The sequence below is a fragment of the Desulfobulbus elongatus DSM 2908 genome (genome assembly GCF_000621145.1).
GTDB lineage: Bacteria > Desulfobacterota > Desulfobulbia > Desulfobulbales > Desulfobulbaceae > Desulfobulbus > Desulfobulbus elongatus.
In genome coordinates, this window is sequence record NZ_JHZB01000005.1 from 57,397 (window position 1) to 112,118 (window position 54,722).

Genomic DNA, 54,722 nt, shown 5'->3' on the forward strand with positions numbered 1-54,722 from the left:
GAGAGAGGCGAAGGTGTCGTCGGCCAGGGCATCGAGAGGGGGAGCGGTTGCTTCAATATCGGCGACACTGATCGAGTCGAGGGGGAGTTGCGCTTGGTGGTATCGGTACCATTCTGCCGCCTCTTGGTTGAACGGGTCGTCAAGATGATAGACGTGGCCGCAGATCATCTCGCCGATATGGAGCACCAGATCGGGCAGCGAGGGGTTGTGCTGCCAGTGGTCGGCCAGGCGAACGGCGGCCGGGTCGAAATCGGGGTGAAAGACGGGGGTCAGAGGTTTGGCGATCGGAGCGAAGTGGGGGTAGCCAAAGGGAAGACTGAGCCGGATCCGGTGCTTGTGCCCGATGCCGATGGTCGTCTCGTCTTCCTTGACGTATCCTCGGAGGGTATATTCGATCTCATAATGGTCGGGGGGCTGGCCTTCGGTCTTGACGATCGAAATATTGGGGTACAGCTCAAGAAGATCCTTGAGCTGTTCATAGTCTTCAGCAATCTGCTGCGAGCCCATGGCCATAGAAAGAACCTGTGATGATGACCTGTGCGATGCGCGCTGCCGGGCGGAGCCGACGGCCGAGCGGCGGGAGATACTGGCCGGCGTTCGGCTTCGTCGGCGTTATTCTTGAGAATTGTAAAGCATTCCGCGGGGGGAAACAAGCGAGCTTTATCCGGGGTGTGAAAAAGTTGGCGTGTCGCGCGCCCACGAAGATTTCTTTGAGTGCGGCATCATTCGCGTGTACACTACACCTGTTTCACGCAACTCAATCAGCCGAGGCCGATGAAGACCAAGACCTTTCAAGCCGCTTTTGAGATTACCCACGTCAGGAATTGCCCCTTCTACATTCAGGAGGAGTGTTTTTTGCTGACGGACAAGGCGGTCGAACTACCGTTGGGCCGTTCGTCCTGCCTCATCCTGGTGCGCGAACTCACGGGGTTGCTGTTCACGCTTATGCCGCATGCGGCCACCGGCTTCGCCGAGCAGCGCGACGCGGTCTTCACCTGCGGCGGTTGCACCGGTCTGATCAAATTTCAACTGACGGACAAACCAATCGTCAACCAGGCCGGCAAGAATGCCGCCGCCCTCAAGGAAAACACCCAGTCGGTGATCAGCGGCCAGATCGAGGCCATCGCCCCGGCGGAGCTGTTGCAGGTTTTCCACATGCACCAGAAAACCGGCAGGCTCGTTCTCGAATTCGAAAACGGATCGGCCCGGGTCACCTTTCGGGAAGGGGGGCTGCTGGCGGCCCGCTATGAGGATTTCGACAATCAGGAAGCGATCTATGCCATGCTGGCCCAGAAAAAAGGCACCTTCCATTTCCTGCCCGGCTTGCCGGACGCCTTGATGAAGACGCGGGAGATCGGCGATTTCATGATGATCCTCATGGAAGGGTTGCGCCGGCTCGACGAAGGCGAATAACTTTCCTCTTTCGTTGCCTAGCCGTTGTCCCGAAAAGGTGGCAAACCGGCAATGCTCATGAAGTCATCCACATGATAGCGGGCGTTCAACGCCCGGTTCCTGAAGGCGATCAGATCGACGCCGGCAGCGGCGCTGTGCTCCTGATCGATCACCGAATCGCCGATGTAGATGGCCTCCTGCGGCTGGACCTGGAAGCGGTCCAGAATCATGACCAGTCCATCCGGAGCCGGCTTGGGGCGCGGGGCGCTGAGGGCGGTCACCACCATGTCGAACCATGGCCGCAGGGCAAAGGTATCGAGGATGATGTCCATGGTGTCGGTGCGGTTGGTGGAGATCGCGGTGCGATACCGGGGCTTGAGCAGGGCGAGGAATTCGAGCAGATCGGGCTCCATGGTCATGAAACGCAGGTAGGGGGCGTAATCGAGACGCCGGCGATGGGTCTCGATGGCCTCCGCGGCGATATGGCCGTGGTTGCGGAAGATATGGGCGACCGAGTTGTGGGTGTTGTGGATGTGGGCGTAGTCGAGTTCCTCCTCGGTCATCGGCCGGCAGGAAAAGGCCGCGAGCAGATCGTTGTAATAGTGCCGGTTTGCTTCCCGGGAGCTGAACATGACGCCGTCGCAGTCAAAAACGACAAGTTTGAGCATGGTGATCCTGATGGAGGCGGGAGTCACGGCCGCATGCCGCTGGTTTCCCTGGTGAGCTGATCGAAAAAGGTGTGCATAAAGGCCTGCCGTTGTTCGGCCATTTCCCGGCCCACGGCGGTGAGCATGCGGTTGCGGACCCGCGACATCTTGATGCGGAATTCACGGTAGGCGGTGTCCTCCAGCGAATAGGACGAGGTGGTGGCCGGATCCAGTTCCGGGTTGTGCAAGCGGGCGCCGATCTGGCCGGCAAAGAGAAAGGCCCGGCCGATGCCGACTGCTCCGATGGAATCGAGCTTGTCGGCATCGTGGAGAATCGCCGCCTCCAGGGAGGCGGGACGCAGTTCGCCGCGGAAACGGTGGCTGCGGATGCAATGGCAGATGGCCTCGATCTCCTCGGCCCGGTAGCCCAGATCCGGCAACAACCCTGTCGCCAACTCCGCCCCGCGCCGGGCGTGGCAGACCCGGCCCTGACTCAGGCTCTCCTCCTTGCGGCCGATATCGTGCAGCAGGGCCGCCGGGGCGAGAATATCGAGCCGGGCGCCCATCCGTTCGCCGATGGCCAGGGCGGTGTGCAACACCCGCTCGCTGTGGTCGGGGCCGTGCGAGCCGCCTTCGGTGACGCAGAAGGAATGGCTGATCGTCCTGAGGCGTTGCAACAAATCGGAGGCGAGTAGATCGGATGCGTTCATCGCGGCGGCACGGTTGGCTTCCCTCAACAAACTACTCGCCGAACCATTCCTGCGAGAGCCAGCGGATGCCGAGCAGCAGCAGATGTTCATCGTCGCCGGCCAGCCCGGCGAGGTGCGCCGGCGTCAGCGGGCGCCGTAGTGCAATGCGGCCGTCGGTCATCTCGCGTCTGAAGTGATCCAGGTCGTACAGGGCCAGCATGTACTGGTCGAGCTGCCGCCGCGTGGGTCGGAAAGAGCGGTCCCGGATGGCGGGATGCTGCACCAGCGGCAGCAGGGCATCGTTGAACCTGTTGTATACCTCCAATTCCTGACCGCGCAGATAGTCTCCAACGGTCTGCCTGCACGCCTCGGCGAATCCGCGGCAATGGGGCTCGCGCAGCAGCACCAGCGATTCCACCGGGGAATCGTCACCGCCCCTGGCCGCGCCCCGGCCTATCGGATAGGCCCGGCAGCTTCCGGGCCGGTCGTCGTACACCGAACAACCCTGTGCACCGACAAAGACGCAGGAGGCTCGGCCGTCGTCCACCATGGTGAGGTAACAGGTGGGCAACACGTGCTCTTCGTCCCATTCGACAATGACATACCGGTCGAGAAACTGGCCGGAAGCAAGCTGCAGCCGCCGTTTCAGGCGCAGGACATCATACGGGGTCAGGGCCAGATCCAGTTCGCGGCAGCATTCGGTGAAACAGGACACCCCCGGATGACAGGCGAAGGCCAGTTCCTGGTCCGCGCGGGCCGGCTGGAAATGATCGGGCAGGGCCGCCGAGGTCGTCATGACGTGCGCCCCCATTTGATGATGAGCAGCGGGCTGGCGACGAAGATGGAGGAAAAGGTGCCGGCCAGCAGGCCGACCAGCAGGGCGAAGGAGAAGTCATGGATGGCGGACCCGCCGAAAAAGAACAGGGAAAGGACCGAGAACATGACCGTCAGGCCCGTGATGATCGAACGCGCCAGCACCTGGTTGGTGGAATTGTTGATGGTCTCGTACAGGCTGAGTTCCGGGTTTTTCTGCAGGTTCTCCCGGATGCGGTCAAAGACGACGACCGTATCGTTTAAGGAATAGCCGGCCAGGGTCAGCAGGGCGGTGACGATCAACAACGTCATCTCCTTGTCGAGCAGCCAGACGATACCGAGCACGGCGAGGACATCGTGCAGGGTGGAGATCGCCGCGGCGATGCCGAAGCGGAAATCGAATCGGAACGCCAGGTAGACCATGACCCCGAGCATGGAGATGATGATCGCAATGACCGCCTTGTTGCGCAGATCGGCGGAGGTTGAGGCCCCAATCTCCGATTTGCTTTCCATGACAAAACCTTTGTCCGCCTGTTCCGTCTGCAGGACCGACGTGATCTCCTCACTGAGATTGCCGACCGTTTCTTCCGATTTCTTGATTTTGACGATCAGGCGGTTCTCGCCGGTGACTTCCTGGAGTTCCGCCCCAGGATGGCCGTGCCGCTGCAGGGCGTCCCGGACCTCATCGAGGGCGAAAGGCTGCTTGGCCTGATATTGCAGCAAGGAACCGCCGGAGAAATCGACCCCCATGTTGGCATGCCCCCGCACGATTTGCACAAAGGCCACCACACCCAGGAGGGAGAGGGCGATGGAAATGCTGAAGGCTATTTTTCTGACCCGCATGAAATCGAAATTCGATTTTTTGATCACGTGGAGGAAGTCGAGCCGCTTGAGCATCTTCAGGCTGAACAGGACATCGTAGGCCAATCGGCAACAGAACAGGACCGCGAACAGGTTGAGGATCAGTCCCAGGGTGAGGGTGATGGCGAATCCCTTGATGGGGCCGGTGCCGAAGAGGAAGAGCGCCAGCGCCGTGACCAGGGTGGTGACATGGCCGTCGACGATGCTCCAGAAGGCCCGGTTGAACCCGGCGTCCACCCCGGCCCGGAGCGATTTGCCCAGGGCGAATTCATCGCGCATCCGCTCGTAGACCAGGACGTTCGCGTCGACAGCCATACCGATGGAAAGGATGATGCCGGCAATGCCGGGCAGGGTGAGGGTGGCGCCCAGGAGGGCCAGGCCGACGAACAGCAGCATGATGTTCAGAACCATGGCCACGTTGGCGATCACCCCGGAGAGGCGATAATAGATGGCCATGAAGACGACCACCATCAGGGTGCCGAACAGACCGGAATAAATGCCCTTGCTGATGGAGTCCTGGCCGAGGCTGGCTCCGACCGTCAGGTTCTGGACGATGTCGACCGGTGCCGGCAGGGCGCCGACGCGCAGGACAATCGCCAGGTCGGTGGCCTCGTTGTGGGTGAAACTGCCGGAGATCTGGGCGCTGCCACCAAGAATCTTCTCCCGGATCACCGGAGCCGAACGGACGATTTCATCGAGCACGATGGCCAGCCGTCTGCCGACACTTTTCTCGGTGAGCGCGGCGAAGACCTGGCCGCCGCGGGAAGTCAGGTCAAGGCTGACGTACGGCTCATTGAAGGTGCCGCCGATGCGGACCTGGGCATTTTTCACCATTTCGCCGGTCATCTGCACCGGGCTTTCCAGCAGAATGGGAACCCTGGATTCCCGCTTGGTCTTCGGGTCGACGATCTTTTCGAAATAGATTTCGGTGCCCTGCGGCAGGCGGTTCTGCAGGGCCAGGTTGAGCTGTTTTCTGCTCTCGCCCTCGCGCCACTGGCCGGCCTTGATCACCTCGTCGATGAGCTGCGGCAGGTTGATTCCTGGCACCTCCGCCACCATCTTGAATTCGAGTTGCGCGGTCTGGCCGATCAGCGACATGGCCCGTTGCGGGTCCTTGACGCCCGGAAGCTGGACCACAATCTGATTGTCGCCCTGACGCAGGACGATCGGCTCGGCAACCCCGAACTGGTCGATCCGGTTGCGGATGATCTCCAACGACTGATTGACCGAGTTTTTCCTGATGAAATCGATTTCGCTGCCCTTGAGTTGCAGGGTGATGCGGGGAAAGGTGCCGGCTTCGGCCTGGATCTGGCTGTCGAGATTGGGGAACCGCTCGTTCAGGATCTGCTTGACCGTGTCAATGGCGCCGATGTTGGGCAGGGTGAACAGGATCGATTTCGGGCTTCCGGTCTCCATTCGGACGGCGTTGATGTTCTTTTCGGCCAATGCCGCCTTGAAATCGGAGGCCGAAAGGTCGAGGGAATTTTCCGCCGCCTTTTCCAGGTCGACCTGGAGGACGATGTGCATGCCGCCCTGGAGATCCAGGCCCAGCTTCAGTCCGGCCGGGGCGAGATATTTTTTCCACCAGTCGGGCAGGCCGTGATACAGGGAAGGGGTGAGGGCCAGTCCGGAGAAGATCAGCAGGAGGATCACCAACCCGATTTTAAGCTTTATGGTGGAATTCATTGACGTACGTTCCTTTAACTGTGCGAGGAGGGAGCGGCGCTCCAATTGTCAAAACGGATAGATTATACGTCGATACCCCGCTTCCTGCAATGCCACGGTGGCTTTTTACGGCAAAAAGGCGGGATGGAGATGACGGTAAAAAGAGGGTGCGGAGGAAGATATGGCCGAACAACTCAACCTTTTCGGTTGATGGCCGCCGCCATGCAGGCCGCACCGAATCCGTTGTCGATATTGACCACCGCCAGGCCGGGCGAGCAGCTGTTGAGCATGCCGAGCAGGGCGGCATAGCCACCGGCGCCGGCACCGTAGCCAATGCTGGTGGGCACGCCGATCACCGGGGCAGCGGTCAATCCGGCGACCACCGAGGGCAGCGCCCCCTCCATGCCGGCGGCGACGATGATCACCCGACCTTGCTGCAACAGGGCCGAATGGGCCAGGATGCGGTGAATGCCGGCCACGCCGGCATCGTAGATGGTGGCGACCTCGTGTCCGAACCACCGCAGGGTGATCCGGGCTTCTTCCGCCACCGGCAGGTCGGAGGTCCCGGCCGTGACGAGAACCACGGTTCCTTGACCGCAACCAGCCGGGATGTGGTGGTCGTTGCCGGTCAAAATGCGGGCGGTCGGATGGTAGGTCAACTGGGGCAGGCTGGTGAGGACGGCCTCCGCTTTCTCCGGAGCCACCCGCGTCGCCAGCACCACCGACGGGGCCGCCAGCAGGGCGCCAAGGATCTCGATCAACTGGGCAGCGGTTTTGGTGGCACCGAAGACCGCCTCGGGCAGGCCGGTCCGGAGAGGACGATGATGATCGAGCCTGGCCGATTCCAGGATCTCCACCGGCCAATGGCGGAGCCGATCGAGGGCTTCATCGACATCGACGGTACCGATACGGATCTGCCGCAACAGGGCGGTAAGCAAGTGTTCATTCATACAAATCTGATTCTCAATAATGAGCGCTGGACTCTACCACGGCCCGCGCTCCGCGTAAACAGTTTACGCTGCCGCCCCGTTCTGTTAGAGTGCCGCCAACTGTTCCCTCCAACGGAAGCTGCCTTGGGCAGCAGGAGACCACCCATGGCCAACGACCATCTGCCTCCCTTTCTGCAGGCGCTGTTGCAACCCGACCGCTACGAGCATCCCGCTCCGGACATCAAGCTGGTTCAGACCCACATCTCCTCGGTGATCCTGGCCGGCGATTACGTCTACAAGTTCAAGAAGCCGGTAAATTTCGGCTTTCTCGATTTTTCGGACCTCGAGAAACGGCAGGCTTGCTGCGAGCAGGAAGTTCTGCTCAATCGCCGGCTCTGCCCCGACATCTACCTCGGCCTGGTGGCGGTCACCGCCGAGCCGGACGGCGGCTTTGCCTTAAACGGAACCGGACCGGTGGTGGAGTACGGGGTCAGGATGAGACGCATGCCGGAGGACCGGATGATGATTCAACTGATCCGTGCCGGGCAATTGCATGACAATCATATCGATGCCCTTGTCACGGTGCTGGCCGATTTTTACCGGCGGGCGGAGAACGGCCCGGAAATCGCCCGGTTCGGTACCGCGGACGCGGTAGCGGTCAACGTCCTGGAAAATTTCGACCAGACCCGATCCTTCATCGGCCAGGGCGCCCTGGAGCAGGCGCAGTTCGAGGACATAGCCGGCTTCTCCCGCTCCTTTCTCGACAACGAACAGTTGTTCCAACAGCGGATCGAAGGCGGCTTTATCCGCGACTGCCACGGCGATCTCTATTCCGCCAACATCTGTTTGGCCGAGCAGGTCTATATCTACGACTGCATCGAATTCAATCAGCGCTTCCGCTATTGCGATGTGGCCAGCGATGTCGCCTTTCTGGTGATGGATTTGGAGTTCCACGGGCTGGACCACCTGGCCGGCCGGTTCGTCGACCGGTTCGTCCAGGCGACCGACGACCCGGGATTGATGGGCATGCTCAATTTCTACAAATGCTACCGGGCCTATGTCCGTGGTAAGATCGGGCTGTTCACTGCCGCCGATCCGGCGGTCGACCCCCCGGTCCGATCCGCCAGCGTCGAACAGGCCGCCAGATATTTTCAACTGGCCCAGCGGTATGCCGCCTTCTGACAACGGTTCCGCACAGTCGCCTGCCGGGCGGATCATCGTGGTCTTCTTTGGCATGACCGCCTCGGGCAAGTCGACCCTGGGCCGGGCCTGGGCTGGCCAAAATCGTGCCCCTTACTACAATACCGATCGGGTCCGCAAGGAACTAGCGGGGTTGCAGGCCGTGGACAGGCGACCGGACGGGGTGGAGCAGGGAATTTATACCCAGGTGTTCACCGCGAGAACCTATCAAACCATGCTGGAGCGGGCCTGCCGGGACTTTGCTGCGGGAGCGCGGCTGGTGGTGTTGGATGGCTCGTATGGCAAGCGCACCGACCGGGACCGGGTCAGGGCGGTGGCAGCGGCACTCGGGGTGAAATGCGTGTTCCTCTTTTGCACCTGCGGCGAGGGGGAGATACGCAGACGATTGGCAATGCGGGCGCGGGACCCGGAAGCGGTTTCCGATGGCCGCTGGGAGATCTATCTGCACCAGCGGCAAACCTTCGAGTTTCCGGACGAGGCAAATGAATCCGACTGCATTCGCCTCGACACCGAACAGCCGGTGGAAACGTTGCTGCAATGGTTGACGGCCCGGCTCGGTGACCCGGATTGAACCATCGGGCGGGGGCCCCGTCCGTCGTTCAGTCGTGTTGTGCTGGCGGAGCCGGTGTTGGTTCTGCGCCTTCTTCGCCGCTGGTTGCCGCAGCCCTGCCTTACAGAGCGCCGTCCGGGGTATCCAGAGGGCTGTCCGTTGGGGCACCCACCGGGGTCGGGGTGTCGTCCACCGGAGCCGGGGTTTCCACCGGATTGCTCGTCTGGATGTCCACGGATGTCTCCGGCGGGGTGTCCATCGAGGTATTCGCCGGGGCCTTCTCCGCTGCTTCTCCAGCCATTATTTCCGCTTTTTTCTCGTCCTTCGCTTCCTGACGGTCTGCCGGTGCCTGGGTCATGAACTCCGGCAGCCAGCGGTTCATGCCCCAAGTGGGCTTGTTACCCGCTTCCAGATGATCGAGCAACTCTTTTGCCTTGGGCGCCAAGTTGGAGTCGGGATACCTGGCCAGCAGATATTTGAGCCGATGTTTGGCCTCGTCGTATCGGGCGGTCCGGACGTAGAAAACGGCGACCATGTACTCGTGGTTAACGAGAAATTCCGTCGCATCTTTGATCTTGGTCTTCGCTTCCTTGGCGTAGGGCGACTGGGGATAGGCATTGATCAGGCGGGTGAAGGACTTGATCGCCTCCTGCGGGCCGGAGACATCCCTGTCGATACGGTCGGAGCGGCTGTAGTCGCACATGCCGATCTGGAACAGAACATAGGGAATGGCCTCGTTGGTGGGATGGCGTTCCTCGAAGGATTTATACAGCACCTTGGCCTCGGCGTACTGTTTGTTGTAATAGTGGGCGTCGGCGGACTTCAGTTCCGCCAGCATGGCCTGGGCGCTGAACGGATGTTCGTCGAGGATGATCTTGAAATGCTTGATGGCCTCGCTGTAGCTGCCGGTATTGTAGGCATCCATGCCCTGGACGATCAACACCTCGGGCGGTTGTGATTTGGGTTCCTCTTCGTCCTCTCCGAAGCTGAATTTGCTGAACATGCCGCTGAAGGTCGAGCAGCCGGACAGGACGACGGTCGCCGTCATGAGCAGAGCCAGCAGGAGGTACTTGAAGCCAGAGCAGGACGATGCGTTCCGGGACATGACAAATCCTTATTCACTGCAGTTGAGGGGAGTATCCGGAGCCTGATTGCCAAGATAATGCTCGACGGAGAGTTCGGCGACAGCGCCTTCACCGGCGGCATTGATGATCTGCCGGGATTGTTTGCTGCGGATGTCGCCGGCGGCGAAGACACCGGGGATGGAGGTGGCCATTTCCCCGTCGGTAATGACGAAACCGCCTTCATCGGCACGTAACTGATCCAGCGGCAGAAGTTCGTTGTTGGGAGTAACGCCGATCAGCACGAACAGACCGGTGACGTTGAGGACGGATTCGTCACCGTTGTGGTGCCTGAGCAGAAGACTGTCGACGCCGTTCTTGTTTCCCCTGACTTCGAGAACCTGTGTGTTCCAGAGAAAGTCGATCTTCTGGTTGCAGAAGGCTTTTTCCTGAAGAATCTTGGTGGCGCGCAATTCGCTGCGCCGATGTATGACGGTGACTTTCGAGGCGAATTTGGTCAGATGCAGGGCGTCCTGAATGGCTGTGTTGCCACCGCCGACCACCGCGATTTCCTGATTGCGGTAGAAGGGACCGTCGCAGGTGGCGCAATAGGAAACGCCCCGGCCGGAGAATTCGTATTCGCCGGGAATGTCCAGTTTGCGGGGCCTTGCGCCGGTGCAGAGGATGATGGTTTTGGCGGTGAGGATTTCACCGCTCTCCAGGAGAACCGATTTGATCTCGCCGGTCAGATTCAGGGCGGTGATGGTGGCGTATTTTTTTTCCAGGCCAAACCGGTCGGCGTGGGCTGTCATTTTGTCCACCAGGTCGAAGCCGGAGATGCCTTCGATGAAGCCCGGATAATTGTCGACCCAGTCGGTGACCAGGACCTGACCGCCGGTGGCCCCTTTTTCGACGAGCAGCACCTTGAGGCGGCCGCGGGCGGCATACAGGCCAGCCGTCAAGCCCGCCGGGCCGCCGCCGACGATGATCAGTTGATACTGTGCCTGTTGCATGGGCGGTACCGCCAAAAAGAAGGCACGGTCCTTTGCGCTGCGCAAAAAACCGTGCCGGGGAAGACGAGTGGTTAAAGAGCTTTTTTAATCAGATCCTGCAATTGCGACTTGCCCACCGCACCGGTGATCTGATCGACAACCTCGCCGCCCTTGAACAGGATGAGCGTGGGGATGGCCCGGATGCCGAATTGGCCGGGGGTGGCGGGATTATCGTCCACGTTCATTTTAGCGATGACGACCTTGCCGTCGAATTCCGACGCCAACTCGTCGATCACCGGGCCGATGGCCTTGCAGGGACCGCACCAGGGCGCCCAGAAATCAACCAGACAGGGAAGCGCGTTCCCCATGATTTTATTCTCAAACTCGCTGTCGGAAATATGGACTACCTTGTCGCTTGCCATTGTTCTTCTCCTTTGAGAGAGCCGTCGAAAAAATCTGTGCAAAAAAGTAATGAATTTTCGATGGTTATATGATCGGAATATATATTATCGGGCATTCTACCTTGCGGGCCACACGGTGACAAGAAAAAATTGACCTGCCGGACCGGCCGTCGTTCGCCGCCTTCCTCGTTTTGGTTTTGACAGGAGAAAAAAAGCCGTGCTATAAAGAACGGCCGAGCCGTAGCAACAATTGTCCACAGCATACCCGAGATCCCGATGAAGACGGAAAAATCTGCCCAGCTGTTCACCCAGGCGAAAACATGCATCCCCGGCGGCGTCAATTCGCCGGTCAGAGCCTGCCGTTCGGTGGGCTGCGATCCCCTGTTCGTGGCCAAGGCCTCGGGATGCACGATCACCGATGTCGACGGCAACACCTTTATTGATTTCGTCGGTTCCTGGGGGCCGCTGATCCTTGGGCACGCCCATCCGGAAGTGGTGGAGGCCGTGCGCCGGACAGCGATGGACGGCACCAGTTTCGGCGCACCTTCGCCATTGGAGGTAGAGTTGGCGAACCAGGTCTGCGCGGCAGTTCCCTCGATCGATATGGTCCGCTTCGTCAACTCCGGCACCGAGGCGACCATGAGCGCCATCCGGCTGGCGCGGGGATACACCGGCCGCAAGGTGGTGGTCAAGTTCGACGGTTGCTACCACGGGCATGCCGATTCCTTTCTGGTCAAGGCGGGCTCGGGAGTCATCACCTTAGGCATTCCCGGCAGCCCGGGCGTGCCCGACGACATCGTCCGCCACACCCTCTCCATCCCTTACAACGATGTGGCGATTCTGGAACAGACTCTGCGCGACCCCGCTCTCGACATCGCCTGCGTGATTGTCGAGCCGGTGGCCGGCAACATGGGCGTGGTGGCGCCGAAGCCGGACTTTTTGCGCACCTTGCGGGAACTGACCCGCGAACTCGGCATTGTCCTGATTTTCGACGAGGTCATTACCGGTTTCAGGCTGGCCCTGGGCGGCGCGCAGGAACGGTTCGGCATTCTGCCCGACCTGACCTGCCTCGGCAAGATCATCGGCGGCGGCCTGCCGGTGGGGGCCTACGGCGGCAAGCGGGAGATCATGGCCCTGGTCGCGCCCGACGGCCCGGTTTACCAGGCCGGAACCCTGTCCGGCAATCCACTGGCCATGGCCGCCGGACTGGCGATGCTCACGGTGGTGCAGCGTCCCGGCTTCTATGAAGAGTTGGAAGAGAAGAGCGCCTGGTTCGGTGCCGAGCTGGAGAAGATCGCGGCTGGATCGCCGGTGCCCGTTACCCTGAACCGGGTCGGTTCGATGATGACCTGCTTCTTTACCGCGGGGCCGGTTGTCGATTTCGAGTCGGCCCTGCGTGCCGATACCGAACGGTACGGCCGGCATTATCGCCAGATGCTTGCCGGCGGGATATGGCTGGCTCCGTCCCAGTTCGAGGCGGCGTTTGTGTCCGCTGCACATGACCGGCAACACTTGCAAAAAGCCTTGGACATGACTGAATCGTCATTCAAAAAATTGATGGATTAGTTAAAAAATTATTGCGTTTGCCGAAGGTGCATGCTACCTGTAGCTGCTGTCAAGTCCCGGCTGGCGCAAGCGTGAGGAACGAGATGGCGGATGACCGCAGGGAAATGTTCAGGCAGTTGGCGGTCTACAGCCAGGCGGGCATGACCTTTGTCTTTTCCATCCTGATCGGCTTTGGCATGGGCTGGGCGCTCGACAATAAAGTGTTTGCCGGAAAAACGGCGCCGTATCTGACGTTTATTTTTTTGGGATGTGGCATTGCGGCCGGATTCAAGGGCCTGTGGGATCTGACCAGGAAAATGAACGATGGCTGAGCAGGGAAAAGATGCGGACCGGAACGCCGGTGGTCGGGAGACCGCGATGGTCCGTTGCGTGACCGTGGGCAGCATGTTGCTGGTGGGCGTGTTTGCCGCCGGCGGCTGGTTCCTTCAGGACTGGTTTTTCGCCCGGTCCCTCTTGATCGGCGGGGTGCTGGTCAACGGGAGTTTCTGGCTGATGCAGAAGGACGCCCGCCGGTTATTGCAACGGGTCGGCGAAGCGGGCGAAGATGCCGTGATCACGGCCGAGAAGACCCGTTTCATGCTCAGATCCTTCGCCCGGCTGGTGGTGGCGGGCTTGCTGTTATTCGTGCTGGCCACCCGGATGCCGATCGATGTGATCGGGCTCATCTTGGGGTGTGCAACGATTATGGTCAGCGTGGTCATTGTCGGTTTGGGCGCAGGGCGTCGCTGGTTGCCAAGTAAAGTTTGAGGAGAAAGCAGGCTATGGAACATCCGATACTATTCATTTCGTTGATTCTGCAAGCACTGGGATTGCCGGTTCCCCATACGCCGGTCGGCGCGACCTTGCTTGAAAAGATATGCGAACCCTACATGACCTATACCTGGATGGTCATGGCCTTTCTCATCATCGTGCCCAAACTGACCATGGGCAAACTGGAGATGGTGCCGGGCAGCGGCCAGAATTTCTGGGAAGTGATGGTCGGCGGTCTGATGGATTTCTGCGCCGAGAACCTGGGGGAAAAGGGAGCGAAGATGCTGTTTCCGATGATGGCCACCTTTTTCTTCTACATCATCATTGCCAACATGATCGGGCTCATCCCCGGCTTCATGTCGCCGACCTCCAGTCTCAATATCACCCTGGCGATGACCATCATTGTCTGGGTGACGCACCATGTGCTCGGATTCAAACATCACGGACTCCGCTACTACAAGCATTTCATGGGACCGAGCAAGGTGCTGGCACCGTTCATGTTTTTGTTGGAAATCATCAGTAACTTCGCCCGGCTGATTTCCCTCTCCATGCGTCTTTTCGGCAACATCCTCGCCAAAGAAGTTCTGCTCGGCGTGCTCTTCATGCTGGCCGGCGCCTTTTTTGCGCCGTTGCCTATCCTGTGCCTGGGTGTTCTGGTCTCGGTGATCCAGGCGGTGGTTTTTGTGCTGCTCTCCCTCCTCTATTGCGCAGGAGCGATGGAGCATGCCCATTGACAGGTTTTGACAGTTCCGTTCAACGGAGAAGAAGGCCAACTTTTACATAACCTTAGTACGGAGGAACACAACAATGGATAAACTTAGTCTTGCCCTGATCTGCATCGGCGCGGCTCTCAGCATCGGCCTTGCAGGCTTTGGCGCCGGTATCGGTATGGGGAACGGTCTGCGCGGCGCCTGCGACGGCGTTGCCCGCAATCCGGAAGCAAAGGGCGCGATTACCACCACTATGATTCTTGGTATGGCCCTGTGCGAGTCCATCGCCATTTACGGCCTGGTCATCGCCTTCATCCTGCTGTACGCCAACCCCTTCAAGGCTGCGCTCGGTCTGTAATTCGCGCCGAACGATCAGCGGGAGACTCCCGATAAGGGCTGCGGTGTTGCCGCAGCCCTTTTTTATTGCGATCATGTCCGACTGCATCATTGATCCCGTGCGGAGCAGGGGCGAACCGGCACTGCCCGCCACCGGCATTTTGGCGGTCAATCCGGCCGACAGTTCCAGCTTTTCCCCTCTTGCCCGCCGGTATGACTTGGTCCGGCACACGCTCTTTCATTCCCAGTTGTACGGCAACGATGTTTTTTTCGTGGCCGGTCCGGCAGTGGGCGCTCCCATGGCCGCCATCTGCCTGGAAAAACTGATTGCTCTGGGGGCGCGCCGGATTATTGTGTACGGCTGGTGCGGATCGCTGCATCCTTCACTCGTTGCCGGCGATGTATTCATCCCGACGGGAGGATTGAGCGAGGAGGGGACGAGTCGTCATTATCAGGAAGCTGGCGGAAACGATGACGACTCCCTGCGCCTGCGCCTTGCCGACGCCCTGACACGGACAGACGGTTTCGCCGTGCCCAAGCAGGGGCGGATCTGGACCACCGATGCGGTGTATCGGGAAACCAGGGAAAAGGTCGAGTGGTACGGGGCGCAAGGCATCCTTGCCGTGGACATGGAATATACGGCCCTGCGCGCGGTGGCTGCTTTCCGTCGGGTCAGCCTGGCAGCGGTGATGCTGGTTTCCGATGAGTTGTTTCACCGGAAGTGGGCCCCCCGCATACACCGCAAGGATTTTGGAAGGCTGTCCAAGCAGGTGCTTGCATGCCTTTGCTCCCTCATTCAAGACGGCGGAATCATATGAAAAGCTTGTACATGGTCAGCTTGGGCTGTCCCAAGAATCTCGTTGACTCCGAGGTCATGCTTGCCGATCTGGAGCAGGCCGGATATACGGTGGTGGATGAATCGACGAATGCCTCGGTCATCCTGGTCAATACCTGCGGCTTCATCCGTCCCGCCGTGGAGGAAGCCATCGACACGATCCTCGAACTGGCGGCCGGCAAGGAAGAGAATCCGGAACAGCTGCTGGTGGTGACCGGCTGCATGGTGCAGCGCTATGGCGGAGAGTTGGCCGTGGAATTGCCCGAGGTCGATCTCTTTGTCGGTCTCGACGATTTTCCCCGCATCGGCGAATTGATCGACCGTCTCGGCAGCGATACCCGCATCGTCTCCCGACCCGGACTCGCCACCTACCTGATGGACCACCGGGTGCCGCGCCGGCTCGCCACCCCCTCTTTCAGGTCGTACCTGAAGATCACCGAAGGATGTGACAACCGGTGCGCCTACTGCATGATTCCTTCGATCCGCGGACGGCTGCGCAGCCGGACGGTTGCCGACCTGACCGCAGAAGCCGTTCTGTTGGAGCGGTCCGGCGTCCGGGAACTTTCGTTGATTGCCCAGGACCTGACCGCCTATGGGCGGGATCTGCCCGAGCCCGCGGCCTTGACCGACCTGCTGCACGCGCTCCTGGAAAAAACGGCCATCCCCTGGTTACGCCTGCTCTATCTCTATCCGGCCAGTGTGACCGATGAGCTTTTGCTGCTGATGGCTGCGCAACCGCGCCTCCTCCCCTACCTCGACATCCCGTTCCAGCACGTCAGCGACCGCATGCTGGCAGCGATGAATCGCCACTATCGCCGCGCCACGCTGGACGATCTGATCCGGCGCATCAGGAGCCAGGTGCCGACGTGCGCCATTCGTACCACCATGCTCATCGGCTTTCCCGGCGAAACCGAGGAGGATGTGGCGGCCTTGATCGATGCCTTGCGTACCTGGCAGCTCGACCATGTCGGGGTCTTCCAGTATCAGGATGAAGAAGGCAGTGCAGCGGCGCTGTTGCCGGACAAGGTGGCGGACGAGGAAAAAGAATTACGCCACCAGCGGGTGATGATGGCGCAGGCAGCGATCAGCGAGCACAGGCAAAAGTGGTATGTCGGACGATTGGAACCGGTGCTGATCGAAGGGGTCAGCGGCGAAAGCGATTTGTTGCTGGAGGGACGGACCCGGTTTCAGGCTCCGGAAATCGATGGATGCGTCTATATTACTTCGGGACAGGTCAGCCCCGGTGATATCGTCATGGCTCGAATCACCGAGGCGCATACCTACGATCTGGTCGGCGAGGTTGTCGATGGGCAGGCGGAGGGATAACGGCGGCAGGCGGAGATTACTTGTCCTGTTTGTTGACCTGTTCCCGTAGATCCTTGCCCACCTTGAAGAAGGGGAGTTTCTTCGGCTTCACTTTGATCTTTTCTCCGGTCTTGGGGTTGCGGCCGGTATAGGAAGCGTATTCCTTGACGACAAAGCTGCCGAAGCCCCGGATTTCTATCGATTCGCCCCGTGCCAGGGCATCGCTCATGGTTTCGATGATGGTGTTGGTTATCGAGGCGGCTTCGCGGATAGGAAGATTCATCGCTTCGGCTAGAGCTTCAATCAATTCCGATTTATTCATTCCTTTTTCCCCCAAATATCCTCTTCGGATGATGCACAATGCCGGTTTTTTTCACCTGAAAAACGGTACTTGCCGCCACTGCTGGCATAAAAAGAGCTGATTCCAGGATGTTGTAAAATTTAATCAGGTATGTTTTTGATTGTAAAGGATTTTTTTTTCAAAAAAATTTTTTTTAGATCATCCGGTGTCAGTATCCTGAATTTTCCGGGGGGGAGCGCACCCAGGCCAAGGTTGCCGTAGGCCGTTCGTCTCAGATGCAGGACCCGATGGTCGATCGCCTGGAACATCTTTCGGACCTGCCGTTTCTTGCCCTCATGGATGGTTATTTCGATCAAGGTGTCGCTCGTTCGCCGTTGCAACACCCGCACTCGGGCCGGCCGTGTTTTAACGCCATCGAGCATGATGCCCCGCTCAAGCAGGGCTAGCGCCTCTTTTGAGGGGGAGCCGGCCACCAAGGCCTCGTAGGTCTTGTTCACCTCGAAGCGGGGATGGAGGATACTGTTGGCCAGGTCGCCGTCGTTGGTCATGAGGAGCGCCCCTTCGGTATCGAGATCCAGTCTGCCGACCGGAAAGAGACGCAGGGGGATCTTGGTGAGGAGATCGGCCACCACCGGCCGTCCCTGCGGGTCGGCAAGGGTGGTGACATAGCCCGCCGGCTTGTTGAGCAGCACGTACATCTTTTCTTCAAAGACAACCGGTTTGCCGTCGCAGGTAATCAGGTCCCGGGCAGGGTCGGCCTTGCAGCCCATCGTCTCGACCACCTGGCCGTTAATCCGGATCCTGCCGGCGCGGATCAATTGCTCGGCTTGCCGCCTGGAGGCGATGCCGGCCTTGGCGAGAATCTTTTGCAGCCGCTCTTCCATGGCGATGTCGTGGGAAACGAATTGTGCGCGTGCAGCCGGGGCGATCAACGGTACTGTTCCGGGAGCATGGCGGCGATCTTCTCGTTCACCAGCCGCTTGGTGGCCGGATCGACCTCCAGCACCTCGGTGTACCAGGGCTTCATGCGGCAATCGAACACAATGGGCGGGTGCAACCCCACATGAAAGCGGTGCACGGTCTGCTCCCGGCCGTGGATATCGGCAGCCGGCTCGAAACGGGTGAAGAAGGTCCAGAGAAACTCCTGTAGGGAGCAGGTTGCCGCCTCGGTGGAATCGACCAGCAGGATGACCGGCCAGGCGGCCACGCCGGGAAAGAGGGTCAGTTCCGCCGCCAGATCAGGGGCGGTCTCATACGGCACCCCCTGGACGACCAGGGTGCCGGGCAGATAGACCGCGGGGTGGTTGCATTGCTCCGGGAGCGATCCTGAAAATTCCTGGGGCAATTCCCTGCACTTCGCCTGTCCCAAGCCGAGCATCATGGCCTTGGAACCCTTGTTCACCGACGGGCCGGTGTAGTCGAGGGTGTCCTGGGAGACGTTGGCAAAGACAAAAAGATCGCGGTCCCACTGGATCCGTTCCAGGATATGCTGCCACAGCCGGGGAAAATGGGCCACATCGATGCTACCGTCGGTCACCAGCAAAAACTTGGTCAGCGAAAGCTGCCCCTCGCCGAGGATGCGCAGTCCAGCGGCAAAGGCCTCGCGAGGATAGCGGTCGGCCACCCGGGCGGCGGCCAGGCAGTGGAAGCCGGTCTCGCCGAAGGTTTTCAGCTGGAGGACGCCTTTCATCACCAGGGGAAAGAGGGGCGAGAGCAGGTCCTGGAGGAAATCGCCGATGAAAAAATCCTCCTGCCTGGGCCGGCCGACCACGGTGGCCGGATAGATGGCATCCCTGCGGTGGTAGAGGCGGGTGGTCTGGAAGACCGGATAGTCGTGCTGCAGGGAGTTATAGCCGTAATGGTCGCCGAACGGACCTTCCGGCCGGCGGACATGAGGGGGAACCTGGCCCTTGATGGCGAATTCCGCCTCGGCGACCAAGGGGTGCCCGCCTTCGGGGTCTGTCACCATACGCAGTTTTTCTCCCTGCAACAGTGAGGCAAGCACGAGTTCCGGAATATTCTCGGGCAACGGCGCGATGGCGGCCAGCATCAGCGCCGGCGGCCCGCCGATGTATAGGGTCAGGGGCAGGGCCTGATTCCTCTGTTCGGCGGCGAAATAATGGAAGCCGCCGCCCTTGTGGATCTGCCAGTGGATGCCGGTGGTGGTGTCGTCGTACCGCTGGATGCGGTACATGCCCAGATTATGCCCAAGTCCGTCCGGGTGCTCGGTGTAGACCAGGGGCAGGGTGACAAAGGGACCGCCGTCCGAGTGCCAGGAGGTGAGCATTGGCAATTCGGTCAACCGTGCCGGCTGTTGGCGGCATTCCAGGATGGGGCCGCTCCTGACCCGCTTGAGGCCGACCCGCAGCCCTTGCGTCAGCAGACCGCGGGCCTGCCACAGGGTGGCCGGGGAGGGCGGCAGCGAGTGCTCTGCCAGGTGAACCAGCCCCTGGACAAAGTCAAGCGGACGGCGTCCAAAGGCCAACTCCAGCCGCAGCGGCGTGCCGAACAGGTTGGTGACCACTGGAAACTTCGAGCTTTTGACCTGGGTGAACAGGAGGGCCGGGCCTCCCCTGGCGATGACCCGCCGGTGGATTTCGGCGATTTCCAGATAAGGATCGACCGGGGTGTCGATGGTGAGCAACTGGTCGTTGGCGCGCAACAACTCGAGAAACTGGCGCAGATTGGTCAAGGTGTGCATGGAAGAATTGTTGCGGTGGCGGAGGTGCGAGCCGATCAGTGGTGGTGATGCTCTTCGCCGAGAAAGAGGCGATGGTATTCGTCGCTGCTCAGATGGTTGCGCATGATCTGGGTGAGCAGGTCAACCACCTGATGGATTTCATCCTCGCTCATGCGAGGCACAAGTTCGCTGGTGAGGCGGTCGTCGCTGAACTGGCGGAGAAAGTCGATCAGGGATTGCTCGTCCGTGGCGCGATTGAGTCCGAAAAACATGGGCATCTCCAAAAATGGCGATTATCCTGCGAGTATTTTCCACCAGATCCGCCGGTCGCGGGGGCCGTCGAATTCGCAGAAGAAAATGCGCTGCCAGGTGCCGAGCTGCAGGTGTTTTTGGTGCAGGAACACCGTGGCCGAGGAGCCGGTCACGGCGGTCATGAGATGGGCGGGCGAGTTGCCTTCGCTATGGCGATAGGGGTAATCGGTGGGAACGATCCGGCTCAAGGCGCCGAGAATATCGCGCTGCACGTCTGGATCGGCCCCCTCGTTGATGATCAGCCCGGCCGTGGTGTGGGGGTTGTACACGTACAGAACGCCGTCATCGACGCCGCCGGCTGCCACCACCTGCTGCAGCCGGTCGGTCAGGTCGATCATTTCCAGCCGCCTGCTGGTTGCAATCGACAGTTCACCCCTGGGCATGGCTGTCCCGTTGTGGCCCGATCACTGCAACTGCCAGGAACCGTATTGGTCGCGGCAGGCCGTGCTGTAGGTGCGCTGCGGCTTGCCGTCGATGATCGCCTCGATTTCCGCGCGGCGGCAGACCTGATGGGTGCTGGGATTCTGGTAGGCGGGTTGCGGCGTGACCGCGTACTGATTGCCGCTATCGGGGTTGACCCAGGCCGAGCGCTGGTTGGAAATACCCCGTTCGTAGGTGTGGTTGAGCTGTTCGCGGTCGTACTTGTCCATCTCGTTGCCGACGATGTAGCCCAGCATGCCGCCCACCGCCGCGCCGATCAGGGTGGCGCCGGTGTTATGGCCGATGGCCTGGCCGATGAGGGCGCCGGCGGCGGCACCGCCGACCGCACCGGTCTGCCCCCTGGTGGCGCAGGAGGGCAGGAACAGCAGGAAGAGCAGGGCGATGAGGCTTGCATGTTTCATGGCGTTTTTCCTCCGGCAGAGGGAACGTTCAGGGTATCGGGCAGGTGTTTGCTCGCCTGCACCCCCAAAGCTTTCAGGGCTTCGGTCCGGGCGATCAGATTGCCCTGGCCGGCACTCAGCCGGTTGCGGGCCGTGTGCCAGGCCTGCTGGGTCTGGTTGAGACGCAGGCCGATCTCCTCGAAGGCCTCGGTAAAACCGACGAATTTATCATAAAGATTCCCCGCTTGTTTGGCAATGGCTAAACTGTTGCGGTTCTGCTCGTCCATGCGCCAGAGATGATGCACGGTGCGGAGGATGGCCAGCAGGGTCGAGGGGCAGGTCAGGATGACCTTTCGCTGCATGGCGCTGACCAGCAGCTCCGGTTCCTCGTTGACCGCCAGCAGGAAGGCCCCTTCGATCGGGATGAACAGCAGGACGAAGTCGAGGGAGCCTACCCCGGTCAGATGCTGATACTGCTTGCTTGCCAGCAGGTTGATCTGTCGTTTGACCGAGTCGAGGTGCGCCCTGGTTTGCTGGAGCCGGCAGGCGTCGTCCCGCGCATTGTGCGCTTCGGCAAAGGCCTTGAGCGAGACCTTGGCGTCAATGATCACGACCCTGTTTTCGGGAAGATAGACAAGGGCGTCCGGTTGCAGTGTCGCGCCGTCTTCCGCCTTCAAGCTGACCTGCAGGGCAAACTCGGTGCCGTTGCGCAGCCCCGAGGCTTCGAGCAGGCGGGCCAGCACCATTTCGCCCCACTGTCCCTGGAGCTTGTTGCTGCCGCGGAGGGCCTCGGCCAGGTTGGCCGCATCGGAGCTGAGCTGCCGGTTGAGCTGCTTGAGGTGCTCGATCTCCTTGATCATCGAGACCCGGTCGCGGGCCTCGTGGTCGTACACCTCTTCCACCTTTTTCTTGAACTCGGCCAACTGTTCGTGGAACGGCCGCAGCAGCAGGGTCAGGGCCGAGGCATGCTGGCTGGTGAGCTGCTCCCCCTTTTCGGCGATGATTTTCCCGGCCAGCAAATTGAAATCCTGTTCGATCTGCCTGCGGGTTTCGGCCAAAAGGGCGTTCCGCTCCCGGATCTGCTGTTCTTGCGCGGTACAGGAGGTCCGCAACGAGGCGTTCTCGTTTTCGGTGGTGCGGCACTCCCAGGCGAGCTGATTGCGTTCGTCACGCAGCCGTTCCACCTCGTCGCCATGGGCGCGGGCCTGTTCCTGCACACGTTCCAGGCGCAGGGAAAGCGCCCAGTAGCGCCGTTGCAGGCGATGCTGGATGAGCAGGAAGACGAGGGCAAGAACCAGGGCGCCGGCACCGCAGCCCAGCAGAAAAGGGCCGAGTTGCGGCTGGCTGAAGAGATCGCTGAGTAAAATCACAGGTGGCGGCAGGAAATCGTTTGCCGGTTAGCGGCGGCGGGAGAGGCGGCGCAACTCCTCCAATTCGTCGAGCAGATCCAGCGCCAGGGCGCAGCCGGGCAGGTTGACCCGGAGATCGCGCTGCAACCGCATGGCGACCTGGACCCGCTTGACTGCCACCGAGGTGAAACACCATTCCCGCATGGATGGTCCTTCCGGAGTGATGATTCCCTCTTCGATCATGTCATGGATGAGTTCGGCGTTGACCCCGCACAGCGAGCAGAGGTCGGCCAGAGAGCAGCGCATTTCCTCGTTCAGGACCATGCCTTGGATATAGATTCGTTGTTCGATCATTTGCTATCTCTCCAGTCCGGAACGGGGGTTGAACGGCATCTGTTCCGCCATGGTCCGGTAGAGCCGGCGCTGTTCCTCGGTTCGTGGCTCGGGAAGGACAATCTGCAGGGTCACGATCTGGTCGCCCTGATGACTGGCGGAGCACAGGCCCTTGCCCTTGAGGCGAAGTTTTTTCCCGCCCTGCGAGTTCGGTGGAATTTTCACCTGTACATGGCCGCCCAGGGTCGGCACGGTGAGGGTCGCGCCCAGGGTCGCCTCCCAGGGCGTGACCGGTAAGGTCAGGTGGATGTCGCGTTTCTCGGCGTGAAACACCGGGTCTTCCTGAAAGACGATTTCAAGGTAGAGGTCGCCGGCCGGGCCGCCGCCGTGGCCGGGCAGCCCCTGGCCCTCGAGGCGGATCCGCTGGCCCTCGATGATGCCTTTGGGGATGACCACGTGCAGGGTATGGGGACTGGTGCTGACCCTGCCGTCGCCATCGATCACCGGCCGGGTCAGGGTGATGGTCTGGCGGGCGCCCCGATAGGCATCTGCCAGGGGGATCACGATCTTGGCATGCTGGTCCTCGCCCTTCATCCGGAAGACGTGCGTGCGCTGCCGCCCTGTCTGGCCATGCCCGAACAGGGACTCGAAAAAGTCGCTGAACCCGCTGGCGTCGGCCCCGGTGTAGCCTGTGCCCCGGAACTCGAAGCCGGCATCCCAGTTGGGCGGCGGCTCGAAATGCTGCCCCTCCTGCCAGTTGGCGCCGAATTTGTCGTATGCCGCCCGTTTTTCCGGGTCTTTCAGTACTTCGTAAGCCTCGCCGATATCCTTGAATTTTGCCTCGGCATTGGCTTCCTTGCTGACATCGGGATGATATTTGCGCGCCACCTTGCGGTAGGCCTGCTTGATCTGGTCCTGGGTGGCGTCGCGGGCCACGCCCAGGATTTTATAGTAGTCCTTGTATTCCATATCGGTCGCCGAAGTGCTCTTCGTTCATATTCCGTTGTGGAACAGTAAGGATAGCTTGTTAAAAAGAAAAGAAAAAAATGTGCCGGCCGCTTTCTCCTTGAACAGCCGGTCCCCTTTCTTTTATGCTAGGCGGAAAACACCATGCACGCACACAATCTGATTCTGACCGGTTTTCGCGCCACGGGCAAGACGTCGGTGGGCCGTCTCACCGCCGCCCGCTTGCAGTGGGCTTTTCTCGATACCGACGATCTGCTCCGCCAGCGCCTGGGCGCGCCTATTGCCGAAATCGTCGCCCGCAGCGGCTGGCCGTTCTTCCGGGAAGCCGAGCGCCAACTGCTGCGGGAACTGGCCGCGATGCGGCATACCGTTCTGGCCACCGGCGGCGGTGCGATCGAACATCTGCAGGAGTGGCGCGAGTTGAGGCGGGGCGCTCTGGTGGTCTGGCTCGACGCCGATGCCGCCACCATTCGGCAACGGCTGCAGGACGATCCCGATTCCGGCCACCAACGGCCTTCCCTCACCGGGCAGGCGGTTGCGGACGAGATCGAGCAACTGCTTGAGCGGCGCCGGCCCCTGTATGCGGCCGGCTCCGATGTGCGGCTTGTCACCGCGAACAAGACGCCGGCGCAACTGGCCGAGGACATCGTGCAGGCACTGTGCAAGTGACTCGGAAATGCGAAGGGCGATGCCCCTCGCAACGCTTTTGCCCAATATATCAGGGAAACCGTGAACGTGGAAATCGAGACAGGGACCGATCGGGACCGGGTGCGCTCGGTCTGGATGGTAACCCGAGAATATGACAAACTGGCCGGTGCCGGGGGCGTCAAGGACGTGTGCCGTCAGCTGGCGGAAACCCTGGCCGCGCGCAGCGGGTGCATGGTGCGGGTGATCCTGCCGCGCTACGGCTTCATGGATCCGGTCAGGCTGGGGTTTGCCCTCGCCGACCTCGACGGACCAAGCGGTCGCATCGGCGGCCGCCGCTATGCGCACACCTTCGACGTGGATATGAATTACACCGCCGAGGAGCGGCGGGAAACGGTGGCCATCTGGCAGGCGGCCATCAGTGGGGTCACGGTTTTTCTTGTGGAGGCGGACCGGTTCGCCGCCAAGCGGGACGTCTACACCTATACCGAGGAGGATGAGCAGGAGGTCGCCTGGCAGCGCAAGGGCGGGGGCCATTTCGATTATTTCGCCATGAACGTCCTGCTGCAGAAGACCGCCCTCGATTTGATGCTCCTCTTAAACGAGCCGGCCGACGTCGTTCATTGTCATGATGGCCATGCCGCGACCTTGCCGGCGATCATGCGCGAGGTCTGCGGCTACCGCCATTTCTTCCGCCGGTCAGGGGCCTTAGTCACCGTTCACAATGCCGGTCAGGGATACCATCAGGAGGTCGGCGACCTCGCCTTTGCCCGGGCGGTCACCGGGCTGCCTCAGCGGGTGATCATGCGGGGACGGTTGGGCGAGAATTTCGACCCCTTCATCGCGGCCGCCGATTATGCGATCCTCAATACGGTCAGCGAGCAGTACGGCCGGGAGTTGCAGCAGACGGCGGAGGACGGCCGCACCGGCTGGCTGGGGCACGCGCTCCTGGAACGGGGTGTCACCCTTGCGGGCGTCACCAACGGTATCGATCCGGCCGCCTTCGATCCGAGCGCGCCCGATGCCCTGGGCCTGGCGGCGGGGTATGATGTCGGCCGGGGTGACTGCGCCGGCAAGAAGGAGTGTAAACGTTCTCTCCTGGCGGCCATCGCCGCATGCGGCCCTTGGGAGCAGGTGCGGCAATATGGGGCGCTGGCCCTGGATGAGGAGAGGCCGCTGGCAACCTTCATCGGCCGACTGACCACCCAGAAAGGGGTGGATATCCTGATCCGGGCGCTCCGCCAGCTGTTGCCGCATGAGCCATCCCTGCAGGTTCTTTTTCTCGGTTCCGGGACAGCGGAGTTCGAGCAGGAACTGCAACAGTTGGCTGTATCCGACGCCGGCCAGGGCAGGGCCTGCTTTCTCAAGGGGTACGACGCGATGCTGGCCAACAAGGTCTATGCCGCCGGCGATTTTTTCGTCATCCCGTCGCGTTATGAACCCTGCGGCCTGACCGACTATATCGCCCAACTGTTCGGCAACCTGCCCATTGTCCATCGGGTGGGCGGGTTGGTCAAGGTGGTCGATGGCGAGACCGGCTTTTCCTACAGTGAGAACACGCCGGCCGGGCTGGCCGGGGCGCTGGCGGAGGCGTTGCGATTGTACCGGGATCATCCGCATGTGTTGCGGACCATACAAATGGCGGCAGTCGAGCGGATTTGGCGGTTGCATACCTGGGAAAAGGTGATGGAGGCTTATTTGCATCTGTATCGACGGGCAATGGCGATGGCCGGGGAGCAATGAAGCGGTGGGTTGGCGGGAAAACCATGGCGGGACGGTGACTGGCAGAGGCGATTGGTTCAGTGGCCGCAGGGACTATTTCATCCGTCAGGCGGTCTGCGGAATTCTGCACCTTGCCACTTGGTTCCAGGACATTTACAGTCAATACCATGGTGCGTTGGTGCAACAGGCTGCGCCCGGAGAGACCATGCCCGGGAAGGACCCCTCCGGAGACGCCGCGAAAACCGTGCTGGCCGACTTGCTCCGCCACTGCGACGCCATGGTGGGGACGGAAAGCAGCAACGGTCCGTTGTGGCAGCTAAAAGATTTGTGCCATCGGATATGGCCGCATGTCGTGCCGGGGCAGTCCATTCATGGGGTGTTGTTCGATTGGCTGATCGGCTCGCTGTTCCACGAATGCATGAAACTCAAGGAAAATCTCTATCTGCTGCATACGTACGGCACACGAACCACAACCGTCGACACCCTGGTGGAGCAGATCGGAATGGCCCGACAGCAGGCACGTGCCAACGTGCCTCTCGAAGATGTCCGGATGCTGCTCGGCCATATAGCCGACGATGTCGTCCGGCAATTGGACCGGGTGGGCATTCTTTTCGGTCAGGCCAGTTACCTGCTGCGACTGATGCTGCCCGCCCTGATCGACAACAGGCTGGTGGTCCGGTTGCTGGTGGAGGAAGAACAGGCTGCCACCGAATTGTGGGGCGAGTCGTTGGAGGAATTGTTCGCCGGCATCTGTGCGGATGGCGCTGCCGCCGGTTTCTGTCTGGCGGGCGAGAGTTTTTTCCGGGGTCAATGGCACCAGCAGGCGCTGAAGCTGTACGAACGGGCCTTGGCATGTGACCGGCATTGCCACGCGGCCGTGGTCCGGGTGGCGCAACTCAATGCCATGCTCGGGCCGGATCGGGAAGTCGCAGGGAAAAGAAAACAGATCCATCATCCGTAATTGCAGAAGGAAGGAGTGAAAAACCATGACGATACGAGTGGGAATCAACGGTTTCGGCAGGATAGGCAGGAATATTTTTAGGGCATTGAGCAAAGATCCCTTGTTTGCCGACATTGAGATTGTCGGGATCAATGATCTCACCGATGTCAAGACCATTGCCCATTTGGTCAAATACGACTCCATCATGGGGCGCTTTGATCAGCAGGTGACGGCCGGAGAAAACGGTATCGTCGTCGACGGCAGGACGATACCCATAACCAGTCACCGAAAACCCGAGGAAATTCCCTGGGCGAGCTTCGGGGCCGAATATGTGCTCGAGTGTACGGGATTGTTCCGTGACATGGAATCGGCCAAGGCGCATATCGACGGTGGAGGGGCAGCCAAGGTCCTCATTTCGGCGCCGGCCAAGGGCGATGTCAAAACGATCGTGATGGGCGTCAATGAGGACGAGTACGACCCCACCGCGCACCATGTGGTCTCGAACGCCTCCTGCACCACCAACTGCCTTGCGCCGGTGGCGCAGGTCATCTTGGATAACTTCGGCATAAAACGGGGGCTCATGACCACGGTACACTCCTATACCGGCGACCAGCGACTGCTCGACTTTCCCCATTCCGATTTGCGTCGGGCGCGCGCTGCGGCCATGTCGATGGTGCCGACCAAAACCGGCGCCGCTGCCGCCGTTGCCCTGGTTATCCCGGAGTTGAAAAACAAGTTCGATGGTCTGGCGGTCCGTGTCCCCACCCCGGATGTGTCACTGGTGGACGTGGTGATCGAGGTCGAGCGGGAAACAACGGTTTCAGAGGTCAACAAGGCATTGGCGGCCGCTGCCAATCGCTACCTCGGTTATACGGAAGAGCCCTTGGTTTCGATCGATTTTCAGGGAGATCCCCATTCTTCCATTGTCGATGGGCTTTGCACAAAGGTGTTGGGCACCACGGTGAAGATCATGAGTTGGTACGATAACGAGTGGGGTTACTCCAACCGCATGCTCGACCTGGTCCTGCACATGGAGGCCAATAAAGCCGTATAACGCGGAGTCGGCGTAACGAACTGACCAAAAGGAAAGGGCCTTTCGGGGAGCATGTTTTCCGAAAGGCCCTTTCGCGTTCTTGAACCGGTTCTATCGAGCAGGATGTGTGGCGCGGAGAGTCTCCCCTCCGCAGCCGGGAAACGCTCCTGTCAGACTTCCACGTATCCCTTCCCCTTGCAGGTCGGGCATGTCTGATCGGGGGTGCAGACCTGGCCGTCCTCGGTCTTCCCCCTCCACTCACCGCTGGTCTCGCAGACACCTTCGATGACTTTCTTTCCCATACAGGTCGGACATGCAGTTTTTTTGGTTTCGTCAGCCATAATGACCTCCATCTGATAATAGGAATCGGAAAGAATGTATTGGAATCATAAGGCACGATCCGGAAAAATCAATGGGCTTCCGTACGAGGGGTGCCGCATTGTTGGCGGAGATGATTCGGTCGATGCATTCCGGTCGGTCGCGTTCCACTGTCGCCAGCAACCATGCCTGTCATAGGGGCTGCGCACGTGGGGAATACCGAATTTCGCGGGATGCGATCGGATTGCGTCGGCCTCATCGACTGCACCGGCAATTTGTGTGGCAACACCGGGGAGAGATGGAATGGCTTCTTGGTTTTCGCATGCGAAAATTGAGAGATGCCTGCTATTCCCTTGTCTTGTTTGTCTGCTCTTCCGGTGACCAGGAAAACGGATCGTTTTGTTCCAGCGCCTGGCACAGCCGCTTGAGCGTGTCAAGGGTTTCTCCCCTGCGAATGCGGAAATGAACGGTGACCTCATTTTGGCGTGCCTCGGCTGATGCCACAATATTGAAGTCTTTTTTCCCGGCCCGTTCCCCGAAGAAGCGTTTCCTGAGACCGTCGACCCGATTCGCAAAGGCGGTGGATTGGTCGGTTTCAGAAGAAAGGGAATCCTTCCGTAGAAGTTTGAGGAGTGTTGCGGCTGGTTGCGGGGACTTGATCGCCTTGATCAATGCCCCCTGAACGCTTTTCAGGTCGATCGCCTCGCTCAATTGAGGGGCCATCTGCCCTAACTGGACGAGGAGCTGCATGAGTTGGGGCCTTGTCGGGGCAAGGGGTTTGATGATGTGCAGGTAGAGGGCATCCCGGTCTTTGTCGTTTTTTATCGGCGCGAGCACTTCGGCCGCGATGGAGAACTGGAGTTTTTCGTTGACGACATCGGAGATGATTTCCGGAGATTCGCCACGCAGCCGGATCTGGTTAACCTTCCTGTATTTATGAATGGTGGAATGGGAAACTTTCTGCCCCGGTTTGCCGATCCCGAGGGTGTCGCCAAACTGTTCGGCGAGTTCCGCATTGCTCAGTCCGAGAGAGGAACTGGCCGACTCGAGAAAATGACCGATTTCGATCGGGTTCAGATTTCTTCGCTTCGTGTTCTCCGCCAGCGAGATGTTGAAAAAATCCTCGGGTGAAAAGTCGGTCTCCTGATACACCTTGGCTTCCACCATGGTGCGGTTGATTCGCTTCAGGGCCTGGAATCTTCGGAAACCGCAGAGGATCTTGTAGCGGCCGTCCTCTTTTTTCAACAGGACCAGGGGATGGAGCAAGCCGTTTCGATCGATCGATCCCGCCAGCTCCTCTATGTACGATTCCCGGAGCAGGTCGGTATAGCGATTGTCGCCAGCCAGCCGGAAAATGTACTGCAAGTCGGCGGAGCTGGAGACGTCGATGTTACTGATGTCGACATTCCGCACAAAAGACATGGCCTCGCCGAACTGGGCAAAGGCCGGCGCCAGCATCCGTCCGATGGAGATGGCGGTCTCCTGTTGGCTGACAAGGTCGGGACGGATGGAGATGAGGATGGAGCGGACTTCCGGGTCGTACCAGTCCGCAGCCAAATTTTTTTGCTTGAAGAGTTGGTTGAGGTGGTGCGTTTCCCTGCCGCAGTAGGGAGAATCGACCGGTGCCAGAGCCGTGCTGAAATGCTGGTCCTCGACCGCGACCCGAATCCTGGACAGCAGGGAAGGGGCGATGGTCGGACGATGCGGCATTGCGGTCGAGGACCGTTCGCCCTGCCCATAGCCGAACAGCAGCATTTCCTCGCAGGCTGGGTCGCCGGCAAGGCATTGAAAGACAAGGAGCAACGGCGGCAGGCCGTTGCTTTTGATTTCGTCTTTGAATTGCTTGATCGGTACGAGGAAGGCGTCTTTGACCTTGGGGCGTGTCCGGATGGCGCTGACATCGCTCAGATCCATGATTTTCCGTTTATACTTGGTGTTCACCACGGCATAGGAAGAAAGCTGCGCGGCCAGGACCAGCGCCATGTCGGCCAGAAAATGCCCCGGTTGGTCGCCGGAGGAGGCGTTGTACCCGTCGGCGACAACAAGCAGGAGATTCGTGCTGCCGAGTATGCGATGGATGGTCTGGGATGCAGGATGTCTCATGGTTGTTTCGTATGGATTCATGGTGGGCGGCTGGTGTCGGCAAAGGCGGGACGCCGCGTTCCATCGGCGTCATCCTCCTCCCAAGTCGCGATGCAGCCATCGCTCGATGATCCCGAAAATCATTTCCCGTTTGATCGGCTTGGTGAGGTAGTCGTTCATGCCCGCTTCGAGACAGATCTCACGGTCGCCCTTCATGGCGTTGGCCGTCATGGCGATCACCGGGATGGCGGCGAAGCCCCTGGCGCGGAGTTCCCTGGTTGCGGCCAAACCATCCATCTCGGGCATCTGGATATCCATGAGGATGAGGTCGAACGCTTCCGGATCGCCCGTAAAGGTCGCAACCGCCTTGCAGCCGTTATCGACGACCTCGACCTTGTATCCTGCCTTGGTGAGCATGAGCACGGCCAGTTTTTGATTGACCGGGTTGTCTTCGGCAAGGAGAATCCGGACCGATTGTTTCATTTCCTCGCGGACGCTGTATTGGGTGATGAAGGCGTCCTTCGCCGCTGCCGGGCTGGTGTCACCCGGCATATCGGTCCCCAGCAGTTTTTCGATGGTTTTGAAAAGGATCTCCCGACGGGCGGGTTTGGTCAGAAAGGCATCGAAGCCGGCATCCTTGCAGCGCTGGGCATTTCGGTCGGTGGTCGAGGTGTAGGCCAGCAGAGGCACGGCGGCTGTTTCGGGGAGTTGGCTGCGGATCAGTTGCGCCAGGGAGTAGCCGTCCGGCGCCGGCATCTGGATGTCGAGGATGATGAGATCGAAGAGGCGCTGTTCGTCAATGGCCTGTCGCAGGATCGGCGGCACGGCGCCGCTGTCGTCGATGGCTGTGACCTCCAGTTGGGCGGCCTGAAGGACGTGTTCGAGAATGCTGAGGTTGGTGCGATTGTCGTCGACGATCAACACCCGTTTGCCTGCCAGGCTGACCTTGTGGAAGGTCTTTTTCTGCTGGTGCGGTGCCTTGCCCAGCGTAGCCGTGAAATGAAAGATGCTGCCCCTGCCGGAGGGGCTTTCGGCCCAGACGTGCCCGCTCATGAGCCCGGCGATTTTACGGCAGATGGAAAGCCCCAGCCCTGTGCCGCCATACTCGCGGGTGGTGGAACCGTCGGCCTGTCGAAATGCCTCGAAGATTGATTCCAGTTTGTCTTCGGGTATGCCGATGCCGGTATCGCGGATGGTGGCGTGCAGGGTGATGGCCGTCTCGGTTTCCGTGGCAACCATGATCGCCAGTTCCAGTTCGCCCTGTTTGGTAAATTTTGCCGCATTTCCCATGAGATTGACCAATACCTGGCGGTAGCGGCCAGGATCGCCCATGACGGTGGCCGGCAGGGCGTCGTCAATCCGGCAGAGGACCTCGATCGGGCGGGAGGCCACCTTGGGGCGGATCAGATCGCAAACGTCCTGAGCGGTGATCTCGGGATCGAAATTGATGCACTCCAGGTCGAGTTTTCCCGCCTCGACCTTGGAAAAATCGAGAATGTCGTTGATCAGCGAAAGCAGGGCGTCGGAACTGCGTTTGATGGTCTGGGCAAATTCCTCCTGTTCGTTGTCGAGGCCGGTATCCAGGAGCATGTCGGTAAACCCGATGATGCCGTTCATCGGCGTGCGGATTTCGTGGCTCATGGAGGCCAGGAATTCGCTCTTGGCGATATTGGCCGCCTCGGCCGCCTTTTTCGCTGTTCGCAACTCGGCGGTCTGTTTTTTGATTTCCGCTTGCAGGGTGTTGGAGTAGGTGCGTTGTTGCTCTTGTATCTTTTGGTAATTCTGTTCGTTTTCTGCCATGATGTCCTGGAATTTTTTTTCCAGGACCGCTGATTTCCGGTCAAACTGTTTTTTCTGGATACGCAACCGGTTGACCGTTTCGGTCGTTTCCCGGTGGGCGAGAAAGAGGCGGACGGCCAAGCGGATGATGGTCGCCACCCAATGAGAGGTGTCTTCGCGCTGGTCGGCGTAGACTGGCGTGGCGAGAATGGATACCTGGAGATCAGGGACAGTGAACAGAAAATAACGCCTGCCATGCGCGACGAAGGTCAGTTCCGAGGAGTGCCGTTCGTTGTCCTCGATGAGTCGCGTCGCATGGCCGGCCTCCAGGGGAAACCCTTCCGAAGCAACATGGGGACCGGAGCGGCTGAGGCAAAAAAACAGGAGTTCGTCGGTTTCCTGTTCCAGGTGGGCCCGCAGAGCGGTCAGTTCTCCAACCGGGTCGACAAGATCGGCAAAGAGAGGAGGGAGCGTCATGGGAAGATTGCCTCAGTTACCGTACATATTGTTCGTTTTTTGGAGTTCTTCGGGAAGGTCTTCCGCAAGGACTTTGTATTCTTCCACATTTTTCTGAATATGGGCGGCCAGCGAGGGGGCGAGACTCGACGCCAAGCCATCCTTGATGGCGGGATAATGGAGTTGTTGGATGATATATTCGCTCATCTGGAGGATGCCGGTGGGCGAATGGGGGGCAATGTCGCTGTCATCGACTTGGTGGTGGTCGCGGATGGCTTCGGCTATCGAATCGGACATGCGCCATTCCTTGGCCAAAATATACCCTATTTCACAGTGATCTGTCTGGAACAGCTGCTGTTCCAGGGCCACGCTGGAGGGACAGTCGGGCGTCAGTTGCTCGATGAGTCGGAGAAATGTTTCCTGATCGGCCTCCATGGCGACGATCAGGCCGATGTCATGAAGGATGCCGCATAGGTAGGCGTCATCGCCGTTGAGCGTGAAAATGCGCTCGGCGATCATTTTGCAGCAGATGCCCGAGGCGGCGCTGTGCAACCAGAGACGTTGCGGGGAGAACTCGATGGTGCCGGAGGGACTGCGAAGCATGTTCTGGACGGCGTCGGTGACCGCGATGTTGTGCAGGTTCTTCATGCCCAGCAGGGCCACCGCCCGGGAGATGGAATCGACCTTTCGGGTCAGGCCGAAGTAGGAACTGTTCACCAGGGTCAGCAGGCGGGCGACCAGGGCGGGATCGAGCCGGATCACCTCTTCGAAATCCTGCAGGGTCGCGTCCTCGTCGTTGACCAGTTGGACCAGTCTGGTGATGATATGCGGAAGCGTCCTGATTTTTTTGAATTTTTCGATAAGCGTCTCGGCTGGTGTCATGGAGCTGTCCTTGGTTTGGCTGGTCCCGGGCAGATGAATGCGGGCACCGTATCGTCTTGCCTCCGCTTCGATCAAGCGGTACGGGTCCATCCCCGGGTGATGTGCAGGTAGGCCGCACCGGCTACCGGAAAAGAGTCAACGCACCTTGAGGAAAACGATCGTATCGGATTGTACGTATTATGGCATGGCTGCCCGTCCATTCAAGATATTCTTGCGGGAGCCCTCCGGTCTTTTCGAGAGCGCTCCCTGCCCTTGGCTCTGTTGACCCGACGCGACTGCGTCTGGGATCCTCCGGCACCGGTTGGCGCTGCGGAGGAATTTTTCGGGTTCCTTGTCGAGACGGCAGAATTTTTCAGGCGATATCGATGAGTGTCGCAACTCGGTTGCAGCTACTGGGACTGGCTGGCAGGGTAATTCAACGGCTGCGTCGGATTTTTGCCTGAGATGTCGCCGGAAGCCGCACCTGATATCCTTGCGGGACAGCCTGCTCGCCTTTGAGGACGGGCGGCATGAGCGCCGGATTGAGACGGGCGAGCTGTGCGGCGGAAACGCGATACATTGAGCGCAATCGACTCACGGGCATATCTCGCGCAAGGCGCACGGTCAACGTTGCTTCCGGTCGTTCGAAGGGAAAGCGGGGACTGCTGCCCATGCGCGTTGCCACCCGTATGGCGGCGAGAAATTCCGAGTAAAAATTTCGCGAGGCGAACTTGAAGGATCCCTGGTTGTAGGAGAGGAAGATATTTTCATAACTGCCCATTTCCCTCACGGCTCGGAGCATGCCCGTGCGGCCGTGATTATAGGCGGTGAGGGCGAGCGGCCAGGTCTGGAGTTGTTCGTAGTTGCCCTTCAGCAACCGAGCGGCGGCCTGGGTGGCGATATAGGGATCGTAGCGTTCGTCGACCAGGTCGTTGATGGTCAGATAGTCCTTTCCGGTGGAGCGGGTGAACTGCCAGAGACCGGCAGCCCCGGCCTTGCTGTATGCCTTGGGATTGAACGAGGATTCGACATGGGGAAGATAGACCAGTTCCGGGGGGAGCCCCTGGGAGATAAAAATCCGTTTGAATTGAGTCAGATATTTGCCGGAGCGGATCACTCCTTCGTAAAAGCGGTCGCTTTGACCCAGTTGCAGGCGGACGTTCTCCCGGGCTTCATGGTAGACGGTGTGTCGCCGTGGCGGGAACAACCCGGCGATGCGGCGTTCTTCCGTCGTGCGGGGAGGTTCGCCGGAGCCGAGCCGGGTCAGGATGGCGGTGATCCGTTCTTTTGCCGCCTTGATCCGTTCGCCGTTGATCCTGGCAGCATCCGTGGTTTCCCAATCGACAAGGTCGACGACCGCGTAGACCCGGCCGAGGTTCTCCGTATCGTGCAGGATACCCTGCCGGGTGGAATAACGGCTGTAGACATTCTCCCAGAATCGGACATTTGCCCGGAGACAGGGATACAGGGGAAAGGTTTCGGCGGCCTGGGCCGGAGAGAGAGCCGGGAGGGTCAGCAGCGAGCAGCAGAGGGCAAGAACAAGGGAGACAAGAGCAAGACGAGGGGAACGGTGTGCTTGGCGGACGACCATGTTGTTTAGGGGCTGGTAGACAAGAGGAGAAGTGCATGCCGACGAACGCTCTGGTACTATAGCACGATGTATCCTGTCCGGCGACAGAAGTTGCAGCCGGGAGACAGGTCATATCAACACAGCGTATCGATCGAGGTTTGCCTTATGTACATGCCCATTATCGGAACCCTGGGCTATATCGTCTCCGCCGATGGCCTGCAGACCCTGCTGGTGCATCGCAATGCCAGAAAATCTGACCAGCATCTCGGCAAATATAACGGCCTCGGAGGAAAGATGCGGCCGGACGAGGATGTGATGACCTGCCTCCGGCGGGAGATCCTGGAAGAGTCCGGCCTTGAGTGCTCGCGGGTGCAGTTACGGGGAACGATCAACTGGACCGGGTTCGGCCCCGAGGGAGAGAATTGGCTCGGTTTTGTTTTTTTGATCACCGCCTTCACCGGTGTACCGAGAACACGAAATGAAGAGGGGGATCTCGCCTGGCACCCCATCGCCATGCTCGACTCCCTGCCGATGTGGGAAGGGGATCGTTATTTTCTGCCCCTGGTGTTCGACACGGATCCCCGGCCCTTTCATGGATACATGCCCTATCAGGACGGACGTCCCGTTGCCTGGGAATACGTCCGGGTATGAACCCCGCACGATTCTTGCGGAAAAACGTGCCCAGCCCGCTCGGCTTCCAGCAAAGTCCTTGCGTTCGGTCGGCTCGATTTGTATAGTTAGCATCGTTCGAGTTCTGTTATAATTTCGAAAGGTTATGTTTTGGTGACCTTTTCGGCAACTGAAAAATATGAAAGGATGTGTCATGGAAAACAACGCGGAATTGGTTCGCCTGGAGGAGTTTGTTGATAAACTGTTGAATAAATACAATCAGCTGAAGGCGGAATTTCATGCCCTGCGGGAGAAGCTGAGCGAGCGTGACGCCGAATGTGCGGAATTGAAAAACAACGTCTACAATCTGACCACCGAACGGACCGAGGTGGGTAACCGGGTTGCAGGGTTGCTCGACCGCATCGAACAGTGGGAAACGGAACAAGAGACGTTTTCGGCGGAAAAGGACGGAGCCTATGGGAGTGTTCAGGGCTCGCTGTTCGGCAGTGCCTCGGAAGACAAGAACAACTGAGCGTGACCCGGGCCTCCGATGCAGGATCGGTTAGTCCGCTTTCAGTTGTTCGGGCAGGAATTCACCTTCTACAGTAATGCGTCCGAGGAGGAAGTGGATTCCGTCATCGCGCTGTTGCGTGAAGAGTTGGAGAGTGGCGATACATTCAGCCGCAGTTCGGTGCCCTCCAGCAAGATGCTGGTCTTGGGCTGTCTGCGCATGGCGGCAAAATATATCCAGTTGCATCGGGAGTTCGATGCGTACCGCCAGACGCAGGCGACTGTCCTTGTCCGCCTGATCGACAAGGTCGCTTCAGGTTTGGACTGACTTTTTGTAGATTCTCGTTTAGCTGGAGAGAGAGTTGCATTATAGTGCCCAGGGAGAGGACAGAAGGAAAACAGTACCCCTGCTCTGTTGGTGATCAACGAAGTATTGAGCCAACTCGCATAGAAAGGGTAGCCTCACCGCTGAGCTATGGAACGCAATGAAGCGTTCCAGCTCTCAGCGAGGGCAGTGCCCACCTAATTCAATTAGGTTTAATCATTTCGTTGACACGGCAGCGCGGGGGCCTTTGTCACCGGCGGAGCAAGCCGCTTATGGTGCAGAAGTTATATATATAGATGCCATGCTCGAGACGGAAAGAGGATGGTTGGCGCGGACGCGAACGGGTCAGGTCGGTCTGCGATAGAAAAGACAAAAAGACAACTCTGATGCGATCAGGTTTACCATAATGTGTAATCCTCCATCCAGGCTGTTGGCGAGAGTCGTGTTTGGTGCGCAATGCCACCGGGCCTCTCTCTGTGCTGCCGCCGTTCTGAAGACTACGGCAGCACCTGAGCCTGTCCTGAGAAGCTTGGTCTCTTCTCATCGCTGAAACCGGTCAGCGTTTCCGTTCGATATCGCCTGGACCGCCATGGTCAGCGCGGTCAATTCTTTCCTTGTTCGTCTGGCAGCATAGGGTGTGCGTCGGGTCGTCGTGGAGCACGATAGATCCTTTTTCATATAGAGGGGGTGGATGGTTTGTTTATGGAACTTGATGCAATAACGCTGTTTTTGGCGTTGGTCAATTTGGTGGCCGGACTGGCCATGGGTGTTTTCCTCCGGAAAAAACTGGTGGAAGGCAATCAGCGTAATATAGCCCTGCAAGGGCGTCAAATCATTGAAAATTCTATCAGCGAAGCTGAGCAGATCAAGAAAGAGGCGCTACTCCAGGCCAAGGAAGAGGCTTTTTTGATCAAGCAGGAAGCCGACCGCGAGTTGAAGGCAAACCGTCTGGAGATCAAGGAAGACCAGCGCCGCCTGAACCGCAAGTTCGACGAGATCCAAAGGGAATTCCAGATCCTCGAGGAAAAACAGGCGAGTCTGAAATACCGGGAAGAGAATCTGGAGGCAAACGAAGTCGAGGTCGCCGACAAGAAAAAGACCCTGGATGAGCTGGTCGACGAACAGCGATACAAACTGGAGCAGATTGCCGGTATCGATCGCGAGGAGGCGAAGGTCCAACTCATGCAGTCCATCGAAAGCGAGGCACGGATGGACTGCGCCAAGCGCTTGTCCCGGATCGAAAACGAGATGAAGATGGAGGCGGACCGCAAGGGCAAGAATATCCTGGCCCTGGCCATCGCCCGCTATGCCGGCGATTATGTGGCCGACAAGACCGTGTCCATGGTGCCCCTGCCCAATGAGGAGATGAAAGGGCGGATTATTGGTCGGGAAGGACGGAATATCAGGGCGATCGAGGCCGCGACCGGCGTGGACATCATCATCGACGACACGCCTGAGGCGGTCATTCTCTCCGGATTCAACCCCATCCGGCGCGAGGTCGCCCGGCTGGCCCTGGAGCAGCTCATCTCCGACGGCCGGATCCATCCGGCCCGAATCGAGGAAGTCGTGCAGAAGGTGACCGAGGAGTTGGAGATCGGCATCCGCGAATCGGGTGAGCGCGCCACCTTCGACGTGGGCGCCCACGGCATGCACGTGGAGTTGATCAATCTGATCGGCAGGTTGAAATACCGGACCAGCTACGGCCAGAACATCTTGCAGCATTCGCTGGAAGTGGCCTTCCTTTGCGGGGTGATGGCCGCCGAGCTCGGATTGGATGTGAAGAAGGCTAAGCGCGCCGGCCTGCTGCACGATATCGGCAAGGCGGTGGATCATGAGGTGGAGGGATCGCACGCCATCATCGGCCGGGATCTCGCCCGCAAGTACGGCGAGGCCGAGGATATTGTTTATGCCATCGGCGCCCATCACGAGGATCAGCCGCCCAAGAGCGTGCTCGACGTGCTGGTGCAGTCGGCGGACGCCCTGTCCGGAGCCCGGCCGGGGGCGCGCAAGGAGATGCTGCAAAGCTATGTCAAGCGGTTGGAAGATCTCGAAAATATCGCCAATGGCTTCAATGGCGTCGAGAAGTCCTACGCCATCCAGGCCGGTCGCGACCTGCGCATCATCGTGGACAGCCAGAAGGTGCGCGACGAGGAAACCACCTTGCTCAGCCGCGACATCGCCAAGGCCATTGAAGAGCAACTGACCTATCCGGGCCAGATCCGGGTCACGGTCATCCGCGAAACCAGAGCAGTGGAATACGCCAAGTAGGGGGTGTGATGAAGTCGGTCGAAGAACAGGTTGCCCTGATCGAACGGGGCGCAGTGGATTTCCATTCCAAGGAGGATCTCGTCAAGAAACTCGCCCGGTCGCTGGAAACCGGCGTGCCCTTGACCATCAAGGCCGGGTTCGATCCCACTGCCCCCGATCTGCACCTCGGCCATACGGTGCTCATCCAGAAGCTGCGTCATTTCCAGGTGCTCGGGCACAACGTCCACTTTCTCATCGGCGACTTCACCGGCCTGATTGGCGATCCCACCGGCAAGTCCGATACCCGGCCGCCGCTGACCCCCGAGGATGTCAAGCGCAATGCCGACACCTACAAGGAGCAGGTGTTCAAGATCCTTGACCCGGACAAAACCACGGTGGTGTTCAACTCGACCTGGCTGGGCAAGCTGACCTCCTACGACATGATCCGCCTCGCCTCGGAGCTGACCGTGGCACGCATGCTGGAACGGGACGATTTCAAGAAGCGGTTCGAGTCGAACCGGCCGATCTCGATCCACGAATTCCTCTACCCCCTGATCCAGGGCTACGACTCCGTGGCCATGAAAGCCGATGTCGAACTGGGGGGCACCGATCAGCTGTTCAATCTGCTGATGGGCCGCGACCTCCAGCGCAGCCGGGGACAGGAGCCGCAGGTGGTGCTCACCATGCCCTTGCTCGAAGGGCTGGACGGGGTCAACAAGATGAGCAAGTCGCTCGGCAACTATATCGGCATCTCCGAGCCGCCGGACAGCATTTTCGGCAAGATCATGTCGGTCAGCGACGAGTTGATGTTCCGCTATTACGAACTGCTCAGCGACCTGCCCATGGCGGAGATCACGGTCCTGCGGGAAAAGATCGCCGCCGGCCAGCTTCACCCCAAGGCGGTCAAGGTGCAACTGGCCAAAGAGATGGTGGCCCGGTTTCACAGCCCGGCCGCGGCCGAGGAGGCAGAGCGGACCTTTGAGCAGGTGTTCGCCCGGCACGAAACGCCCGACGAGATCGAGGAGGTGCGCCTTTCGCCGACGGAAACCGAGATCTGGCTGCCCAAGCTCCTTTTGGATGCCGGCCTGGTGAAATCGACCTCCGATGGCCGGCGTATGATCCAGCAGCACGCGGTGGCGGTGGATGGCGCGAAGGTGGAAGACGGCAACGCCCTTGTCCCGGCTACGGGAACGGTGCTTCTCAAGGTCGGCAAGCGCCGCTTCTGCCGGGTTGTTTTTTCCTGAGACAGCTTGGTCGGAAAGACACCACGAGCGGTTTTCCGCGCAGCGAGCCGTTCGTTTTTTTGGGGGGAGGGGCGGGGATCGACTAATGGGCTGCCTGGGAAGCCGGCCGCTTCTGGCAATTGCGGCAGATACCGGTGAATTCCACGTGGTGGCCGAGGATGAGATACGAAGACGAGGCGGCTGCCTGGGCCACCAGTTCATGGATGACCGGCACATCGATATCGTCCACTTTGCCGCAGATCGAGCAACGAATGTGGTAATGGCTGTCGGTGGTGGCATCGAAGCGCTTCTGGGTGCCCCCGACTTCGATCTTGAGGATCATGCCGTGCTCGGCCATCAGTTCCAGATTGCGATAGACCGTGCCCAGTCCTATGCGGGGTAATCGTTTTCGGACCATGTCGTACAGTTCGCTGGCGGTCGGATGGGTTTTTACCTTCGACAATTCCTCGAGGATGATCTGTCGTTGCGTTGTCAGCCGGAACGTGGGTGCTGGCGCATTCATGCTGTGCTCTATCAGTGAAAATGAGGGGATTGATAAATAATAATTCTCAAAAACTACCATGTTCGTCATTTGCGTGTCAAGCCAGAAGTTGGCATTGGGCACCGAGACCAGGAAGGAGAACAACGGCAGATGCGCATAGGAACCATTGATATATGGCCTCCGCTCCTGCTGGCCCCCATGGCGGGTTTGACCCACTCGGCCCTGCGGACAACGATTCTGCACTATGGCGGGATCGGCCTGCTCAGTACGGAAATGCTGGCGGCGGCGCGCTTGCCGGTGGAACGGCCCGAACATTCCCCCTATCTCGTGCGGACACCGCAGGAATTTCCTCTCTCCTACCAACTCCTTTTGACGGACGACAAGAACATCCCCCGGATTTTCGAGGCGCTGCACCGACTGCGGGCGAATGTCGTCGATCTCAACCTCGGCTGCCCGGCGCCGCAGGTTCGCAGGGCCGGCGGTGGCAGCAGCCTGATGGACGATCCCGTGCGGGTCCGGCGGATCGTCGCTGCCGCACGAAAACAGACCACACTGCCGCTCTCGGCCAAAATACGGCTCGGCGAAACCCTGGATGAGGCCAGGCTCTGCGATTTCTGCCGGATGCTCGCCGGCGAGGGCATCGATATGCTGACAGTGCACGCCCGGCTGCGGACCGAACCCTTTGCCCGGCCACCGCGGTGGGCGTGGGTGGCAAAGGTGAAGCAATGGGTGGAGATTCCGGTGATCGTCAACGGCTCCATCGATTCGGCGGCCAGTGCCCGAAACTGTCTGGCGGAAAGTGGGGCCGACGGCTTGATGATCGGTAGGGCGGCGGCCCGGACGCCGTGGATTTTCGCCACCATTGCCCGTGAGGTCTACGGGATGGCGGAGATTCCTGAACCCGATACCGGATTGCCGCGGCTGTACAGGGAGTTTGTGGAGGCGTTGATCGAGCGCTTTCAACCTGAACGGCGGTTGGGGCGACTCAAGGAATTCACCCACTATTTTGCCACGAACTATTTTTTTGGCCATCATCTGGCGGCCAAGGTGCAGGCGAGTGCTTCCATCGACGAGGCGTACCGTCATGCCTCCTCCTTTTTCGCGGCCAACGACCCAGCGCATGGCGCGGGGCCGACCGCGCCCTCCACCTTTACCGCAGAGGCGGGTTGTAGTACCCGAACCCCAACTCCGGAAATTTTTCCTTCAACTGTCCCAGCCAATTCCTGATCCCCAGGGGTGGCGTATCAGCCCGGTGTCCGATCACCCGCAGGTAGTATTCCGGGTCCATGTTCAAATTGCGCAACTGAATGAAATCGGGTCGATATTCGGTAATCAGCGCCGACAGCGCGGCGAATTCGTCCGGGTCGTCGGTGCAGCCGGGCAGGATGAAATAGTTGAGGGAGACATGGCGGCCATACCGTTTCATGACCGCCATCGATCGGCATACATCCGCCAGGGTGAACCCTTTGGGACGATAGTAGAGCCGGTGGCGTTCGGCCTGGGCGCTGTTCAGGGAGATGCGGATTGAATCCAGACCGGCGCGGGCGAGTCGTTCAACCGCGTCGGGCAGGCTGCCGTTGGTGTTGAGGTTGATGGTGCCCCGGTCGGTACGGGAGCGGATGAGCCGGATGCTTTTTTCAATCAGCCCGGCCTGCAGCAACGGCTCTCCCTCGCAGCCCTGACCGAAGCTGACCACGGGCCGGGGAGCGGTCTTAAGATGGGGGACCGCGACCTCGGCGATCTCCTTTTCCGTGGGCACAAAGGTGATGCGATCCTGGGTCGAGGGGCAGCATCCCGAGGGTTGCAGGGATATGCAGCCGGCACAGGCGGCGTTGCAGATGGGGGAACAGGGCAGGGGCGCTTCCCAGCGCCCGAGGAAATAGTTGCGGGCGGCGGGGCAGCCGTAGGTGAGACAGCATGTGCCGAGATGCTGGATCAGTCGATTGTTCCTGTGTCGGTGGAGGTGCGCGCGCGTACGCCGGTTGAGGAGGCGTTGATTGAATTGATCGGCATCCTGGCGGCGATCGGCATCGCTACGGAAGCCGGCCACCCAGAAGGTGCCGTCGGCCCAGCCGACCGCCGTATAGGCAAAAAGCGGCAGAAGCGGTGCATTGGCACCATCGGTCTGGTAGGCCGCCGAAAGGATGGCGGTGTGGGCGGGGGCCATGAAAGCGGCCACAGCCTGGATGGGCTCGCCGGGCTGATACGGATTGGTGTCGAGGAGGGCCGCATCGCCGCTTTCCGGCTCAATGCCGATGGGCAGGCGGCCCGGCAGGGCGAACAGTTCGCTGCCCGGCGGCAGTTCGATCAGGTCTTCCGGCTCAGGTGCGCGGATCCGGCCGGCGGCGCTTCCGGCCATGGACAGGCCGGCGTAGTCAAGGATTTCCCCCGTGCTGGTGGCAAAAAGCAGGGCAGGAACGGATGTGGGGCGAGCACCCGTCATGACGGGACATGATCACCGCGGCCGAATGCGGGCAAGCACTGAATCCACGGCCCGATAAATTTCCAGATCGTCGCCGAAGACATCCTGGATGTTGGGGTGATCGATCAGGTCTTCAATGATGTATTGGGTCAAATAGAGGCTGATGACGTTGGGGTCCGGGGTCAGATTCCTGATCGGCGCGATTTTGAACTGCATGTCGAATTCTTCCATGTCGCTCAATTGTTGCAGCTGCCGGGCCATGACTTCCTGGATGGCATGGACGGAATTGGTCTCGATGATATGCAGATCCAACAGTCGCTGCACCAGGGAAACCGCCAACTCGGCGGCCATTTCCCGGGATTTCTTGAGCATGAACTGGCGTTCCCGCTCCCTTTTCCGATCAATGGCATCAATGGTTTTGTTGGTGGAATTGCTGGGATTGATGTGGCGAGCCATGCGTTCTCCTTGGATGGTCTATCAAAAATTCAAATCGGATTGAAGGGATTTACGGGACGGTTTCGATCCGGCTGCAAGCGGAAGAGATGCGCTGCGTGTCCGTCGACAAACGGCAGTTCCCTCCCCGGCTCGCCGACTGTTCCTGCCGGGGCGCTTCGAGGGGATGAGGCTTTTATACTGTACCTCATTGGGATAAGCACTGCTTTTGTTCGGGAAAAATCCTTCGGGCCGTCATGTGTACTCCCGGCGGGAAACCGGGACGATGCGGAGCCTGCTACAACATACCGCCCTCTTCGCTCAGATACAACCGGCGGAAACGGTTGATTGCTGCTTCCTGGTCTTGGGGCAGCTGCAGGCCGTATTGCGCGACATATTCGGCCGCCATCCGGTGGGTGTTGAAAATGGGGATGTTGAGCCGAAGGTTGTTCAGCGCCCGCTCCAGATACGATGCGGGGCGGGTGTAAAACGATTCGAGCACCGTGGGCAGAAGCTCGTAAAAGGCGGCGGCATCCTCGGTGTACAGCAGGGCATCGGGCGCCTCGCTCAGGTCGGCCTCCTCGACCGGGCCTTCGTAGCCGAACTTCCAGCCCGTTTGGCCGTTGTGATACCCTTCGACCCACCAGCCATCCATGATGCTGATATTGGGGACGCCGTTCATCGCCGCTTTCATGCCGCTGGTGCCGCTCGCCTCGAGCGGCCGCTTGGGACTGTTGAGCCAGGCATGCACGCCACTGACCATCATTTTGGCGATCCGCATGTCGTAGCCCGGAATGAAGACCAATTTGCCCAGACCCCTGCTGCGGAGGTAGAGTTCTTCCTGATTGTCGAGGATCAGCTTGAGGACCGATTTGCCCGGCTCGTCGGCGGGATGTGCCTTGCCGGCAAAGAGGAAATTGATCGGCCGGTCGAGGGCGATGAGGATGTCGGCAAGACGGCCGATGTCGTCGAAGATCAGGTCGGCCCGCTTGTAGGTGGAAAACCGGCGGGCAAAACCGATGGTGAAGACCCCCGGTCGGAGCCATTCTGTTTCGGGGAGGCTGGAGAGATGGTTGGGCGGATCGATCCAGGTCTCGATCATCTGCTCGCGGTGTCGCTTGAGCATGGTGTTGACGTAGTCGACCAGGCGGCGGTTGTCCGCACGCCAGGCATCGTCGAGCCCCTGGGCCAGCGCGGCCGATTCCTGGGCGGTGACGGTACCGAAGCAGCTGGGATCGGTGCGCCAGGCGCGGAGCGATGGAATCCGGCTGAAGCAGGCGGCCCGCTGTTCGCTGATCCAGGTCAGGTGATGGACCCCGTTGGTGATCGCCTTGATCTTGTCGGCAAAGGCCGGGAACTGTTTTTTGGTGACATCGCGGTGCAGCCGGCTGACGCTGTTCACCGCCCGGTTGATCCGCATGGCCATGGCAGTGAAGTTGTACTCATGGCCGACCTCGTCGTCGTGGGCGAGGAGGTTGAGGATCCGTTGGAAGGTTTTGTGGCTGATCGCGGAGTACAACTCCCGGGAAAAGCGGTCGTGCCCGGCCTTGACCGGCGTGTGGATCGTGTAGACGATTGTGCGAGAAACCCGTTCCGCCGCCGCGAGGATATCGGCATCGGCAATTTTGTCGAGAAAGGCGTCGCCGAAAGCGGCATGCAACTCCTGCAGGATGAGGTGCAGAGTGACGGTGATGCCGTGCTGCTCGTTGAGGTGGATGGTACGAGCCGTGCAGCCGAGCGTCTCGAGCAAGGGCAGGATGGCGGAGCCCAGCATGCGCCGCTGATTGGCCTTGATGATGGCGGATTTGGCGTTGTAGAGTTGATGCGCGGATTCAATGACCCATGGCGGGGCGTCGGGCAGGCTGTAGTCAATGAGAAACTCGGGGACGAAGGCATCGAGATCTCCGGAAATCTCCAGTTTCATCCAGACATGTGCCCTGACCATGGTCGGATTGAGTTGCCCGTTATAGAAAGGAATCTCGATGACGAGCGGCCGGTCGGGCGCCTCCGGATTCCGGAGTTGGAACAGGGTGGGGGTCGTTTCGGGCGTCCAACGGGTGGCGTGATCGATCTGCCCGACCTTGGAGTCGACGATCTGGGAAAAATATCCCTCCCGGTACAACAGGCTGATGGCCAGGACCGGGAGGTGCATGTCGGCAAAGCTTTTGAGGGTATCGCCGGCGAGCACGCCCAAACCGCCGCTGTAATTCGGGATCTTCCGGGGACCGTCCAGGTATTTTCGCACGAGGCCGTCGAATTGCGGGTTGGGGTGTTTCTTGATCCCTTCCCGTTCCAGGAGATCTCTGACCGGATGGAACACATCGGGATCGGCGCCGATCTCCATGGAAACATAGGCGACCGATTCACCGTCGGTTCGGGTCAACTGATTCCAGGCCCGGTCGAAAACGTGCTGGGAAACGCCAAAAAACGTGCCGAAACGGTTGGCGCAAATCAAGTGCTCGATGCAGGCTGGCGGGCCGGATGGGGAGTTGTCCATGAAAGTAATACTTTTTCTTGCTTTGAGAACGGGGTATCCTCCCCTGAGGGGGAGCGGGAAGACTTTAGATAAGCCGGTGTTCTTTTGCAAGGAAATTCATTTTTTGGGAAAAATTTGTTGTAATTCTCGCTCCGCACAGTAAATTCTGCTTCTGTGCGTTTTTTAATTTTTTCACCGTATGGGAGGGAGAAATGAGCAATAAAAAGATGTTTCATTGTATGGCATTGGCATTCCTTGTCGTGGGCTTGGGCCTGACCGGATGCAGCAAGAAGTCCGAAACCGCGCAGCAAGGCACGGAAGGCGCCGGCGTGGCTGAGTCGCTGGAGACGCCGGATACGGGCATCATGGAGGGAAGAACCTCCGGCCCGATGGTGCCGGTCTATTTCGAGTTTGACAGCTCCACTGTCACCGGCGAGCAGGTGCAGCGCATCGAGACCAATGCGGACTTTCTGAAGAAGAATCCGGACATCAGCATCAGGATCGAGGGGAACTGCGATCCCCGTGGCACCCAGGAGTACAACCTCGCCCTCGGTGAACGCCGGGCGCAGAGCGCCAAGTCGTATCTCGTGAACTTGGGGGTCAAGGCAAACCGCCTGACCACGGTCAGTTTCGGCGAGGAGAAACTGCTGCTGTTCGGCCACGACGAAATTTCCTATGCCCAGAATCGGCGGGATGACTTCGTTATTGTAAAATGACATGAACGAGTGACGGATTGAAACCGGGTCAAGGGGATGCCCTGCCCGGTTTCTCTTTTTTTTGCCTGTTGTCTCATCCACGGCCGGAACGGCTTGGGGCGGCGGGAGACGGAAATCATTCAGAAAGGGAGTATGAACAGTGAATATGGTAAAAACAGTGGTCGGCTGTGTGAGCGGCCTGTTGATTGGTGCCTTGGTTCTCGTCAATGGTCAGGCTTTGGCAGCAGATACCAAAATTGCAGTCATTGACATGAAACAGGTGCTGTCTACCTCTACTGCCGGCAAGAGAGCGGAAGGGGTCATCAAGCAGAAGATGGATTCGTTGCAGGCATCCTTCAAAAAAGATGAAAACGAACTCATCGCCATGCAGCAGGAAGGCGAGAAGAAGGGTGCAGCCTGGAGCGACAGCGTCAAGAGGGAAAAGGCGGCCGCGTTTCAGAAAAAACGCCAGGAGTTGGCGGAAAAACAGGAGAATGCCAACCAGGAGCTGAGGAAACTGCGCGAACAGCAGGTCAATCCCGTGATCAAGAAATTGGAGGAAGTGGTGGCCAAGATCGCCGCGGATAACGACTATGCCATCGTTCTGCCCCGCAATGTGGTGCTGTATGCCACCGACGCGGTTGACATATCGAATACGGTCATCAGCGAGTTGAACAAGGTGATGAAGTAAGATCCCCGGAATGGTTCGATCTGGCGCCATGGCCGATCAACTCCTCGAGGAGCGCCTTGCCCGTTTCGCCGATGTCAGCGTGCTGGTCATCGGCGACATCATCATTGATCACTTTCTCTGGGGGACGGCGAGCCGGATCTCCCCCGAGGCACCGGTTCCGGTTGTCAATGTCCAGCGTGAAGATCTCCTGTTGGGAGGAAGCGCCAACGTCCTGAGAAACATCGTCTCCCTCGGCGGGCGTAGCGCCCTGTGCGGCATTGTCGGCGACGATGCCATGGGACGGAAGGCGGCCGATCTGGTCGGACAACTGGGGGTGTCCACCGAAGGTCTGGTGATCGGCAAGCGTCCCACCACCGTCAAGACCAGGGTGGTTGCCCAGGGGCAGCAGATTGTCCGTTTCGACCGGGAACAGACGGGATTTCCTTCCAGGCATTCCCTGGACGCGCTGCTGCAGTATCTTGAACGGTCCATCCATACCTTTGACGCAGTGATGGTGTCGGACTATGCAAAAGGGATGGTCAGCGAGCAGTTGATGGTCCGGCTCCATCAACTGCTGTATGCGGTCCGCAGCCGCGAGCACCGGCCGCTGCCGCTGATCGTCGATCCCAAGCCGTCCAATATCCATTGTTTTGTCGGCGCCACCGTGATCACGCCCAATCACCACGAAGCCATGCAGATTGCCGGCCTCCGGATCGAGGATGAGCGGAGCCTGTTGGCGGCGGCGCGCCATATCCGGGACGACATCGGCTGCGAGGGAGTGCTGATCACCAGGGGCGAGGCCGGCATGGCGCTGTTGCAGGCCGATGACGAACTGGTCACCATTCCGACCATGGCCAAGGAGGTCTACGACGTCACCGGTGCCGGAGATACGGTCGCGGCCACGCTGGCGCTCGGCCTTGCCGCCGGATGCACCATGCGGGAAGCTGCGGTGCTCGCCAACCACGCCGCTGGCATCGTGGTCGGCAAGATCGGCACCGCCTGCGTGACCGCCCACGAACTGCGGGCGGCGGTCGCGGCGGCGCGTGCCTGACATGTTCGATGATTTCACAAGAGAGCAAACTGACGGGATGGGAATGCGACCACGAAGCATGACAGGATTCGGCCGTGGCGAGGCCGTGGCCGAGGGGAGAACCTGGGTCGCCGAAATCAGGACCGTGAACCACCGCTTCCTCGATCAGCGGGTGGTCCTGCCTCGGGCGTTCACCGCGTTCGAGGAGCCGGTGAAGAGGAAGGTGGCCGCCGCGCTTGACCGGGGCAGGGTCGATATCACCTTCAGTCTGCAGGGGGCGGCTGCCGCTGAACCGCAACTGGCGGTCAACGAAGCCGTGGCCCGCCAATACCGCCGGTGCCTCCAGCAGTTGGTCGATGGTTACGATGTCGAGGGGCCGGTGACCCTGCGCGATATGCTGACCCTGCGCGACGTGATCAGCCTGGAGGAGCAGCGTCCGGACATGGATGCCGAGTGGCTGCTGCTGGCCGCCGCGCTGGAGGCGGCGCTCAAGGATTGCGATCTCATGCGGGAAAAGGAGGGGCAGGCGCTACGGCAGGATCTCCTTGACCGCCTGGCCAGATTCGAGGCGATTGTCCGGCGGATCGACAGCGCCATTCCCGAACTCCAACAGCAACGCCAGCACGAACTCAGGCAGAGGATCGGCAAACTGTTGGAAGGGATCGATCTCGACCCGATCCGGCTCGCCCAGGAAATGGCGATCATGGCCGACAAGAGCGATGTCACCGAGGAGATCACCCGGCTCGACAGTCACATGGCCCAGTTCCGTTCCTTTCTCGCCAGCGACGAACCGGTTGGCCGGCGGCTCGATTTTCTTCTCCAGGAATTCCTTCGCGAGGTCAACACCCTTTCCTCTAAAATCGCCAATGCCGCCATTGCGCACCTTGGCGTTGAAATGAAGAACGAAATCGAGAAACTGCGCGAACAGGTGCAGAATATCGAATAGCAGACGCCGCTCTGGCGCTCGCTTCTCTTTTGCCGCACAGTGCGTCCATGGAAAACAGACTCGTCAATATCGGCTTTGGCAATGCCGTCAAGGTCAGCCGTATTCTCGCCGTTGTCAATCCGGGCTCCTCGCCCATCAGGAAATTGAAGGAAGATGCCAGGTTGGAAAAGAAGCTGATCGACGTCACCGAGGGACGGCGGACCAGGGCGATCCTGATCCTTGATTCCGGCCACCTGATCCTCTCCTCGGTGCAGCCGGAAACCATCAGTCAGCGGCTGCTGGCCCTGGAACAGGATCAACGGCATCCGGACCCGGCGCTGGTCAAGGCCCAGATCGAGGGGGAATGATGGAGAACGGATTGTTGCTGGTCCTGTCCGCACCCTCGGGATGCGGCAAGACGACCATCCTCAAGCGGGTCATGCAGGACCTGCCCGGCCTGGTTTTTTCCGTGTCGCACACCACCCGCCAACCCCGGCCCGGCGAGATCGACGGAGTCCACTACCATTTTATTGAGGCAGCGACCTTCACCGCCATCCGCACCAGGCCGCCTGCCGGTTTTCTGGAATGGGCCGAAGTCCACGGCAACATGTACGGTACCAGCGTCGACGAAGTCGAGAAGCATCGGCGTGCCGGCAACGACGTCATCCTCGACATCGATGTCCAGGGGGCGGCGCAGGTGCGGCAGCGAGCCGAACCGGTGACCATCTTCATCGCCCCGCCGTCGCTCGCCGAATTGGAATGTCGCCTGCGTGGCCGCGGCACCGAGAGCGAGGCAACCATCGCCCTTCGACTCAACAATGCTCGCAAGGAGTTGGCCTGTTCGGGATCGTATGACTATCTGATCGTGAACGACCGGCTTGACGAGGCGGTGGCAAGTCTGCGCAGCATCATCATTGCCGAGCGGTGCCGGCAACGCCGGACGCTGAGTGGCCGGCAGGCGCACTGGAACTCCTGATGGCGGACAGAAGCAAAACAGAACGCCCGTCGGATGGAAGAGCGGCGGCGCCTGCGCTGGACGATGACCTGATCTGGGGGATCAACGCGGTTTGGGAAGCCCTGGCGCAGCAGGCGGCGACGATCAACGAACTCCTCGTCCAGCGGGGCAAGGGCGGAATGCGGTTGCAGGAGATTATCGATGCGGCCAAGGAGCGCGGTATCGCCGTTCGCTTCGTCGAAGCCGACCGAATGCGCGTGCCCCGCACCTGCCGCCATCAGGGCGTAGTGGCCCGGCTGAGCGCGGCGGGGCTGTTGCCCCTCGACGAACTGCTGGACCGGATCGCCGGGGAGCCATCGCCGCCGCCGCCCAGGCTACTGGCCCTCGACTCCATCCAGGACCCCCGCAATCTCGGCTCCATCCTGCGCTCGGCCCTGGCCGCCGGCTTCCAGCACGTGATCCTGACCAGGGACCGCAGCGTGCCGGTGACCGGCACCGTTGCCCGCACCTCCGCCGGAGCGGTGGCCCATCTGGGGCTCTGCCAGGTCGTCAACCTGAGCGATGCGCTGAACCGCTTGAAAGAGCGCGGCTTCTGGATCTACGGCGCGGTGGCGGAATCCGATGCCGCCTCGATCTATGCCACCGATTTTTCCGGCCCGGTCTGCCTGGTGATCGGCAGCGAAGGCAAGGGAATCAGGCCGCTGGTGCGCCAGCAGTGCGACGTGATGGTAACGATTCCCATGCGGGCCGCCTTCAACTCGCTCAACGCCTCGGTGGCAGCGGCGGTGATCATGTTCGAGATTGCCCGCCGCTCCGAGTAAGACCGCTTTACTTCCTCTTTTTGTTCATCTGCCGCTGCAGCAGATCGCCCAGCGTGCCCATGGAGGCCGATTCCCTGGGCATCGGCGGTGGAGTGTCGGCGCCGGCGTTGGACTCCCTGGCAACGTAATCCTCAGGGGTCAGGGCCAGGCGCTTTTGGTCGACGTCGACCGATTCGATCTTGACGGTCAGTTCCTGACTGGCCTCCAGCACCTCCCGGGGGTGGTGGATCCGCCGTCCCGCACCCAGCTTGGAGATATGGAGCAGCCCATCGATGCCCGACTCCAGGGTGACGAAGGCGCCGAAGGCGGTCAGCCGCGAAACCCTGCCCCGGTGAACCGAACCCACCGGGTAACGCAACGCCACCTTGTCCCACGGATTTTCCATGGTTTCGCGCAGACTCAGCGAGATCCGCTCGTTGTCCCAGTCGAGCCGTTTGATGATGACCTCGACCTGCTGGCCCCGGTTCAGCACATCCTCCACCCTGTCGGTCTGGCCCCAGGCCAGCTCCGCGATGGGGATCAACCCGTCGACGCCGCCGATGTCGACGAAGGCGCCGAACTCGCGAATGGAGGTGACGGTACCGCTGACCTGCATGCCCTCGCGCAGCCGCGCCTTCAGCTGTTCGCGCTCCTGTTGTCGTTGTTCCTCCAGCACGGCCCGGGCCGATAGGATGATGTTGCGGCCCTGGTTGCCGAATTCGATCACCTTGAAGGCAAAGGTTTTGTCGAGATAGTCCTCGGCCTGTTCGACCTTGCGGACATCCATCTGCGAGTAGGGGCAGAATCCGCGCTGGCCGGCAATGGTCACGGAAAAACCTCCCTTGACCTCGCCGGTCACCTTGCCTTCGACGGGAATGCCGGAGCGGAAGGCCTCCTCCAGTTCGCGGGAGGACGTCTGGCCGGAGCCCAGCCGGGTGGTGAACAGCATCTCGCCGCCCCGCGCCGCCAGAAAGAAGACCTGCACCTGGTCGCCGGTGGCGACGGTCAGTTCGCCCGCCTGATCGCGCAGTTCGGCAGCGTTGAGAACGCCCTCGCTCTTGCCGCCGGCATCGAGGAAGATGGTATCGCCGCTGATGCCGACCACGGTGGCCGCAACCCGGCTGCCGGGCTGGAGGGTCGGACGGGAGACGGCTTTGTCCTGGAACAGTTCTGCAAAGGTTTCGTCACTCATGGCTCGTTTACCAAAAAAAGAATAAACCGGCGGATGGGGCCACCATTGCCGGCGCTGCAAACGCTCACAACGGTTTCAATCGTCGAGCGTCAACCGTTCGCCAACGGATATCTGGCGCGCGGAACCGTCGGCGGTATCAATGAGGGCAAAGGCCGGCGGCGCGTCCTTGCCCAAAAGTTCGCCCGGATTGAGCAGCAGGCAGCGGCCCAGCCATTCCGCCTGAAACAGATGGGTATGGCCGCAACAGACCAGGTCGAAGTCGCCGGAGGCCGCCAGGGCGCGTGCCCAGCGGGGATAGTGCTCGATGGCGATGCGCCAGGAACCGGCAACCAGGGTGCCGTGCCCGCCGTGATGGGTGAGGTGATGGTGCTGGCGGGTGCGGCGCAACGGCTGGCGATGAGGTGCTGGTCACCGCTGTTGTTGCCGTAGATCGCATGCACCGGCCCGTTGAATTGTTCCAGATACGGCAGCATGAACGGGGAGATGAGGTCGCCGCAGTGGATCAGCAGCTCGGCCCCTTCCCGGTTGGCGCACAGCACGGCCTGCTTGAGGTTGAGGATATGGTCGTGGCTGTCGGAAAGAACGGCTATGCGCATGCGGCTTGCTTCAGGTGGCGCGGTTGGAGTGGGGCGTGGTCGTCATGGTGCCCGCAACATCTGCATGGAAAACAAACAGCAGGCAGCCCTTCTTTACCCTGCTTGTTGTATCCGAGCAATGCTTTTCCGTCGCTGCCGGTGTCAACCGGAACACATCGGCCGGATACGGGCAGGCCGATGGGGCTGGCTCATTGCTGGATGATTTCCGTCCCCGGTGCCAGGTCAAGGGCGCGCAAGGCCTGCATCTGCTGCGTATCTCCCTGCCGCAGGGTGTTGAAGTGGACATTGGTGAAGGTCAGCTCGGTGAGGGCGCCGAAATGATCCTCCATGAGCAGTCGGTGAATGGTGAGATCGCCACTCACCCAGAGTTGTATCCGTTTGACCTGGGGGTGCGGTTTCTTGGGGGTGAGTTGCAGCGCCTCGTCGCCGGCTGGCGGATCATTGAGGCGGAACAGAGGGTCGCCCGCCGCGGCCGCGAATTCGTCGAGCAGGTTCTTGGTGCCGGTGAAGATGGCGTAAGTAACGTCGGCTTCCATGTCCTGGGTCGGGGAAACCAGCAATTGCTTGTCCTGGGGCGTGTAAATGGAAAGCGAGGCGCCGTCGTTGATGATGGTCTGCTCGGTCGGCCCGGTGTAGTTCCAGCGCACGATTCCCGGCGACCCGGCGGCTTCGGTCACGGCCGGGCGGTAAAAAACGGCGTTGCCGGAGCCATGCTTGATCCGGCCGCCGTTCTGGGTGGTTTGGGAGAAATCGAATGTAAGGCTGCGCAACTGCTGGTATTTTTTTTGAAGTGCCGCTACCCGCTGTTCGGGCCCGGCGGCGAAGGCCATCCCGGACAAAAGGCCGGCAACAAGCAGCACCACGGTGAGGCAGAGTCGCGTGCCCTTACACATCGGTGTGCTCCAGCAGGACAGGGCGGCCGAAGATTGCTCCGGCCAGGGCATGCACCGGCGCCGGCATATCGGAGACAAAAAAACGGCTGGGCGTGTCGGGGGCGTGGAGTTCATTGCGGAGGTCTGCATCTGTGTCGAGAATCGATTTGAGGTGGAGCGCCACTTCGACGGAGGAATCAATGATGTTGACCCGGCGACCGATGCGGGGGGCGATCGTCTTCTTGAGCAGGGGATAGTGGGTGCAGCCGAGGATGAGGGTGTCGATCTGCTTGTCGCGCAGGGGGTGCAGATATTTTTTGACGATCATCTTGGTTTCCCTGCGATCCAGCCAACCTTCCTCGACCAGGGGAACCAGGAGCGGACAGGCCTGGCTGTACACCTGGCAGTCGGGGCGGGCCTCCTGGAGGCGCTGTTCATAGAACCCGGAATTGATGGTCGCCCTGGTGCCGATGATGCCGATCTTGCCCGTGGCACTGAGGGCCGCCGCCTTGGCCACTGCCGGAAAAATAACGTCGATGATGGCCTGGCGGTAGTGGCTGCGCAAAAACGTGGAGGCCGTACTCGCCGCCGAATTGCAGGCAATCACGATCAGCTTGGCTCCCTGGCGGAGAAGGAACTCGGTATTCCGATGCGAGTATTCGGTGATCATGGCCGGACTTTTGGGGCCATACGGCATGCGGGCGAGGTCGCCGAGGTACACCAGGGGATACCCCGGGCACCATTGTTCAATGGCGCGGGCAACGGTCATGCCGCCGACGCCGGAATCAAAAATACCAATCATTCTTTTGTGTTGACTGCGGTGAATGGCAAAGAGGAAAGATCGAGATGCGCGGGTACGGAGAACCGGTCGTGACTGTACTGCGGCCGGGCGGGAACCACAAGCTGAAATGACAGGTGGCGCCGAAATGGGTGTACGATTGGAAAAATATTGCATTCAGGCGAGGAGTGCTCGGCACCTGTCGCCTGAATGCATACGAATTGAAAACTGTTGTCGGATGCGGGATATTACTTCTTCTTTGCCTTGTCTTTTGTCCGCATTTCAATAGCCTTGCGGAGATTGTCCGGCAACCCCCGTTCCTTACCTGATTGCGAGCGTTTTTCAGAAAGCGCCTTGGCGCACAGTGGCTGCCGAGCGGAAAAACCATGCTTCTTGCGATATTCCTTGGAGGTCAGTCCATGTGATTTGAGATGCTTCGGGGAAAGCATCTTGAACTCTTGACCGCACTCCAGGCAGACAACTTTATTTCTCTGGATCGACTTTTTCGGATCGATAACAGGATTGGCCTCTTCCGGCTCTGGTTCAATCCCAACGGACTCGGAATCTTGCAGAGCCTTGAGGGTTTGGAAGGT

60 protein-coding genes, 1 other RNA gene and 1 pseudogene (2 of these 62 only partly in view) are annotated in these 54,722 nt (G+C 60.0%); 28 read left to right on the top strand and 34 right to left on the bottom strand.

Annotation, left to right across the window (positions count from 1 at the left end; all coding sequences use genetic code 11):
- Window positions 1-513, bottom strand: partial view of a hypothetical protein gene (locus Q362_RS0104050; RefSeq protein ID WP_028317640.1) — the beginning only. 1,857 nt of this gene lie to the left of the window's left edge; the window shows 513 of its 2,370 coding nt (coding positions 1-513); its start codon is at window positions 511-513; its stop codon lies off the left edge, out of view.
- A 261-nt stretch (window positions 514-774) separates the two neighbouring features.
- Between Q362_RS0104050 and Q362_RS0104055 the strand changes: the two genes are divergently transcribed.
- Window positions 775-1,413 carry a DUF4388 domain-containing protein gene (locus Q362_RS0104055; RefSeq protein WP_028317641.1) on the top strand — a complete coding sequence of 213 codons (639 nt, stop codon included), beginning with the start codon at window positions 775-777 and terminating at the stop codon, window positions 1,411-1,413.
- Between the two features lie 17 nt (window positions 1,414-1,430).
- Here Q362_RS0104055 and Q362_RS0104060 read toward each other — a convergent pair whose 3' ends face one another.
- From Q362_RS0104060 to larB, 5 genes are all read right to left on the bottom strand, one after another.
- Complete coding sequence (locus tag Q362_RS0104060; protein ID WP_035215575.1) at window positions 1,431-2,060, bottom strand: HAD family hydrolase; 630 nt, start codon at window positions 2,058-2,060, stop codon at window positions 1,431-1,433.
- A gap of 23 nt (window positions 2,061-2,083) precedes the next feature.
- Window positions 2,084-2,749 (bottom strand): HD domain-containing protein, encoded by a 666-nt coding sequence (locus Q362_RS0104065; protein ID WP_028317643.1) that lies wholly within the window; start codon window positions 2,747-2,749, stop codon window positions 2,084-2,086.
- 31 nt (window positions 2,750-2,780) lie between these two features.
- The gene (locus tag Q362_RS19035) at window positions 2,781-3,524 is read right to left on the bottom strand and encodes a YkgJ family cysteine cluster protein (RefSeq protein ID WP_051553619.1); all 744 of its coding nucleotides are present in this window, start codon (window positions 3,522-3,524) and stop codon (window positions 2,781-2,783) included.
- Window positions 3,521-6,088: a protein translocase subunit SecDF gene (locus Q362_RS0104075; RefSeq protein WP_028317644.1), complete on the bottom strand. Its 2,568-nt coding sequence runs from the start codon at window positions 6,086-6,088 to the stop codon at window positions 3,521-3,523. The genes Q362_RS19035 and Q362_RS0104075 overlap by 4 nt, the downstream gene beginning before the upstream one ends.
- Window positions 6,089-6,261: 173 nt before the next feature.
- A complete protein-coding gene (larB, locus tag Q362_RS0104080) occupies window positions 6,262-7,017 on the bottom strand; it encodes a nickel pincer cofactor biosynthesis protein LarB (RefSeq protein ID WP_028317645.1) in 756 nt (251 codons plus the stop codon).
- Window positions 7,018-7,161: 144 nt separating this feature from the next.
- Between larB and Q362_RS0104085 the strand changes: the two genes are divergently transcribed.
- Together Q362_RS0104085 and Q362_RS0104090 are read left to right on the top strand one after the other, a co-directional pair.
- Window positions 7,162-8,178: a hypothetical protein gene (locus Q362_RS0104085; RefSeq protein ID WP_028317646.1), complete on the top strand. Its 1,017-nt coding sequence runs from the start codon at window positions 7,162-7,164 to the stop codon at window positions 8,176-8,178.
- The gene (locus Q362_RS0104090) at window positions 8,165-8,767 is read left to right on the top strand and encodes a P-loop nucleotide/nucleoside kinase family protein (protein ID WP_084312256.1); all 603 of its coding nucleotides are present in this window, start codon (window positions 8,165-8,167) and stop codon (window positions 8,765-8,767) included. The genes Q362_RS0104085 and Q362_RS0104090 overlap by 14 nt, the downstream gene beginning before the upstream one ends.
- A gap of 100 nt (window positions 8,768-8,867) precedes the next feature.
- Here the strand turns inward: Q362_RS0104090 and Q362_RS19040 are convergent, their stop codons facing one another.
- From Q362_RS19040 to trxA, 3 genes are all read right to left on the bottom strand, one after another.
- The gene (locus Q362_RS19040; protein ID WP_051553621.1) at window positions 8,868-9,851 is read right to left on the bottom strand and encodes an outer membrane protein assembly factor BamD; all 984 of its coding nucleotides are present in this window, start codon (window positions 9,849-9,851) and stop codon (window positions 8,868-8,870) included.
- Window positions 9,852-9,860: 9 nt separating this feature from the next.
- Window positions 9,861-10,820 (bottom strand): thioredoxin-disulfide reductase, encoded by a 960-nt coding sequence (gene trxB / locus Q362_RS0104100; RefSeq protein WP_028317648.1) that lies wholly within the window; start codon window positions 10,818-10,820, stop codon window positions 9,861-9,863.
- Between the two features lie 71 nt (window positions 10,821-10,891).
- A complete protein-coding gene (trxA, locus tag Q362_RS0104105; protein ID WP_028317649.1) occupies window positions 10,892-11,221 on the bottom strand; it encodes a thioredoxin in 330 nt (109 codons plus the stop codon).
- A gap of 255 nt (window positions 11,222-11,476) precedes the next feature.
- Between trxA and hemL the strand changes: the two genes are divergently transcribed.
- From hemL to rimO, 7 genes are all read left to right on the top strand, one after another.
- The gene (hemL, locus tag Q362_RS0104110) at window positions 11,477-12,766 is read left to right on the top strand and encodes a glutamate-1-semialdehyde 2,1-aminomutase (protein ID WP_028317650.1); all 1,290 of its coding nucleotides are present in this window, start codon (window positions 11,477-11,479) and stop codon (window positions 12,764-12,766) included.
- 83 nt (window positions 12,767-12,849) lie between these two features.
- A complete protein-coding gene (locus tag Q362_RS0104115; protein ID WP_028317651.1) occupies window positions 12,850-13,077 on the top strand; it encodes an AtpZ/AtpI family protein in 228 nt (75 codons plus the stop codon).
- Complete coding sequence (locus tag Q362_RS0104120; protein ID WP_028317652.1) at window positions 13,070-13,513, top strand: ATP synthase subunit I; 444 nt, start codon at window positions 13,070-13,072, stop codon at window positions 13,511-13,513. The genes Q362_RS0104115 and Q362_RS0104120 overlap by 8 nt, the downstream gene beginning before the upstream one ends.
- A gap of 14 nt (window positions 13,514-13,527) precedes the next feature.
- Entirely contained in the window at window positions 13,528-14,250 is a 723-nt protein-coding gene (atpB, locus tag Q362_RS0104125; protein WP_028317653.1) for a F0F1 ATP synthase subunit A, read from the top strand.
- A gap of 73 nt (window positions 14,251-14,323) precedes the next feature.
- The gene (gene atpE, locus Q362_RS0104130; protein WP_015725620.1) at window positions 14,324-14,584 is read left to right on the top strand and encodes an ATP synthase F0 subunit C; all 261 of its coding nucleotides are present in this window, start codon (window positions 14,324-14,326) and stop codon (window positions 14,582-14,584) included.
- 73 nt (window positions 14,585-14,657) lie between these two features.
- Window positions 14,658-15,380: a nucleoside phosphorylase gene (locus Q362_RS19045; protein WP_157469868.1), complete on the top strand. Its 723-nt coding sequence runs from the start codon at window positions 14,658-14,660 to the stop codon at window positions 15,378-15,380.
- Window positions 15,377-16,723 (top strand): 30S ribosomal protein S12 methylthiotransferase RimO, encoded by a 1,347-nt coding sequence (gene rimO / locus Q362_RS0104140; RefSeq protein ID WP_028317654.1) that lies wholly within the window; start codon window positions 15,377-15,379, stop codon window positions 16,721-16,723. Before Q362_RS19045 ends, rimO begins: the two co-directional genes overlap by 4 nt.
- Before the next feature lie 16 nt (window positions 16,724-16,739).
- Here the strand turns inward: rimO and Q362_RS0104145 are convergent, their stop codons facing one another.
- From Q362_RS0104145 to Q362_RS0104185, 9 genes are all read right to left on the bottom strand, one after another.
- Complete coding sequence (locus Q362_RS0104145) at window positions 16,740-17,024, bottom strand: HU family DNA-binding protein (protein ID WP_028317655.1); 285 nt, start codon at window positions 17,022-17,024, stop codon at window positions 16,740-16,742.
- A 119-nt stretch (window positions 17,025-17,143) separates the two neighbouring features.
- Entirely contained in the window at window positions 17,144-17,887 is a 744-nt protein-coding gene (locus tag Q362_RS0104150) for a pseudouridine synthase (RefSeq protein ID WP_028317656.1), read from the bottom strand.
- 44 nt (window positions 17,888-17,931) lie between these two features.
- Window positions 17,932-19,704 (bottom strand): UbiD family decarboxylase, encoded by a 1,773-nt coding sequence (locus tag Q362_RS0104155; RefSeq protein ID WP_028317657.1) that lies wholly within the window; start codon window positions 19,702-19,704, stop codon window positions 17,932-17,934.
- A 35-nt stretch (window positions 19,705-19,739) separates the two neighbouring features.
- A complete protein-coding gene (locus Q362_RS0104160; RefSeq protein ID WP_245590153.1) occupies window positions 19,740-19,955 on the bottom strand; it encodes a hypothetical protein in 216 nt (71 codons plus the stop codon).
- A 21-nt stretch (window positions 19,956-19,976) separates the two neighbouring features.
- Window positions 19,977-20,378, bottom strand: a complete 402-nt coding sequence (locus tag Q362_RS0104165) for a secondary thiamine-phosphate synthase enzyme YjbQ (protein WP_051553627.1) — start codon at window positions 20,376-20,378, stop codon at window positions 19,977-19,979.
- Between the two features lie 21 nt (window positions 20,379-20,399).
- On the bottom strand, window positions 20,400-20,837 hold the full coding sequence (locus tag Q362_RS0104170) for a glycine zipper domain-containing protein (RefSeq protein WP_028317660.1): 438 nt from the start codon (window positions 20,835-20,837) through the stop codon (window positions 20,400-20,402).
- Complete coding sequence (locus Q362_RS19050) at window positions 20,834-22,186, bottom strand: DNA recombination protein RmuC (RefSeq protein ID WP_051553629.1); 1,353 nt, start codon at window positions 22,184-22,186, stop codon at window positions 20,834-20,836. Before Q362_RS19050 ends, Q362_RS0104170 begins: the two co-directional genes overlap by 4 nt.
- 27 nt (window positions 22,187-22,213) lie before the next feature.
- Window positions 22,214-22,519 carry a chaperone modulator CbpM gene (locus Q362_RS0104180; protein ID WP_028317661.1) on the bottom strand — a complete coding sequence of 102 codons (306 nt, stop codon included), beginning with the start codon at window positions 22,517-22,519 and terminating at the stop codon, window positions 22,214-22,216.
- A 3-nt stretch (window positions 22,520-22,522) separates the two neighbouring features.
- Window positions 22,523-23,467 carry a DnaJ C-terminal domain-containing protein gene (locus tag Q362_RS0104185; RefSeq protein ID WP_028317662.1) on the bottom strand — a complete coding sequence of 315 codons (945 nt, stop codon included), beginning with the start codon at window positions 23,465-23,467 and terminating at the stop codon, window positions 22,523-22,525.
- A gap of 141 nt (window positions 23,468-23,608) precedes the next feature.
- On the opposite strand from Q362_RS0104185, the gene Q362_RS0104190 reads away from it, so the two are divergent.
- The 4 genes from Q362_RS0104190 to gap all read left to right on the top strand — a co-directional run bounded on the left by Q362_RS0104190 (window position 23,609) and on the right by gap (window position 27,825).
- Entirely contained in the window at window positions 23,609-24,133 is a 525-nt protein-coding gene (locus Q362_RS0104190) for a shikimate kinase (RefSeq protein ID WP_028317663.1), read from the top strand.
- 66 nt (window positions 24,134-24,199) lie between these two features.
- Entirely contained in the window at window positions 24,200-25,852 is a 1,653-nt protein-coding gene (locus Q362_RS0104195; RefSeq protein ID WP_028317664.1) for a glycogen synthase, read from the top strand.
- A gap of 184 nt (window positions 25,853-26,036) precedes the next feature.
- The gene (locus tag Q362_RS0104200; protein ID WP_028317665.1) at window positions 26,037-26,792 is read left to right on the top strand and encodes a hypothetical protein; all 756 of its coding nucleotides are present in this window, start codon (window positions 26,037-26,039) and stop codon (window positions 26,790-26,792) included.
- A gap of 25 nt (window positions 26,793-26,817) precedes the next feature.
- Entirely contained in the window at window positions 26,818-27,825 is a 1,008-nt protein-coding gene (gap, locus tag Q362_RS0104205) for a type I glyceraldehyde-3-phosphate dehydrogenase (RefSeq protein ID WP_028317666.1), read from the top strand.
- A 149-nt stretch (window positions 27,826-27,974) separates the two neighbouring features.
- Here gap and Q362_RS22705 read toward each other — a convergent pair whose 3' ends face one another.
- From Q362_RS22705 to Q362_RS19055, 5 genes are all read right to left on the bottom strand, one after another.
- Window positions 27,975-28,145 carry an ankyrin gene (locus Q362_RS22705; RefSeq protein WP_084312260.1) on the bottom strand — a complete coding sequence of 57 codons (171 nt, stop codon included), beginning with the start codon at window positions 28,143-28,145 and terminating at the stop codon, window positions 27,975-27,977.
- 322 nt (window positions 28,146-28,467) lie between these two features.
- The gene (locus Q362_RS0104215) at window positions 28,468-30,225 is read right to left on the bottom strand and encodes a ParB/RepB/Spo0J family partition protein (protein ID WP_028317667.1); all 1,758 of its coding nucleotides are present in this window, start codon (window positions 30,223-30,225) and stop codon (window positions 28,468-28,470) included.
- A gap of 69 nt (window positions 30,226-30,294) precedes the next feature.
- Window positions 30,295-32,460 (bottom strand): response regulator, encoded by a 2,166-nt coding sequence (locus tag Q362_RS0104220; protein WP_028317668.1) that lies wholly within the window; start codon window positions 32,458-32,460, stop codon window positions 30,295-30,297.
- 12 nt (window positions 32,461-32,472) lie between these two features.
- Window positions 32,473-33,321 carry an HDOD domain-containing protein gene (locus tag Q362_RS0104225; protein ID WP_028317669.1) on the bottom strand — a complete coding sequence of 283 codons (849 nt, stop codon included), beginning with the start codon at window positions 33,319-33,321 and terminating at the stop codon, window positions 32,473-32,475.
- A gap of 415 nt (window positions 33,322-33,736) precedes the next feature.
- A complete protein-coding gene (locus Q362_RS19055; RefSeq protein ID WP_051553631.1) occupies window positions 33,737-34,891 on the bottom strand; it encodes a lytic transglycosylase domain-containing protein in 1,155 nt (384 codons plus the stop codon).
- Between the two features lie 144 nt (window positions 34,892-35,035).
- On the opposite strand from Q362_RS19055, the gene Q362_RS0104235 reads away from it, so the two are divergent.
- The 6 genes from Q362_RS0104235 (at window position 35,036) to tyrS (ending at window position 39,805) form a co-directional block, all read left to right on the top strand.
- A complete protein-coding gene (locus Q362_RS0104235) occupies window positions 35,036-35,521 on the top strand; it encodes an NUDIX hydrolase (protein ID WP_028317670.1) in 486 nt (161 codons plus the stop codon).
- Window positions 35,522-35,693: 172 nt separating this feature from the next.
- Window positions 35,694-36,011 (top strand): cell division protein ZapB, encoded by a 318-nt coding sequence (locus Q362_RS0104240; RefSeq protein WP_028317671.1) that lies wholly within the window; start codon window positions 35,694-35,696, stop codon window positions 36,009-36,011.
- 18 nt (window positions 36,012-36,029) lie between these two features.
- Window positions 36,030-36,317: a cell division protein ZapA gene (locus Q362_RS0104245; RefSeq protein ID WP_028317672.1), complete on the top strand. Its 288-nt coding sequence runs from the start codon at window positions 36,030-36,032 to the stop codon at window positions 36,315-36,317.
- A gap of 73 nt (window positions 36,318-36,390) precedes the next feature.
- Window positions 36,391-36,562: non-coding RNA, 6S RNA (gene ssrS, locus Q362_RS22710), on the top strand.
- A gap of 454 nt (window positions 36,563-37,016) precedes the next feature.
- The gene (gene rny / locus Q362_RS0104250) at window positions 37,017-38,582 is read left to right on the top strand and encodes a ribonuclease Y (RefSeq protein ID WP_028317673.1); all 1,566 of its coding nucleotides are present in this window, start codon (window positions 37,017-37,019) and stop codon (window positions 38,580-38,582) included.
- An 8-nt stretch (window positions 38,583-38,590) separates the two neighbouring features.
- Window positions 38,591-39,805 carry a tyrosine--tRNA ligase gene (tyrS, locus tag Q362_RS0104255; protein ID WP_028317674.1) on the top strand — a complete coding sequence of 405 codons (1,215 nt, stop codon included), beginning with the start codon at window positions 38,591-38,593 and terminating at the stop codon, window positions 39,803-39,805.
- Window positions 39,806-39,887: 82 nt separating this feature from the next.
- Here tyrS and Q362_RS0104260 read toward each other — a convergent pair whose 3' ends face one another.
- Window positions 39,888-40,307: a Fur family transcriptional regulator gene (locus Q362_RS0104260; RefSeq protein ID WP_028317675.1), complete on the bottom strand. Its 420-nt coding sequence runs from the start codon at window positions 40,305-40,307 to the stop codon at window positions 39,888-39,890.
- 129 nt (window positions 40,308-40,436) lie between these two features.
- Between Q362_RS0104260 and Q362_RS19060 the strand changes: the two genes are divergently transcribed.
- Window positions 40,437-41,513 carry a tRNA dihydrouridine synthase gene (locus Q362_RS19060; protein ID WP_051553633.1) on the top strand — a complete coding sequence of 359 codons (1,077 nt, stop codon included), beginning with the start codon at window positions 40,437-40,439 and terminating at the stop codon, window positions 41,511-41,513.
- On the opposite strand, the gene Q362_RS0104270 is transcribed toward Q362_RS19060, so the two are convergent.
- The 4 genes from Q362_RS0104270 to Q362_RS23995 form a co-directional block, all read right to left on the bottom strand.
- The gene (locus Q362_RS0104270; RefSeq protein ID WP_028317676.1) at window positions 41,437-42,729 is read right to left on the bottom strand and encodes a radical SAM family protein; all 1,293 of its coding nucleotides are present in this window, start codon (window positions 42,727-42,729) and stop codon (window positions 41,437-41,439) included. The two genes, Q362_RS19060 and Q362_RS0104270, sit on opposite strands and share 77 nt — an antisense overlap.
- A 12-nt stretch (window positions 42,730-42,741) precedes the next feature.
- Window positions 42,742-43,164, bottom strand: a complete 423-nt coding sequence (locus tag Q362_RS0104275) for a hypothetical protein (RefSeq protein ID WP_028317677.1) — start codon at window positions 43,162-43,164, stop codon at window positions 42,742-42,744.
- Window positions 43,165-43,438: 274 nt separating this feature from the next.
- Window positions 43,439-45,637: an alpha-glucan family phosphorylase gene (gene glgP, locus Q362_RS0104280; RefSeq protein WP_035215526.1), complete on the bottom strand. Its 2,199-nt coding sequence runs from the start codon at window positions 45,635-45,637 to the stop codon at window positions 43,439-43,441.
- A complete protein-coding gene (locus Q362_RS23995; RefSeq protein ID WP_169737355.1) occupies window positions 45,592-45,852 on the bottom strand; it encodes a hypothetical protein in 261 nt (86 codons plus the stop codon). Before Q362_RS23995 ends, glgP begins: the two co-directional genes overlap by 46 nt.
- A gap of 3 nt (window positions 45,853-45,855) precedes the next feature.
- Between Q362_RS23995 and pal the strand changes: the two genes are divergently transcribed.
- The 7 genes from pal to rlmB all read left to right on the top strand — a co-directional run bounded on the left by pal (window position 45,856) and on the right by rlmB (window position 50,712).
- A complete protein-coding gene (pal, locus tag Q362_RS0104285; RefSeq protein WP_245590154.1) occupies window positions 45,856-46,332 on the top strand; it encodes a peptidoglycan-associated lipoprotein Pal in 477 nt (158 codons plus the stop codon).
- Window positions 46,333-46,477: 145 nt separating this feature from the next.
- Window positions 46,478-47,002 carry an OmpH/Skp family outer membrane protein gene (locus tag Q362_RS0104290; protein ID WP_084312266.1) on the top strand — a complete coding sequence of 175 codons (525 nt, stop codon included), beginning with the start codon at window positions 46,478-46,480 and terminating at the stop codon, window positions 47,000-47,002.
- Between the two features lie 28 nt (window positions 47,003-47,030).
- A complete protein-coding gene (gene rfaE1, locus Q362_RS0104295) occupies window positions 47,031-48,032 on the top strand; it encodes a D-glycero-beta-D-manno-heptose-7-phosphate kinase (RefSeq protein WP_028317681.1) in 1,002 nt (333 codons plus the stop codon).
- 58 nt (window positions 48,033-48,090) lie between these two features.
- Window positions 48,091-48,957, top strand: a complete 867-nt coding sequence (locus tag Q362_RS0104300) for a YicC/YloC family endoribonuclease (RefSeq protein WP_245590155.1) — start codon at window positions 48,091-48,093, stop codon at window positions 48,955-48,957.
- A gap of 47 nt (window positions 48,958-49,004) precedes the next feature.
- A complete protein-coding gene (locus tag Q362_RS0104305) occupies window positions 49,005-49,304 on the top strand; it encodes a DUF370 domain-containing protein (protein WP_028317683.1) in 300 nt (99 codons plus the stop codon).
- A complete protein-coding gene (gene gmk, locus Q362_RS0104310) occupies window positions 49,304-49,912 on the top strand; it encodes a guanylate kinase (protein WP_028317684.1) in 609 nt (202 codons plus the stop codon). Before Q362_RS0104305 ends, gmk begins: the two co-directional genes overlap by 1 nt.
- On the top strand, window positions 49,912-50,712 hold the full coding sequence (gene rlmB / locus Q362_RS0104315) for a 23S rRNA (guanosine(2251)-2'-O)-methyltransferase RlmB (RefSeq protein WP_051553635.1): 801 nt from the start codon (window positions 49,912-49,914) through the stop codon (window positions 50,710-50,712). Before gmk ends, rlmB begins: the two co-directional genes overlap by 1 nt.
- A gap of 7 nt (window positions 50,713-50,719) precedes the next feature.
- Here the strand turns inward: rlmB and rpsA are convergent, their stop codons facing one another.
- From rpsA to Q362_RS0104340, 6 genes and pseudogenes are all read right to left on the bottom strand, one after another.
- Entirely contained in the window at window positions 50,720-51,883 is a 1,164-nt protein-coding gene (gene rpsA, locus Q362_RS0104320; protein WP_028317686.1) for a 30S ribosomal protein S1, read from the bottom strand.
- Between the two features lie 75 nt (window positions 51,884-51,958).
- Window positions 51,959-52,270 carry a metallophosphoesterase family protein gene (locus tag Q362_RS24715; protein WP_211248441.1) on the bottom strand — a complete coding sequence of 104 codons (312 nt, stop codon included), beginning with the start codon at window positions 52,268-52,270 and terminating at the stop codon, window positions 51,959-51,961.
- 86 nt (window positions 52,271-52,356) lie between these two features.
- Window positions 52,357-52,479 (bottom strand): annotated as a pseudogene (locus Q362_RS24820) (metallophosphoesterase family protein); the annotation flags it as partial.
- Window positions 52,480-52,667: 188 nt separating this feature from the next.
- A complete protein-coding gene (locus tag Q362_RS0104330) occupies window positions 52,668-53,372 on the bottom strand; it encodes a LolA family protein (protein ID WP_028317687.1) in 705 nt (234 codons plus the stop codon).
- A complete protein-coding gene (murI, locus tag Q362_RS0104335) occupies window positions 53,365-54,153 on the bottom strand; it encodes a glutamate racemase (RefSeq protein ID WP_028317688.1) in 789 nt (262 codons plus the stop codon). The genes Q362_RS0104330 and murI overlap by 8 nt, the downstream gene beginning before the upstream one ends.
- Before the next feature lie 224 nt (window positions 54,154-54,377).
- Window positions 54,378-54,722: the 3' portion of a Ros/MucR family transcriptional regulator gene (locus Q362_RS0104340; RefSeq protein ID WP_028317689.1), read on the bottom strand. It continues 99 nt past the right edge of the window; only the last 345 of its 444 coding nucleotides appear in the window; its start codon lies beyond the right edge, outside the window; the stop codon is at window positions 54,378-54,380.

Coding starts and splice junctions, on each gene's coding strand:
- Q362_RS0104055 (WP_028317641.1), top strand. CDS start 775: ATGAAGACCAAGACCTTTCAAGCCGCTTTTGAGATTACCCACGTCAGG.
- Q362_RS0104060 (WP_035215575.1), bottom strand. CDS start 2,060: ATGCTCAAACTTGTCGTTTTTGACTGCGACGGCGTCATGTTCAGCTCC.
- Q362_RS0104065 (WP_028317643.1), bottom strand. CDS start 2,749: ATGAACGCATCCGATCTACTCGCCTCCGATTTGTTGCAACGCCTCAGG.
- Q362_RS19035 (WP_051553619.1), bottom strand. CDS start 3,524: ATGACGACCTCGGCGGCCCTGCCCGATCATTTCCAGCCGGCCCGCGCG.
- Q362_RS0104075 (WP_028317644.1), bottom strand. CDS start 6,088: ATGAATTCCACCATAAAGCTTAAAATCGGGTTGGTGATCCTCCTGCTG.
- larB (WP_028317645.1), bottom strand. CDS start 7,017: ATGAATGAACACTTGCTTACCGCCCTGTTGCGGCAGATCCGTATCGGT.
- Q362_RS0104085 (WP_028317646.1), top strand. CDS start 7,162: ATGGCCAACGACCATCTGCCTCCCTTTCTGCAGGCGCTGTTGCAACCC.
- Q362_RS0104090 (WP_084312256.1), top strand. CDS start 8,165: ATGCCGCCTTCTGACAACGGTTCCGCACAGTCGCCTGCCGGGCGGATC.
- Q362_RS19040 (WP_051553621.1), bottom strand. CDS start 9,851: ATGTCCCGGAACGCATCGTCCTGCTCTGGCTTCAAGTACCTCCTGCTG.
- trxB (WP_028317648.1), bottom strand. CDS start 10,820: ATGCAACAGGCACAGTATCAACTGATCATCGTCGGCGGCGGCCCGGCG.
- trxA (WP_028317649.1), bottom strand. CDS start 11,221: ATGGCAAGCGACAAGGTAGTCCATATTTCCGACAGCGAGTTTGAGAAT.
- hemL (WP_028317650.1), top strand. CDS start 11,477: ATGAAGACGGAAAAATCTGCCCAGCTGTTCACCCAGGCGAAAACATGC.
- Q362_RS0104115 (WP_028317651.1), top strand. CDS start 12,850: ATGGCGGATGACCGCAGGGAAATGTTCAGGCAGTTGGCGGTCTACAGC.
- Q362_RS0104120 (WP_028317652.1), top strand. CDS start 13,070: ATGGCTGAGCAGGGAAAAGATGCGGACCGGAACGCCGGTGGTCGGGAG.
- atpB (WP_028317653.1), top strand. CDS start 13,528: ATGGAACATCCGATACTATTCATTTCGTTGATTCTGCAAGCACTGGGA.
- atpE (WP_015725620.1), top strand. CDS start 14,324: ATGGATAAACTTAGTCTTGCCCTGATCTGCATCGGCGCGGCTCTCAGC.
- Q362_RS19045 (WP_157469868.1), top strand. CDS start 14,658: ATGTCCGACTGCATCATTGATCCCGTGCGGAGCAGGGGCGAACCGGCA.
- rimO (WP_028317654.1), top strand. CDS start 15,377: ATGAAAAGCTTGTACATGGTCAGCTTGGGCTGTCCCAAGAATCTCGTT.
- Q362_RS0104145 (WP_028317655.1), bottom strand. CDS start 17,024: ATGAATAAATCGGAATTGATTGAAGCTCTAGCCGAAGCGATGAATCTT.
- Q362_RS0104150 (WP_028317656.1), bottom strand. CDS start 17,887: ATGGAAGAGCGGCTGCAAAAGATTCTCGCCAAGGCCGGCATCGCCTCC.
- Q362_RS0104155 (WP_028317657.1), bottom strand. CDS start 19,704: ATGCACACCTTGACCAATCTGCGCCAGTTTCTCGAGTTGTTGCGCGCC.
- Q362_RS0104160 (WP_245590153.1), bottom strand. CDS start 19,955: ATGTTTTTCGGACTCAATCGCGCCACGGACGAGCAATCCCTGATCGAC.
- Q362_RS0104165 (WP_051553627.1), bottom strand. CDS start 20,378: ATGCCCAGGGGTGAACTGTCGATTGCAACCAGCAGGCGGCTGGAAATG.
- Q362_RS0104170 (WP_028317660.1), bottom strand. CDS start 20,837: ATGAAACATGCAAGCCTCATCGCCCTGCTCTTCCTGCTGTTCCTGCCC.
- Q362_RS0104180 (WP_028317661.1), bottom strand. CDS start 22,519: ATGATCGAACAACGAATCTATATCCAAGGCATGGTCCTGAACGAGGAA.
- Q362_RS0104185 (WP_028317662.1), bottom strand. CDS start 23,467: ATGGAATACAAGGACTACTATAAAATCCTGGGCGTGGCCCGCGACGCC.
- Q362_RS0104190 (WP_028317663.1), top strand. CDS start 23,609: ATGCACGCACACAATCTGATTCTGACCGGTTTTCGCGCCACGGGCAAG.
- Q362_RS0104200 (WP_028317665.1), top strand. CDS start 26,037: ATGCCCGGGAAGGACCCCTCCGGAGACGCCGCGAAAACCGTGCTGGCC.
- gap (WP_028317666.1), top strand. CDS start 26,818: ATGACGATACGAGTGGGAATCAACGGTTTCGGCAGGATAGGCAGGAAT.
- Q362_RS22705 (WP_084312260.1), bottom strand. CDS start 28,145: ATGGCTGACGAAACCAAAAAAACTGCATGTCCGACCTGTATGGGAAAG.
- Q362_RS0104215 (WP_028317667.1), bottom strand. CDS start 30,225: ATGAGACATCCTGCATCCCAGACCATCCATCGCATACTCGGCAGCACG.
- Q362_RS0104220 (WP_028317668.1), bottom strand. CDS start 32,460: ATGACGCTCCCTCCTCTCTTTGCCGATCTTGTCGACCCGGTTGGAGAA.
- Q362_RS0104225 (WP_028317669.1), bottom strand. CDS start 33,321: ATGACACCAGCCGAGACGCTTATCGAAAAATTCAAAAAAATCAGGACG.
- Q362_RS19055 (WP_051553631.1), bottom strand. CDS start 34,891: ATGGTCGTCCGCCAAGCACACCGTTCCCCTCGTCTTGCTCTTGTCTCC.
- Q362_RS0104235 (WP_028317670.1), top strand. CDS start 35,036: ATGTACATGCCCATTATCGGAACCCTGGGCTATATCGTCTCCGCCGAT.
- Q362_RS0104240 (WP_028317671.1), top strand. CDS start 35,694: ATGGAAAACAACGCGGAATTGGTTCGCCTGGAGGAGTTTGTTGATAAA.
- Q362_RS0104245 (WP_028317672.1), top strand. CDS start 36,030: ATGCAGGATCGGTTAGTCCGCTTTCAGTTGTTCGGGCAGGAATTCACC.
- rny (WP_028317673.1), top strand. CDS start 37,017: ATGGAACTTGATGCAATAACGCTGTTTTTGGCGTTGGTCAATTTGGTG.
- tyrS (WP_028317674.1), top strand. CDS start 38,591: ATGAAGTCGGTCGAAGAACAGGTTGCCCTGATCGAACGGGGCGCAGTG.
- Q362_RS0104260 (WP_028317675.1), bottom strand. CDS start 40,307: ATGAATGCGCCAGCACCCACGTTCCGGCTGACAACGCAACGACAGATC.
- Q362_RS19060 (WP_051553633.1), top strand. CDS start 40,437: ATGCGCATAGGAACCATTGATATATGGCCTCCGCTCCTGCTGGCCCCC.
- Q362_RS0104270 (WP_028317676.1), bottom strand. CDS start 42,729: ATGACGGGTGCTCGCCCCACATCCGTTCCTGCCCTGCTTTTTGCCACC.
- Q362_RS0104275 (WP_028317677.1), bottom strand. CDS start 43,164: ATGGCTCGCCACATCAATCCCAGCAATTCCACCAACAAAACCATTGAT.
- glgP (WP_035215526.1), bottom strand. CDS start 45,637: ATGGACAACTCCCCATCCGGCCCGCCAGCCTGCATCGAGCACTTGATT.
- Q362_RS23995 (WP_169737355.1), bottom strand. CDS start 45,852: ATGAAACATCTTTTTATTGCTCATTTCTCCCTCCCATACGGTGAAAAA.
- pal (WP_245590154.1), top strand. CDS start 45,856: ATGGCATTGGCATTCCTTGTCGTGGGCTTGGGCCTGACCGGATGCAGC.
- Q362_RS0104290 (WP_084312266.1), top strand. CDS start 46,478: ATGGTAAAAACAGTGGTCGGCTGTGTGAGCGGCCTGTTGATTGGTGCC.
- rfaE1 (WP_028317681.1), top strand. CDS start 47,031: ATGGCCGATCAACTCCTCGAGGAGCGCCTTGCCCGTTTCGCCGATGTC.
- Q362_RS0104300 (WP_245590155.1), top strand. CDS start 48,091: ATGACAGGATTCGGCCGTGGCGAGGCCGTGGCCGAGGGGAGAACCTGG.
- Q362_RS0104305 (WP_028317683.1), top strand. CDS start 49,005: ATGGAAAACAGACTCGTCAATATCGGCTTTGGCAATGCCGTCAAGGTC.
- gmk (WP_028317684.1), top strand. CDS start 49,304: ATGGAGAACGGATTGTTGCTGGTCCTGTCCGCACCCTCGGGATGCGGC.
- rlmB (WP_051553635.1), top strand. CDS start 49,912: ATGGCGGACAGAAGCAAAACAGAACGCCCGTCGGATGGAAGAGCGGCG.
- rpsA (WP_028317686.1), bottom strand. CDS start 51,883: ATGAGTGACGAAACCTTTGCAGAACTGTTCCAGGACAAAGCCGTCTCC.
- Q362_RS0104330 (WP_028317687.1), bottom strand. CDS start 53,372: ATGTGTAAGGGCACGCGACTCTGCCTCACCGTGGTGCTGCTTGTTGCC.
- murI (WP_028317688.1), bottom strand. CDS start 54,153: ATGATTGGTATTTTTGATTCCGGCGTCGGCGGCATGACCGTTGCCCGC.